The organism is Bdellovibrionales bacterium (assembly GCA_016716765.1).
GTDB lineage: Bacteria > Bdellovibrionota > Bdellovibrionia > Bdellovibrionales > UBA1609 > JADJVA01.
In genome coordinates, this window is the sequence record JADJVA010000025.1 from 634,387 (window position 1) to 690,642 (window position 56,256).

At 46.1% G+C, this 56,256-nt stretch carries 59 protein-coding genes and 1 pseudogene (2 of these 60 cut by a window edge); 40 read left to right on the top strand and 20 right to left on the bottom strand.

Translation table 11 applies throughout. From position 1 onward, the window contains the following. The 3 genes in view from alaS to IPL83_19425 are tightly spaced (each overlapping or abutting the next) and all read right to left on the bottom strand, a layout consistent with a single transcriptional unit that may run on beyond the window. A protein-coding gene (alaS, locus tag IPL83_19415) for an alanine--tRNA ligase (protein ID MBK9041291.1) crosses the window boundary here: on the bottom strand, positions 1–2,516 show its 5' portion. Its footprint begins 214 nt before the window's first position; 2,516 of the gene's 2,730 nt are visible here — the first part of the coding sequence; its start codon is at positions 2,514–2,516; the stop codon falls past the left edge of the window. Then, positions 2,503–2,961: a regulatory protein RecX gene (locus IPL83_19420; GenBank protein MBK9041292.1), complete on the bottom strand. Its 459-nt coding sequence runs from the start codon at positions 2,959–2,961 to the stop codon at positions 2,503–2,505. The genes alaS and IPL83_19420 overlap by 14 nt, the downstream gene beginning before the upstream one ends. Continuing rightward, positions 2,939–4,174, bottom strand: a complete 1,236-nt coding sequence (locus IPL83_19425) for a type IV pilus twitching motility protein PilT (protein ID MBK9041293.1) — start codon at positions 4,172–4,174, stop codon at positions 2,939–2,941. Before IPL83_19425 ends, IPL83_19420 begins: the two co-directional genes overlap by 23 nt. A 208-nt stretch (positions 4,175–4,382) precedes the next feature. Between IPL83_19425 and IPL83_19430 the strand changes: the two genes are divergently transcribed. Genes IPL83_19430 through recA form a run of 3 tightly spaced genes read left to right on the top strand, consistent with a single transcriptional unit; the run spans position 4,383 to position 6,571 of the window. Further along, positions 4,383–4,886: a phosphatidylglycerophosphatase A gene (locus IPL83_19430; protein ID MBK9041294.1), complete on the top strand. Its 504-nt coding sequence runs from the start codon at positions 4,383–4,385 to the stop codon at positions 4,884–4,886. Then, the gene (locus IPL83_19435) at positions 4,883–5,422 is read left to right on the top strand and encodes a CinA family protein (GenBank protein ID MBK9041295.1); all 540 of its coding nucleotides are present in this window, start codon (positions 4,883–4,885) and stop codon (positions 5,420–5,422) included. The genes IPL83_19430 and IPL83_19435 overlap by 4 nt, the downstream gene beginning before the upstream one ends. Before the next feature lie 18 nt (positions 5,423–5,440). Next, positions 5,441–6,571: a recombinase RecA gene (gene recA, locus IPL83_19440; protein ID MBK9041296.1), complete on the top strand. Its 1,131-nt coding sequence runs from the start codon at positions 5,441–5,443 to the stop codon at positions 6,569–6,571. A 17-nt stretch (positions 6,572–6,588) separates the two neighbouring features. Here the strand turns inward: recA and IPL83_19445 are convergent, their stop codons facing one another. From IPL83_19445 to IPL83_19460, 4 genes are all read right to left on the bottom strand, one after another. After that, on the bottom strand, positions 6,589–7,329 hold the full coding sequence (locus tag IPL83_19445; protein ID MBK9041297.1) for a hypothetical protein: 741 nt from the start codon (positions 7,327–7,329) through the stop codon (positions 6,589–6,591). 19 nt (positions 7,330–7,348) lie between these two features. After that, on the bottom strand, positions 7,349–8,452 hold the full coding sequence (locus IPL83_19450) for a hypothetical protein (protein MBK9041298.1): 1,104 nt from the start codon (positions 8,450–8,452) through the stop codon (positions 7,349–7,351). A gap of 74 nt (positions 8,453–8,526) precedes the next feature. After that, complete coding sequence (locus IPL83_19455) at positions 8,527–9,717, bottom strand: aspartate kinase (GenBank protein ID MBK9041299.1); 1,191 nt, start codon at positions 9,715–9,717, stop codon at positions 8,527–8,529. A gap of 67 nt (positions 9,718–9,784) precedes the next feature. Further along, on the bottom strand, positions 9,785–10,771 hold the full coding sequence (locus IPL83_19460; protein ID MBK9041300.1) for a lytic transglycosylase domain-containing protein: 987 nt from the start codon (positions 10,769–10,771) through the stop codon (positions 9,785–9,787). A gap of 288 nt (positions 10,772–11,059) precedes the next feature. Here IPL83_19460 and flgF point away from each other — a divergent pair, with 288 nt between their 5' ends. The 17 genes and pseudogenes from flgF to rfaE2 all read left to right on the top strand — a co-directional run bounded on the left by flgF (position 11,060) and on the right by rfaE2 (position 25,155). Then, on the top strand, positions 11,060–11,869 hold the full coding sequence (gene flgF / locus IPL83_19465; GenBank protein ID MBK9041301.1) for a flagellar basal-body rod protein FlgF: 810 nt from the start codon (positions 11,060–11,062) through the stop codon (positions 11,867–11,869). 17 nt (positions 11,870–11,886) lie between these two features. After that, entirely contained in the window at positions 11,887–12,672 is a 786-nt protein-coding gene (flgG, locus tag IPL83_19470) for a flagellar basal-body rod protein FlgG (protein ID MBK9041302.1), read from the top strand. A 3-nt stretch (positions 12,673–12,675) separates the two neighbouring features. Next, positions 12,676–13,644 carry a flagellar basal body P-ring formation protein FlgA gene (gene flgA, locus IPL83_19475; protein ID MBK9041303.1) on the top strand — a complete coding sequence of 323 codons (969 nt, stop codon included), beginning with the start codon at positions 12,676–12,678 and terminating at the stop codon, positions 13,642–13,644. Further along, positions 13,641–14,420, top strand: coding sequence for a flagellar basal body L-ring protein FlgH (locus IPL83_19480; protein MBK9041304.1), 780 nt, complete (start codon positions 13,641–13,643; stop codon positions 14,418–14,420). Before flgA ends, IPL83_19480 begins: the two co-directional genes overlap by 4 nt. Next, complete coding sequence (locus IPL83_19485; GenBank protein ID MBK9041305.1) at positions 14,417–15,424, top strand: flagellar basal body P-ring protein FlgI; 1,008 nt, start codon at positions 14,417–14,419, stop codon at positions 15,422–15,424. The genes IPL83_19480 and IPL83_19485 overlap by 4 nt, the downstream gene beginning before the upstream one ends. Before the next feature lie 295 nt (positions 15,425–15,719). Next, positions 15,720–16,418 (top strand): rod-binding protein, encoded by a 699-nt coding sequence (locus tag IPL83_19490; GenBank protein ID MBK9041306.1) that lies wholly within the window; start codon positions 15,720–15,722, stop codon positions 16,416–16,418. A 116-nt stretch (positions 16,419–16,534) separates the two neighbouring features. Then, positions 16,535–16,843, top strand: coding sequence for a flagellar biosynthesis anti-sigma factor FlgM (gene flgM / locus IPL83_19495; GenBank protein ID MBK9041307.1), 309 nt, complete (start codon positions 16,535–16,537; stop codon positions 16,841–16,843). Positions 16,844–16,869: 26 nt separating this feature from the next. Then, on the top strand, positions 16,870–17,385 hold the full coding sequence (locus IPL83_19500) for a flagellar protein FlgN (protein MBK9041308.1): 516 nt from the start codon (positions 16,870–16,872) through the stop codon (positions 17,383–17,385). Positions 17,386–17,473: 88 nt separating this feature from the next. After that, complete coding sequence (gene flgK / locus IPL83_19505; GenBank protein ID MBK9041309.1) at positions 17,474–18,898, top strand: flagellar hook-associated protein FlgK; 1,425 nt, start codon at positions 17,474–17,476, stop codon at positions 18,896–18,898. A 19-nt stretch (positions 18,899–18,917) separates the two neighbouring features. Beyond that, positions 18,918–20,005, top strand: a pseudogene (flgL, locus tag IPL83_19510) (flagellar hook-associated protein FlgL). Between the two features lie 301 nt (positions 20,006–20,306). After that, on the top strand, positions 20,307–20,534 hold the full coding sequence (gene csrA, locus IPL83_19515) for a carbon storage regulator CsrA (GenBank protein MBK9041310.1): 228 nt from the start codon (positions 20,307–20,309) through the stop codon (positions 20,532–20,534). Between the two features lie 143 nt (positions 20,535–20,677). Next, complete coding sequence (locus IPL83_19520; protein ID MBK9041311.1) at positions 20,678–21,214, top strand: flagellar assembly protein FliW; 537 nt, start codon at positions 20,678–20,680, stop codon at positions 21,212–21,214. A 140-nt stretch (positions 21,215–21,354) separates the two neighbouring features. Further along, positions 21,355–22,071 carry a hypothetical protein gene (locus tag IPL83_19525; GenBank protein ID MBK9041312.1) on the top strand — a complete coding sequence of 239 codons (717 nt, stop codon included), beginning with the start codon at positions 21,355–21,357 and terminating at the stop codon, positions 22,069–22,071. Then, entirely contained in the window at positions 22,043–22,927 is an 885-nt protein-coding gene (locus IPL83_19530) for a 50S ribosomal protein L11 methyltransferase (protein MBK9041313.1), read from the top strand. The genes IPL83_19525 and IPL83_19530 overlap by 29 nt, the downstream gene beginning before the upstream one ends. Continuing rightward, positions 22,924–23,676 carry a 16S rRNA (uracil(1498)-N(3))-methyltransferase gene (locus IPL83_19535; GenBank protein MBK9041314.1) on the top strand — a complete coding sequence of 251 codons (753 nt, stop codon included), beginning with the start codon at positions 22,924–22,926 and terminating at the stop codon, positions 23,674–23,676. Before IPL83_19530 ends, IPL83_19535 begins: the two co-directional genes overlap by 4 nt. 19 nt (positions 23,677–23,695) lie before the next feature. Next, complete coding sequence (locus IPL83_19540) at positions 23,696–24,667, top strand: RDD family protein (protein ID MBK9041315.1); 972 nt, start codon at positions 23,696–23,698, stop codon at positions 24,665–24,667. Positions 24,668–24,684: 17 nt separating this feature from the next. Next, positions 24,685–25,155, top strand: coding sequence for a D-glycero-beta-D-manno-heptose 1-phosphate adenylyltransferase (gene rfaE2 / locus IPL83_19545; GenBank protein ID MBK9041316.1), 471 nt, complete (start codon positions 24,685–24,687; stop codon positions 25,153–25,155). Positions 25,156–25,171: 16 nt separating this feature from the next. On the opposite strand, the gene IPL83_19550 is transcribed toward rfaE2, so the two are convergent. Together IPL83_19550 and IPL83_19555 are read right to left on the bottom strand one after the other, a co-directional pair. Continuing rightward, entirely contained in the window at positions 25,172–25,927 is a 756-nt protein-coding gene (locus IPL83_19550) for a hypothetical protein (GenBank protein MBK9041317.1), read from the bottom strand. Between the two features lie 53 nt (positions 25,928–25,980). Then, positions 25,981–27,174, bottom strand: a complete 1,194-nt coding sequence (locus IPL83_19555; protein ID MBK9041318.1) for a hypothetical protein — start codon at positions 27,172–27,174, stop codon at positions 25,981–25,983. Positions 27,175–27,402: 228 nt separating this feature from the next. Between IPL83_19555 and meaB the strand changes: the two genes are divergently transcribed. Next, positions 27,403–28,287 (top strand): methylmalonyl Co-A mutase-associated GTPase MeaB, encoded by an 885-nt coding sequence (meaB, locus tag IPL83_19560; GenBank protein MBK9041319.1) that lies wholly within the window; start codon positions 27,403–27,405, stop codon positions 28,285–28,287. Here meaB and IPL83_19565 read toward each other — a convergent pair. Then, positions 28,256–29,524 (bottom strand): hypothetical protein, encoded by a 1,269-nt coding sequence (locus IPL83_19565; protein ID MBK9041320.1) that lies wholly within the window; start codon positions 29,522–29,524, stop codon positions 28,256–28,258. The two genes, meaB and IPL83_19565, sit on opposite strands and share 32 nt — an antisense overlap. Positions 29,525–29,788: 264 nt before the next feature. On the opposite strand from IPL83_19565, the gene IPL83_19570 reads away from it, so the two are divergent. Beyond that, a complete protein-coding gene (locus tag IPL83_19570; protein MBK9041321.1) occupies positions 29,789–30,595 on the top strand; it encodes a hypothetical protein in 807 nt (268 codons plus the stop codon). A gap of 45 nt (positions 30,596–30,640) precedes the next feature. Here IPL83_19570 and IPL83_19575 read toward each other — a convergent pair whose 3' ends face one another. Then, complete coding sequence (locus IPL83_19575) at positions 30,641–30,829, bottom strand: hypothetical protein (GenBank protein ID MBK9041322.1); 189 nt, start codon at positions 30,827–30,829, stop codon at positions 30,641–30,643. Positions 30,830–31,014: 185 nt separating this feature from the next. After that, complete coding sequence (locus IPL83_19580) at positions 31,015–31,590, bottom strand: hypothetical protein (protein MBK9041323.1); 576 nt, start codon at positions 31,588–31,590, stop codon at positions 31,015–31,017. 233 nt (positions 31,591–31,823) lie between these two features. Here IPL83_19580 and IPL83_19585 point away from each other — a divergent pair, with 233 nt between their 5' ends. Beyond that, positions 31,824–32,018, top strand: a complete 195-nt coding sequence (locus tag IPL83_19585) for a hypothetical protein (GenBank protein ID MBK9041324.1) — start codon at positions 31,824–31,826, stop codon at positions 32,016–32,018. Here IPL83_19585 and IPL83_19590 read toward each other — a convergent pair. Further along, positions 32,009–32,665, bottom strand: coding sequence for an OmpA family protein (locus IPL83_19590; GenBank protein ID MBK9041325.1), 657 nt, complete (start codon positions 32,663–32,665; stop codon positions 32,009–32,011). The genes IPL83_19585 and IPL83_19590 overlap by 10 nt on opposite strands. A 179-nt stretch (positions 32,666–32,844) precedes the next feature. Between IPL83_19590 and IPL83_19595 the strand changes: the two genes are divergently transcribed. Together IPL83_19595 and IPL83_19600 are read left to right on the top strand one after the other, a co-directional pair. Next, positions 32,845–33,315 carry a hypothetical protein gene (locus tag IPL83_19595; protein ID MBK9041326.1) on the top strand — a complete coding sequence of 157 codons (471 nt, stop codon included), beginning with the start codon at positions 32,845–32,847 and terminating at the stop codon, positions 33,313–33,315. 144 nt (positions 33,316–33,459) lie between these two features. Further along, positions 33,460–34,290: a flagellin FliC gene (locus IPL83_19600; GenBank protein MBK9041327.1), complete on the top strand. Its 831-nt coding sequence runs from the start codon at positions 33,460–33,462 to the stop codon at positions 34,288–34,290. 120 nt (positions 34,291–34,410) lie between these two features. Here IPL83_19600 and argR read toward each other — a convergent pair whose 3' ends face one another. From argR to IPL83_19625, 5 genes are read right to left on the bottom strand one after another with little or no spacing between them, the layout of a single operon-like run. Next, positions 34,411–34,893, bottom strand: a complete 483-nt coding sequence (argR, locus tag IPL83_19605; protein ID MBK9041328.1) for an arginine repressor — start codon at positions 34,891–34,893, stop codon at positions 34,411–34,413. Continuing rightward, complete coding sequence (gene argF, locus IPL83_19610) at positions 34,880–35,869, bottom strand: ornithine carbamoyltransferase (GenBank protein ID MBK9041329.1); 990 nt, start codon at positions 35,867–35,869, stop codon at positions 34,880–34,882. The genes argR and argF overlap by 14 nt, the downstream gene beginning before the upstream one ends. Beyond that, a complete protein-coding gene (argB, locus tag IPL83_19615) occupies positions 35,862–36,743 on the bottom strand; it encodes an acetylglutamate kinase (GenBank protein ID MBK9041330.1) in 882 nt (293 codons plus the stop codon). Before argB ends, argF begins: the two co-directional genes overlap by 8 nt. Further along, entirely contained in the window at positions 36,740–37,936 is a 1,197-nt protein-coding gene (argJ, locus tag IPL83_19620; GenBank protein ID MBK9041331.1) for a bifunctional glutamate N-acetyltransferase/amino-acid acetyltransferase ArgJ, read from the bottom strand. The genes argB and argJ overlap by 4 nt, the downstream gene beginning before the upstream one ends. Further along, complete coding sequence (locus IPL83_19625) at positions 37,933–39,015, bottom strand: N-acetyl-gamma-glutamyl-phosphate reductase (protein MBK9041332.1); 1,083 nt, start codon at positions 39,013–39,015, stop codon at positions 37,933–37,935. Before IPL83_19625 ends, argJ begins: the two co-directional genes overlap by 4 nt. 257 nt (positions 39,016–39,272) lie before the next feature. Here IPL83_19625 and IPL83_19630 point away from each other — a divergent pair, with 257 nt between their 5' ends. The 3 genes from IPL83_19630 to IPL83_19640 all read left to right on the top strand — a co-directional run bounded on the left by IPL83_19630 (position 39,273) and on the right by IPL83_19640 (position 43,044). Continuing rightward, positions 39,273–40,469, top strand: coding sequence for an argininosuccinate synthase (locus IPL83_19630; protein ID MBK9041333.1), 1,197 nt, complete (start codon positions 39,273–39,275; stop codon positions 40,467–40,469). Then, the gene (gene argH, locus IPL83_19635; GenBank protein ID MBK9041334.1) at positions 40,469–41,830 is read left to right on the top strand and encodes an argininosuccinate lyase; all 1,362 of its coding nucleotides are present in this window, start codon (positions 40,469–40,471) and stop codon (positions 41,828–41,830) included. The genes IPL83_19630 and argH overlap by 1 nt, the downstream gene beginning before the upstream one ends. 386 nt (positions 41,831–42,216) lie before the next feature. Beyond that, a complete protein-coding gene (locus IPL83_19640) occupies positions 42,217–43,044 on the top strand; it encodes a flagellin FliC (protein MBK9041335.1) in 828 nt (275 codons plus the stop codon). 115 nt (positions 43,045–43,159) lie between these two features. Here the strand turns inward: IPL83_19640 and IPL83_19645 are convergent, their stop codons facing one another. Next, positions 43,160–43,762 carry a hypothetical protein gene (locus IPL83_19645; protein ID MBK9041336.1) on the bottom strand — a complete coding sequence of 201 codons (603 nt, stop codon included), beginning with the start codon at positions 43,760–43,762 and terminating at the stop codon, positions 43,160–43,162. 221 nt (positions 43,763–43,983) lie between these two features. Next, the gene (locus tag IPL83_19650; protein ID MBK9041337.1) at positions 43,984–44,520 is read right to left on the bottom strand and encodes a hypothetical protein; all 537 of its coding nucleotides are present in this window, start codon (positions 44,518–44,520) and stop codon (positions 43,984–43,986) included. A gap of 556 nt (positions 44,521–45,076) precedes the next feature. Between IPL83_19650 and IPL83_19655 the strand changes: the two genes are divergently transcribed. From IPL83_19655 to IPL83_19710, 12 genes are all read left to right on the top strand, one after another. After that, positions 45,077–45,913, top strand: coding sequence for a flagellin FliC (locus IPL83_19655; GenBank protein MBK9041338.1), 837 nt, complete (start codon positions 45,077–45,079; stop codon positions 45,911–45,913). A 158-nt stretch (positions 45,914–46,071) separates the two neighbouring features. Then, entirely contained in the window at positions 46,072–46,443 is a 372-nt protein-coding gene (locus IPL83_19660) for a hypothetical protein (protein ID MBK9041339.1), read from the top strand. A 142-nt stretch (positions 46,444–46,585) separates the two neighbouring features. Beyond that, the gene (gene fliD, locus IPL83_19665; GenBank protein ID MBK9041340.1) at positions 46,586–47,950 is read left to right on the top strand and encodes a flagellar filament capping protein FliD; all 1,365 of its coding nucleotides are present in this window, start codon (positions 46,586–46,588) and stop codon (positions 47,948–47,950) included. Between the two features lie 108 nt (positions 47,951–48,058). Then, on the top strand, positions 48,059–48,448 hold the full coding sequence (fliS, locus tag IPL83_19670) for a flagellar export chaperone FliS (protein ID MBK9041341.1): 390 nt from the start codon (positions 48,059–48,061) through the stop codon (positions 48,446–48,448). Between the two features lie 21 nt (positions 48,449–48,469). After that, a complete protein-coding gene (locus tag IPL83_19675) occupies positions 48,470–48,895 on the top strand; it encodes a hypothetical protein (protein MBK9041342.1) in 426 nt (141 codons plus the stop codon). 190 nt (positions 48,896–49,085) lie between these two features. Beyond that, positions 49,086–50,150: a tetratricopeptide repeat protein gene (locus tag IPL83_19680; GenBank protein ID MBK9041343.1), complete on the top strand. Its 1,065-nt coding sequence runs from the start codon at positions 49,086–49,088 to the stop codon at positions 50,148–50,150. Then, positions 50,143–50,769, top strand: coding sequence for a hypothetical protein (locus tag IPL83_19685; GenBank protein MBK9041344.1), 627 nt, complete (start codon positions 50,143–50,145; stop codon positions 50,767–50,769). The genes IPL83_19680 and IPL83_19685 overlap by 8 nt, the downstream gene beginning before the upstream one ends. Further along, positions 50,766–52,430, top strand: a complete 1,665-nt coding sequence (locus tag IPL83_19690; GenBank protein ID MBK9041345.1) for a glycosyltransferase family 9 protein — start codon at positions 50,766–50,768, stop codon at positions 52,428–52,430. Before IPL83_19685 ends, IPL83_19690 begins: the two co-directional genes overlap by 4 nt. After that, positions 52,427–52,606 carry a hypothetical protein gene (locus IPL83_19695; protein MBK9041346.1) on the top strand — a complete coding sequence of 60 codons (180 nt, stop codon included), beginning with the start codon at positions 52,427–52,429 and terminating at the stop codon, positions 52,604–52,606. Before IPL83_19690 ends, IPL83_19695 begins: the two co-directional genes overlap by 4 nt. Next, a complete protein-coding gene (locus IPL83_19700) occupies positions 52,569–54,086 on the top strand; it encodes a glycosyltransferase family 9 protein (protein ID MBK9041347.1) in 1,518 nt (505 codons plus the stop codon). Before IPL83_19695 ends, IPL83_19700 begins: the two co-directional genes overlap by 38 nt. Next, positions 54,061–54,759 (top strand): hypothetical protein, encoded by a 699-nt coding sequence (locus tag IPL83_19705; GenBank protein ID MBK9041348.1) that lies wholly within the window; start codon positions 54,061–54,063, stop codon positions 54,757–54,759. Before IPL83_19700 ends, IPL83_19705 begins: the two co-directional genes overlap by 26 nt. Before the next feature lie 13 nt (positions 54,760–54,772). Beyond that, a protein-coding gene (locus tag IPL83_19710; protein ID MBK9041349.1) for a hypothetical protein crosses the window boundary here: on the top strand, positions 54,773–56,256 show its 5' portion. Its footprint extends 580 nt past the window's final position; only the first 1,484 of its 2,064 coding nucleotides appear in the window; it begins with the start codon at positions 54,773–54,775; the stop codon falls past the right edge of the window.

Below are 56,256 nucleotides of genomic sequence, written 5' to 3' on the forward strand. Positions count from 1 at the left end.
ATGATAATGACGCCTGATTGAATTTGGTCGCGCAATTTATCTCCAATTTCGCTGAGAATTTTTCGGTCATCCAGCGGGATGTCCGCCAAAACAAGCTTTCCTGACTTTCCTTGATATTCAAACGGAATTGCGGCTGAAACGAAATCATCTAGATTGATTTGATTTCCTTTTAAATGAGCAATCTGCCTCTGAAGAGATTTGATTTCCAGTTTTTGTTTGTCGACCCAATCGTCTAATTTTTGTTGTGTTGAGATTTCTTCTTCCAGGTATTGGGTCCAGTTTTCGCTCAGCCCTGCCAGTTGACGTGCTTTCACGTTTTCACGCGTGTGTTTCAAGAGAAAGCGACTGGCCATCTGTCCCGTTATTGCCTCAATTCGGCGAACACCAGAGCTGACGCTTCCTTCTGAGACTATGATGAAGAGTCGGATGATGGCTGTGTTTTCAACATGAGTGCCTCCGCACAGTTCCATCGAAAAGTCTCCCATCTTCACAACTCTCACCTTATCGCCGTATTTTTCACCAAACAGAGCGACGGCACCTGAATTTTTGGCTTCGTCTGCCGTCATGACTGTTGTCGAAATATTTCTGGCAGAGCCTATTTCATCGTTAACAAGATTTTCAATATTGAGAAGCTCTGCTTCACTCAATGGCTTGTTGTGCGTAAAATCAAAACGGAGCCGTCCTGGTTGAACATGTGATCCGGCCTGGTTTACGTGACTTCCTAAAATTCGTTTTAAAGCCGCATGCAAGAGGTGGGTCGCTGAGTGATTAGAGGCGGTGTTCAAGCGCTCGGCGCTCAGAACAATTTGATGGACAAGATCTCCTTTATTGATAACACCGTCCACAACTTTAATGTGATGAAGGTGGATGTCGTTTAGTTTGGTTGTATCGAGAACCTCGGCTTGGCCGCCAGGCCCTACAATCCGACCCACGTCTCCGGCCTGACCGCCGCTCTCAGCGTAAAAACAAGTGGAGTCGCAGGCGATCGTGCCTAACTCATTGACCCGGAGATGGTTCTTTGTATCCTTGCCATCAGAAAGCAGGAGGACAGTCCCAGAAGCCTGAGTAACTCCTTGGTAGCCGACAAAATTTGTTGGTCCCATCTCACGAAGCAAGGCCTGAGTCTCCTTGATGCGATGGGCCTGGTCTCCACTCAAGCTGTGGCCTTTCCAGGAGGCTCTGGCTGTCTGCCGGGCGGCTTCCATCCTTCGCTCAAATTCGATTTCGTCAACTTGAATGCCACGTTCAGAGGCAATGAGGCGAGTGAGATCTGAAGGGAAACCAAAGGTATCATAAAGTTTAAAAACGAGATCTCCATCGAGAATCTTTTGTCCGCGACTGATAAGATTCTGAATCGCCTGATCGAGTAAGTGAGTCCCTTGAGACAGAGTGTTGAGAAATCGGGATTCTTCGTCATTCATGGTTGGTAGAATCAATTTTTTCTGAGCAGAAAGGTCAGGATAGATGTCGCCCATTTGACTGATCACCTGCTCGATCACCGGGACCATGAGACTTTCCTTCTCAGTTAACTTTTGGGCAAATCGAATACCTCGACGAAGAATTCTTCTCAGAACGTAACCCCGTCCTTCATTGGAAGGCAAAACGCCGTCGGAAATCAAAAAGGCGGCGGCTCGAGCGTGGTCAGCAACGACCCGAAAGGCGACATTGATTGCTTCTAAGCCAGGTTTGTCCTTGTCTCTGATATTTTTCATCGATTTTAAATATTCGTGCCCTGAAATTTTCATGGCCACAGCGATAAGATCCTGAAAAGCGTCAGTATGGTAGTTACTGATTTCGCCTTGGAGAATCATCGCCAGCCTTTCGAGGCCGGCTCCTGTGTCAATTGAGGGATTGGGTAATGGTGTCTGAACGCCATTTTCGCTTTCGTTGAATTGCATGAATACGAGGTTCCAAAACTCTACAAATCTGTCACCATCACCTCCCATTACATTCTGAAGGGGATCTCCGCCTACTTCAGGACCCAGGTCATAGAAAATTTCAGAACAGGGCCCACAGGGGCCGCTATTTCCCATTCTCCAGAAATTGTCCTTTTCAGAAAACCGATAAATGCGATCTTTAGGGACTCCCTCTTGTTGTTGCCAGATCTGAGCGGCTTCATCGTCCTTTTCGAATACTGAAACATAGAGTCGATCCTTGGGGAGACCAAATTCTTTAGTGACCAAATCCCATGCATAGTGGATTGCTTCCTTTTTGAAATAATCTCCGAAAGAAAAGTTACCTAACATTTCAAAAAAAGTGTGATGACGGGCGGTTTGGCCCACATTTTCTAGGTCATTGTGTTTTCCTCCAGCGCGAACACATTTTTGCGAGGAGACAGCGCGCTTATATTCGCGGGATTCAAGACCTAGAAAAACATTCTTAAATTGGTTCATCCCTGCATTAGTGAACAGAAGCGTGGGATCATTTTCTGGAATCAAACGCGACGAGCTGACTGGTTGGTGGTGCTGCTTCTTAAAATAATTGATAAAGGTAGAACGGACTTCACGACTTTTCATAGAGCACTTCCCTAATAATGTAATCTTCAAAGCCTCGATGGGCCAAGAAGCGATAGGCACGTTGTTTTGTTTCAAAATCTATTTCGCTTCCAAATTTGCGCGCAAGAAGATTCCGGGCGTTGTTCATTTCTTGATCCTGATCGAAGGCCACCTGTGGAAGTCCTTTGCGTCGCAGGTAGTTCTGGATGTACAGTTGACCTTTCTTCTTACGACCAAGAATTTGCGCCACTTTCTCAGCAAGTTCGCTTTCTTTCAGAAGCCAACGATTGTTTTTTGCACATTCGATGGCCTTTTCAATGATTTCAAGCTGAAAATGGACGGCTAGCTTTTGTTTGAGTTCTTTTTCGCTGTGATCACGTTGGCTCAAAAGCTTAGCGAGTTTGGCCACCGCAAGGGCAAGGTTGTCCGAAGATTCAATTTTTTTATCCCTTGTCCTCGTCGTCACCTTCGGAATCTTCCTTCCCTTTTTGTTTCTGCCGTTTTTTAAATTCTGGTGGGGTTTCTATCTCCACCTCAGAAAGTCCGTGCCAGTCATCTGTGACTTTTTGATCGACCGTGCCCGATGTCCACTTTTTTCCGTCCAATGCGTCGACACCGCTGCAGCGCATGCGAAAATCCTCTGGGTTTGATGACAGCGCAAGAGCCTCCTCAAAGGTTATAATGTCAGATCCTAATAACCTCAAGAGGCTTTGATCATAGGATTGCATTCCCCAGGGAACCATTCCTTCCTCAATGGCGACGATGATGTTTTTGGTTTTATCTCGATCTTCAATCATTTCTCGAATGCGAGCGTTGTTGATCATTATCTCAACAGCCGGAACAAAACCAGATTTATCCTTTTTACGCGCCAGGCGTTGGCTGATAACGGCCTTGAGGACTCCTGCAAGCTGAAGTCTCACTTGGTGTTGATGATTGGCTTCAAAAGCTCCGATAATGCGGTTCACGGTCTCTCTTCCGTCCAAGGTATGAAGACTAGATAATACAAGATGACCTGTTTCAGCAGCTAACAGTGCGATTTCGATAGACTCTTTGTCGCGCATTTCGCCAATAAGAATCACATCCGGATCCTGACGGAGTGCTGCCCTGAGTGCGTTAGAATATCCAATAGCGTCAATGCCCAATTCGCGTTGGGTAATGATAGACTTTCGATCTCGGATGAGAAATTCAATCGGGTCTTCGATTGTCAGTATGTGTTTATTTTTTGTCCTATTGATGTGGTCTATCATGGCTGCCAAGGTCGATGATTTGCCAGATCCTGTCACACCCGTTACGAGAACAAGTCCTCTTTCATAGTTGGCAATTTGTTCAACGACCGGAGGAAGATTTAATTCCTGAAAAGAAGGGATGTTATGAGGAATATTTCGGATGACCATTCGAGTGGTCCCACGCTGCCTGAAGGCGTTTATACGAAAACGGCCAAGACCTGAAATCCCGTAACCGAAGTCGACTTCGTGCATTCTTTCGAAGGTATCTTTGGTTCTGGCATCCATGATTTTATTTGCCATAGCGTCAATTTCATCTCCGCTGAGTTGGGTTAGATCGCCCGCAAGTGGACGGAGAATCCCATGGCGACGAATAACCGGCATCAGTCCGGCCTTCAGATGGACGTCACTGGCTCCTTTTTTCATTGCCAATCGTAAAATTTCATCGAGTCCAATGTTCGCCATGATATATCTTTACCCTTCAATCAATTGAGAAATTCGGCAATTGTACGTTGAGATGGCCTTTTCTTTGAGTATAGAGTGAAGCTGACAAAAATCGAAGTCTGGTGCTGCCAAATATGTAACTCTTCCCACCTTCGTCTGTAAAAAGGACCGAACTTTCTTGTTTGACACGATATTAAATCGCTTCAATGATGGGCCACTTATGCAGGACCAAAAATCAGTTCCAAATTCGAAACATTGGGTTGTCTGGGTTGCCACAGTTGGAGGTTTGGGACGAGCACCAGTGGCTCCGGGAACAGTGGGAACTTTAGCAGCCGTGCCCTTGATTCCGCTCTTGGCTTTGGGCGGTGAATACTTTTATATGGCCAGCGTTGGTATTTTGGCCCTCATTGCTGTCATCGTTGCTCAGGTGTATGAGAATTTGTTCGGAACCTCGGACCCTCAGGAAGTCGTCATAGATGAAGTGGTGGGGTTTGCTGTGGCAATGACTTGGTTGCCCCTAACCTGGCAAAGTTTTGCGATCGGGTTTGTTCTGTTTCGCGCACTTGATGCCGTCAAACCATTTCCGATTTCGGTCTTGGATCAGAGAGTTAAAGGTGGTTTAGGAGTGGTGGCAGATGATTTACTAGCAGGAATAATGACCAATGTTGTTCTTCAGATTATCTACGTCAAAACAAGTTGGTTGGGTGTACAGTTGGTCTTATGAATAGAAAAGAGAACAGATGGCGCTCTGCGTCTGATTTTTCAGAAATTGAAATGCAGGTGAAGGAACTCAAGAATTGGTTTGAAAGCCATGGGAGAACTCTGGGCTTCGCTGAGAGTTGTACGGGAGGCCTGCTTTCGTCTTGGATCACCTCTCAAGCTGGAGTGTCCTCTTTTTTTAGAGGATCCATTGTGAGTTATTCGGGAAGAATTAAAGAAAAAGTGTTGGGCGTTCCGCGTCATATTCTTCAGTGTTTAGGTGAAGTGAATCTTCCTGTCGCCTTGTGCATGGCAAAAGGAGCTCGAAAGGTCTTGGAAGTAGATTGGGCTTTGAGTATTACAGGGGTGGCCGGTCCGACGGGCGGCACGAAAGAAAAGCCGTTGGGGTTTGTTTGCTTCGCTTTGTGCGGTCCGGGAATTGATAGGGTGGAGCAAAGATATTTCGATGGAAAAGAAAGAATGGAAGTTCAGTTTCAATCGGCTTCTTATGGATTGGAACTCTTGCTTACGACTTTGAATTGTGAGCCTAAACAAAAATAAGAGATAGGAGTTCTCCCCATGTCTAGTTTGCAAACAGGTAGTGACAAATCTAAGGCTCTTGAGCTGGCGATCAGTTCGATCGAAAAGCAGTTTGGCAAGGGCTCCATCATGAAACTTGGTGGTGACCGGAGTCTTTATGCTGACGTGCCTGTGTTTAGTACGGGTTCTTTGAGTCTTGATATTGCTTTAGGTATCGGTGGGTTACCTCGAGGACGTATCGTCGAGATTTATGGACCAGAATCTTCCGGCAAAACAACTTTGGCCCTTTCAACGATCGCTCAGGCCCAGAAAGCTGGGGGAACTGTGGCCTTTGTTGACGCTGAGCATGCTCTGGATGTTTCCTATGCTCGAAAATTAGGAGTGAAGGTTGAGGATATGCTGATTTCCCAACCCGATACGGGCGAACAGGCGCTTGAAATTGTCGAAACATTGGTGCGTTCAGGGGCTGTTGATGTTCTCGTCGTGGACTCGGTGGCCGCTTTGACTCCTCGTGCTGAAATCGAGGGTGAGATGGGTGATAGTCACATGGGTCTACAGGCTCGTCTCATGTCTCAAGCTTTGCGTAAGTTGACGGGGGCGATCAGCCGGAGTCAGACTCTGGTGATTTTTATTAACCAGATACGCATGAAGATAGGAGTTATGTTTGGTAATCCGGAGACAACAACGGGCGGCAATGCTTTGAAATTTTACGCTTCTGTTCGTCTTGATGTTCGTCGTATCGGTTCGATCAAGAACGGCGAGGATGTGACGGGTAACCGTACGGCCGTCAAAGTTGTAAAGAATAAAATGGCGCCGCCGTTTACAAAGGTAGAGTTTGATTTGATGTATGGCGAAGGAATATCTGAAGAAGGAGATCTTTTAGATTTGGCTGTGAAGAAGGAACTGATTGATAAGGCTGGTGCTTGGTACAGTTATAAAGGTGATCGATTGGGTCAGGGACGTGATGCAGCCAAGGTTTATTTGAAAGAGAATCAACCCCTCATGAAAGACCTTCGCCATCAACTGCTTGAAGCCTATGGCATCACCGGAACAAAGCCATCTAGCGAGACTCCTGTTTCTGCCGGAAACAAGATTATTGAGGCTGAGAACGGGATTGATGAAGAGAAATCCAAGTCACGTAAAAGGAAGTCTCAGGAGGACTCATTTTAGAATCTATTTTTCCGAGCCTATTTCTTTTTATGAAGTGGAATTGACTTGCATCCTTTAGGAGGTTTACTCCCCTTCTTAAGGGGCCAGTCAAAAGAGATCGTTGGTGGTTCTTCTTCAGAAAAAGCGGGGATGTCGGCCTCTGGATCTTGAAATGAAATAGAGATATGTTCGTTTTTAACTTCATACTCTATTTCTTCTGCCCCTGATACACATTCAAAGATAGGTTTTGAAGAAACGCCTGGATCAAAAATGCGCAAGACCCCCAGGCGGATTCCCCTGATCCAGCGAGTGAGAAGGAGGGGACTCGCAAAGCGAGCATCAGAGATCAAGACGAGTTCTCCCTTGCCATCTGCAAGACGGTCTTCTTTTTCAATGTATTCAAAGATGGTTTTTTCCTGCTGGTTTTCCAGGCTTTTGATAATTATCTTATCTTCACCTCGGTCGGAAAAGTAGCGTGCTTCGGAAGTCCAATGTCCCTTGTTAAATTTGATTTCACCGATTTTCTCAATGTCGTCTGCACTCTCTACGCCACTTGGTGAGCGCTCAGCTTTTTCAGATGCTTGGAGAGAAGAGGGATTTGCTCCAGCAAAATCTGATTTTGAATAGTTGTCTGCCGTGGCTTCTTTAAATTGAAGTTCACCAGACTGAGGGGGATCCTTTTCAGTAGAAGGAGAGGAACAACCTAAAAGTACAAAACAAGAGATGCAAATAAAAACAGATAATGATGACTCTAAGGAACGTTTTAGTTGAATATCCATAAAAAACTCCATCTACGATTTATCTTGCTCCACACATCGGCTTGTAGCCCTTTGATCGTATTCTGTTGCAGGCCTCTCTATCCATTTGAGATGCTCGGAAAATTTGCCGATTGGCCTTGCCGTAGAATCCACGATTCCCTCGAGCAACGTGGCTTAAACACTCGACAGGATCGCCCTTCCCCACTGACTGGCCGTCTTTAGTTAAGCGACCCTTGAGGCACATCATACACTTGTTGTTTGCTGCTGCATAGGCGGATGAAACTCCATGGTAGCGATAAAACATTTTGTAATCTGAGGATTTTCGCTTTTTCTCCCGCAAGGTATAAGCCATGATCTCCATTTGTAAATCAACACTGGTCGCCATCGCGTCAAAAAGTTTCTCTGCTGAGGCTACGGTTCGACTTGAATATGGGGGGGCGTTGAACGGGGGTATCGTGCTTTTGAAGGGGGCAAGCCCGGCTCCTCCTCTTAGAACATAAGATTTCAAAGTTGAACGAGTCATTTGTCCCAAACCTTGGGCAGAGGAGCGGTTATTGTAACAAGCACCGTAAACTTTAATCAGCGGCTCCAAGGTGAGAGTTTCAGCTGTAGCGACACAGGGCATGGCCCTTACATCGAGTCCATACTTATCGGCGTGAACTTTCCCAAGCGAAATCAACCGATTGAACCGTTCCTTTAGGTCGAGACCCCTCCAAGGAGACTCGTTGCAAGCAATGTTTGTCATTTCCCTGATGCAGGGTTTGCCTCGACCGCGTCCTCTCGCACGGGCCAAAATTGCACTGAAGCCGCTTTGCTGGCGAAGAGAATTGCCATCCTGAGAAAAGCAACGTTGATCAAGTTGGGGGCTGTTAATGATCGGCTCTATTTCTGGGAGTGGTTGAGAAATCAATTCTATCGGAGGGAGCCCTCTTCTTTCGCAAGTATCGCATTGAGTTTCGGTACCTATTTCGGTTTCATCACTCTGAGCTGGAGTTTGTAGACTAGTATCTCCGGGATTGTCTTTGTCTACGAATTGAGCCCGTCCCACTGGATGAAAGGCTACTGATCCAACAAAAAATAGAATTCTTGCGGTCTTCCAGAGAATTCGTATGATAGCTCTCATTTGAATTAAAAGAAATTGCACTTTTTGATCGTACTTCCTTTGAATATTCTAAGATATGTTTTTTGATACAACCTGGCCCTAAGTAGCCAAGGATTCTAAATGAGTTGGTGTAGAGCCTGGACCGTCTTGTCACGAAATTCAGGAGTGACAAAAACCGAAATGCTATCTCCCGTGTGCAGTGACTTATGCGGAAAAATTTCGGCCTTTTTGAGGCAAGCCATGATCTTTTTTGGCAAGTCAGATGAATAACTTCCTTGGCAGGTCAGGGTGATTCCGCAGAGAGTTTCCTTTATGCATCGAATCTCTGTGCCCTGGAGGGCGCTTTTCAAGGCCTTTATTTGTTCTTCGCTCGATGCAATCATCGCCCGCCACTCGCTGTTCTCATAGACGCTGGCTAAAATCTGCGGCCAGGCCAACTGATTGTCTATGAGAATTTTTTCGAGACAAGCAAGCTCTTCGTCAGGGTGCTTGCAATTGACAGCCAGATGGTGAACTTCATTGAGAACGTTAACGGCGAGGGGCTTGGATTTCTCGTACATCCCAGAGTCCTTGTCTTTGTTGAGAATAATGGTTCCTTTGTCGGGGTTGACAGAACTTCCTATGTAAAGAGGCACGCTCAAGATGCGAGCAAGTTCTGCACTTCGGTAGTGTAGGATTTTAGATCCCCAAAAACAAGATTCTTCAAGAGCTAAAATTGGAAATTCAGAATAGCGAATCGTGCCACCAAGGATCTTTGGATCCGCCGAATATATCCCATCGACATCTTTTAGCATCTCACATCTCTGGGCTTGAAAATGAGCGGCCATTGCTACGGCTGTTGTATCTGAACCGCCGCGACCAAGTGTTGTTATTTCTTTGCTTATTGGGTCTACTCCCTGAAAACCCGCCAAGACAACCACTTTGCCTTGAGCTAGATTTTCGGCGACTCGAATGGGTTTGACATCGCATATTCGAGCATTGCTGTGAGAAGAATCAGTGAATACGCCAGCCTGACTTCCGGTCAGGCTGATGGAAGGACATCCGAGGTCATGAAGGGCCATGCTCATCAGTGCCATGCTCACTCTCTCTCCTGTGGTTAGCAGCATGTCGAGCTCACGGCGGTTGGGCCTGGAGCTGACGAGATATGCGAGATCCAACAGGTCATCAGTGGCTGATCCCATAGCACTCACTACGACAATAACTTGCTTTCCTGACTGGCGTAGCTGAGCAATCCGCTTGGCTACATTCCGAATGGCCTCGGGTGTTTTTAAACTGCTTCCGCCATATTTTTGTACAATGAGGTTCATGAATATTCCAAGTTTCGATGACGATGGCTGAATTTATCACTACTCATAGGCTTAGCAAAGCGAATGATTAGAGATTTTTTTGAAGTTGCCCTCGTACATATTCAGACACGTGGGTCGTCGTTCCTTTTGGTATGCGGATCCGGTGATTGCCAACAAAACTTGGAATGAAACCATGAACAAGTTCTGGATTGATTATTCTCAGATCTTCCTTCTTCACACCAATAAATTTTGCCAGTTGGAACAAATCGGTCCCCCCCGGCACGGAAAAGTATTCATAAGAATACGGAGACATCGGCTGAATTTCACGAAACCCATAGAGTTGCGGATTTTTAGCGATCAACATAGCTGCAATTAACTTGGGTATGTAATCCCGAGTTTCATCAGGGAAATTTCGCTTCTTCGAAAGAACCCAAAAATTATCAGTCTTGTGTTGAGCAATGAGTCGCTTCAGTCTTCCTTCTCCCATGTTGTAGGCTGCCGCTGTCAGATACCAAGAGTTAAACATTTTATAGAGATCGCTCAGATAAGAAGCAGCTGCACGTGAACTTTTGGTAAAATCGCGGCGTTCATCAATCCACCAGTTAATCCTGAGACCATAGCGACTGGCGGTCGGCTTGATAAATTGCCAGTAGCCCACAGCATCGGCTTCACTCGTTGCGTGGGGTGAAAAACCACTTTCAATCATGGAAACATAAGCAAGATCCTCAGGAATTCCTCGATCAGTCATATGGGCCTGCATCAATGGGAGATACCGATAGGATCTCTCCATTCGCAGTTTAAACCAATTGCGCCCCTCGCCTTGAAAGTAATTAACCCAATAGCGCACTTTGCTGTTGTAGGTGATCGGGATATCATACTTGGGAATATCAATTTTTGGAGTGACCGTTTTAGATTTTGGGCTGACCGCTTTAGAAACGCCAGATTCGAGTAGGTTGGACGGAGAGATCGCTGTTTGGTTTTTCGATGGCAGAGCAAGGACGACAGACGTCGATTTGGTTCCTATACTTAATAAAAATATGATGATGAAATACTTCAGAGAAAAGATCCTATTCATATGAGAAGTGGTTATTTCTTCCTCCATTCTAACTGGTGCGATGGAAACACACAACTTCCGATCTAGACCGAAGTTGCGTGTCAGACATTCGCCCTCACCGTCAAAAGAATGACAATTTAAAAACGCAAATCCGACACCTGCTGTTTACTATCAACCCAATCATTTCATAACTCAATCGAGATCAAAGAAAAATGGAGGCAAGTCGATCAAGGATTCTCTGGGCCTAGGTCACAGAGGGCACACCGTGGCATGAGACTTGCTCAATGTGGAGAGAGGGGGCACAGCCTTATGAGCAGTAAGGGTATTTACACGGCATTGAGCGGAGCAATGGCCCAATCATCACGATTGGACACTCTCGCTAATAATATTGCTAACTCCAATACAACTTCCTTTAAAAAGGATCGGCAGGTATTTAATGAATATCTGAGTGCTTATGAAAAGCTTCCGGAAGTGATTCAGGTTCCAAAGATTCCTGCTTCCATTCAAAGCTTTTATGATATGCAAGGCGGTGATCGCGGTTACGTGAACGCTGCGGGATCTTATACTGATTTTGCTCAGGGGTCTTTGAAGCAAACGGGAAATCTTCTTGATTTAGCTCTTGAAGGACAGGGATTTTTTGAAGTTCTCACTCCAGAGGGTGTCAAATTGACACGCAATGGATCGTTCACTGTTGATGGCGAGGGACGCATGGTCACAAAGGAGGGGTTTCCTGTACTAGCGGCGGGGACTCAAGAGCCTTCCCAGCGTGTCATCAATGTTGATGGGCGGAGAAATATCACCGTTTCCTATGAGGGTCAGGTGTTCGCGAATGGGCAGCTCGTAGGAGAGCTCTCGCTCGTGGACGTTGCCAATCGAGATGGACTCGTCAAAACAGGGAGCTCTTTTTATGGGCTTAAGCCGAACTTTAACCAAGAATTTCAGCGAACCTTAGTTCCAAAAATACATCAGGGCTTTGTCGAGAGCAGCAATGTGAATATCGTGGAAGAAATGACAGATATGGTTGCAACATCACGGGCCTTTGAAAGCACTCAACAGGCCATCAAGGCTTTTGATCAAATGGATTCAAAATTGGTGAATGAAATTCCTCGTACTTCTTAACTCGGTAGGTTGATTTTATGCTAAAGGCTCTGAATACCGCGGCGACTGGAATGCAAGCTCAGCAAACAAATATGGATACGATCGCGAATAATTTGGCGAATGTTTCGACGACAGGTTTTAAAAAGGCGCGCGCTGAATTTGAAGATTTAATGTACCAAACCATTCGAGAGCCAGGGGCTCAGACGGGTGCCAATTCGGTCACGCCAACTGGAGTCCAAGTGGGGTTGGGAGTAAAAACGGCAGCCGTTCAGAAAGACTTTGAGCAGGGGTCCACCAAAGTGACGCGAGCTCCCTTTGACGTAGAAATCCAAGGTTCGGGATTTTTCCCCCTCCAGATGCCGGATGGACAAATCGGGTACACTCGCAATGGCGCTTTCAAGAAGGGGCCTGATGGCCGCTTGATGGATCAGAATGGAAATGCCTTGCAACCTGAAATCACAATTCCTCCTGATGCCTCTGGTGTTGAAATAAATCCGGATGGAACTGTGCAGATTATACTTGGAACCAACACGGTACCCCAAAATATCGGTCAAATTCAGTTGGTTAATTTTGTCAATCCTGCCGGCCTCAAGAGCATTGGGCGTAATCTCTTCTTCCCGAGCAATGCAAGTGGTCTGCCTCAGCAAGGCACTCCTGGACAAAACGGCCTGGGTGTTTTAGCGCAGGGACAGGTTGAGACGAGCAACGTGAATATAGTTGATGAAATGGTCAATATGATAACGGCCCAAAGAGCTTACGAAACAAGTTCGAAAGTCGTTCAGGCCTCGGATCAAATGCTTCAATATATGAATAACCTGAGGTGATGATTGCGCTACGTGAGTTGGCTCCTCCTATTTACAATGGCTCTCATGAGACTTTCGGTCGAAGCCAAAGATTCGATTCGCATCAGATCAAAAATTGTTCGCCGAGATGATTCTCAGCTGACCTTGGCTCATCTGTTGCCAAATGACGATGGAGGTCGGAGCCTAGCATCGATTTTTAAGAGATATCCGATTGGCAATTCTCCCAAAGAAAAGGAGACCCGTCAGCTTTCTAACCTTCTGATTTCGTCTCTTATTCGTCAGGTGCACAAACAGAACCCTCATTTGGCCGAAAAGTACAATTTCGTTATTCCCTCTGAAATTGAAGTTCTCAATCCTGGAAAGACGCTCACTGATTTTGAGGTTCGTGAGGCGCTTCTCAATCAATGGAAGAGCCAATGTCCAAACTGTAGAATTGAAATCCATGAATTAAATCTGCCTCGATTGTCCGAATTGGTAAATTTGACTGCTGGATGGCAATTTGTGGGAGTTCCCGATTTACCTAAGGGCTCCTTTAGCGCGGCAATACAATTTGAAAACAGGAGCGGCATTTCACCCGAAAGAGTTCGATATTGGGTTAACGGAGTCGCTCGTCTTTTTAAACAGGTGCCAATTCTTACAAGAGGATTGTCGTTCGGAGAGACGATCACGGCAGACCACATTAAAATTGAGTATCATGATGTCACCTTTGCGCGAGATTTAGTTTTGAGCGGGGAGAGTGTTCTGGGCCGAAAAGTTCGTCTGACAAAGGCCATGGGACAAGTTCTTTTTGAGCATGATTTACTTAAAGAAAAGGCCGTCAATAGAGGGGATTGGGTCAAGGTGACGGCCCAAGAGGGAAAAATGGAAGTAACAACAATGGCCCGCGCTGAAAATGAGGGGTTTATAGGTGATGTTGTTCTTTTGCGAGTGGGCGCAAACAAGCAGTCAATATCTGGGATAGCAAAGGCGAAAGGGGAGGTCATCTTAAAATGAGGTTCCGCCAAGTTGCGTCTCTTTTTTGTTTGTGTTTGATTCTTGCGGGATGTGCTGGCTTTGGAAAAAAGTTAAAGGGCTTTCTCAACGGGCGTGATTTGTTAGAGCAGGACGAGATGCAAAAGTCAAACTACACAAAATTTTCTGAAAACTCGACGATGGCCAATCCGACCCGCAGGCAATATCGTCGGACCACAAAACAATCTCTGTCGGAAGAAGCTCAGCTGGACAATCGAGCCGGTTCACTTTGGGTTATGGAGGGTCAGGGATCCTATCTCTTTTCACAAAATATCATTCGAATGATTGGAGACTCATTGCCTGTGAAAGTTGATGGTGAGCCACGCGATCAATTGCAAACAAAAGTGAACGTGATACGGAAACTACTCGCGAAGATGGAGCAAAAAAATATTCCACCACCGATCTCGCCTCGCACTCCGGCCGGAAGTCCCCCCGGAGGAACCACTGTCCCACCCTCAGCTGCTAAAACGGGAGATCAAGACCCCGCAGCGAAGAGCGTTGAGGCGAGCAAGCCAGACACGAACCCGGGCAATGAAGGCTTTCCTGTCCAAACAGTTCCAACCCGAATCACCGAGCGCCTAATAGATGGCAACTATCGGGTGCGAGGAACTCAGCCTTTTATGATTGGCCCAAGAGAATACAAGGTGATCGTCACGGGTGTGGTGCGAGCCGAAGATTTCTCTGATGAGGGCATCAGCTCCACTCAGTTACTTGATTCAAAATACGATATTATGAGCGTAAAGAGGAAGGACGAATGAAAATCTTTTTGGTCGTCCAACTTCTGATCGTCATCATCGCCTGCGCCTTGAGCGCTCAGGCGGCGCGTTTGAAAGATATTGCGAATATTCGTGGTGTTCGCAGCAATCAGCTTGTTGGGTATGGATTGGTTGTCGGTCTAAATGGAACTGGTGATAGTAAATCCGATTACACTGACAAGAGCTTGCAACGTATGTTGGATCACTTGGGAATGAAATTGACGGGCAAAGAGGGAGGATCAAAGAATGTCGCTGCAGTCATTATGACAGCGAATCTTCCTCCATTTTCGCGCGCCGGAAATCAACTCGACATCACGGTCAGTGCGGTTGGAGATGCTTCCAGTTTGCGCGGGGGTACTTTGGTTCAATCACCTCTGAGAGCTGCTGATCAACAAATATATGCTGTCGCACAGGGAGCTGTATTAATAGGAAGTGCTCAAGGGGGAGTTCATGAAACCGTTGGAAGAATCCCAAACGGTGCTATCATCGAGAGAGATGTTGGGGAGCAGTTTTCCGGTCGAAAATTGTTTCGTTTGACTCTACATAATCCCGATTTCACGACCGCAGCTCGTGTTTCTCAGAAAATAAATATGGAGCTCGCAGGGAAATATTCGTCGGCTTTGGACGCTGGCACGATTGATATTGTTTCGCCTTCCACCTATGAGGGCCGTGGAGTGGAACTTCTCGCGATGATAGAAACTCTCGATATTTCGCCAGATACCCGAGCTAAGGTCGTGGTCAATGAGAAGACAGGAACGGTGGTGATTGGTCACGAGGTCCGGATTTCAAAAATTGCAATTAGCCATGGAGATCTATCGATCAAGGTCGGGAACGACAGCCAAAAAGGGAAAGAATCGGACCGAATCATGATCCTCGAAGAGGCCCCAAGTGTTGGAGACTTGGCGAAAATTTTGAATCGTATGGGCATCTCTCCTAAAGACCTGATCACGATTCTCCAAAGCATCAAATCGGCTGGTGCTTTACAGGGCGATCTGGAAATTCTATGAAAAAAGATTTTAAGGAATTGAACATTAAAGCTAAAATTATACGTGAGGCATGCAACACATGGATGTGTTGTTGGTCTCAGGGGGTGGGTGAGTTAGAGAGCGTAAGCCAAGGAAGGTTCAAGAGATTCCAGTTTCGCGCAGGAAGCAGGAACAGAGATTCAGTGCCAGCCAAAGAATGGCCACGTACCGAGTTTGCTACCAAGAGTGCAGGATGCACGACCTTTTCTGACTCATCTTCCCTTTTTCATTTTTTCTTCAGGCATTCTTTTATAAAGATTGGAAGGCGGGTGAAGTCATGACCGCACCAGTTAATTTGCATCAAATGCATCTTCTTCAAGATATCAAGCCCAGGGCAGAGCAAGAGGCGAAATTGCGAGAAGCGGCTCAGATGTATGAGCGTCATTTTCTGAACGAGATATTCAGGGCGATGCGGAAAACTGTTCCTGAAGGAGAAGGAATACTGCCAGGAAGTTTTGCTCAAAGAATCTATCGAGACCAACTTGATGAACAGTATGTTGATGCCTGGAAAGAAAAGGGTGGGATCGGCCTGACAGACATGATCTTTAATCAGCTAAAGGAACAGGTGCTTGGCAGGGATTCAAATTTACCGGCACCCCGAGGGCCCTTGCCAGTTCCGAGCGCTGCCAAACCTCTTGGCCTTCCAGGTCAAGAGTCGACGAAGGCAATATCTAAGGGGGAGCAGAGTGCTTCCTTTATTCTTCAGTGTCCGCCCCATCAGCAAAGCGGGAGAGAGAGGGAGGTAACTAGCCCTTGGTCTGGGAGATTGTTGCAGTCCTTTCGGTCTCCTGGGGGGAGATGCGTGAGCAGAATAGATCATGGCGAGGGAGTGGAATCAATTTTGAACTACATTGGATACAACAGCCCATCTTTGGTGGGCGAAAGGCTTGAGGCAGGTCAAAAGCTCGGTCTCATGGAGGCTGGCAATGAGGCCATGGCCTGGACAGTGACGAAAAATGTGAGTAATGGAGCGTAAATTGGAAAAATGCAAACAAGTTATTATTACTATGGAGAGAGTCGAAGGGCCTTTCCGTTGCGGCATTCCGTCTCATTGTGGTACAATGGTTGGAATAGTCTTGCGTTGGAGGCAAAATGAAAGTCACCAATAGTTCCACAGGTCCAAACATTCAGAATATAGGGACAGCCAAGGAGAAAAGCACAGACGGGACCGAGAAAGTCAAAGATCGGGTAGGTGTGAGTGAGTTGTCGGATTCAGTCAGAGTGAATGTGTCGGATCGGGCCCAAGCATTTCAAAAGGCCAAAGAGATTGCAGGTCGTCAAACGGTTGACGAGGCGAGAGTGGCAAAATTGCAACAACTCATCGATGAAGGCAAGTACAAAACCGATTCTGCAGCCATTGCAGATCGCTTGGTTGATGAGCATTTAAATTTTCCGGACTAAGCTTCGATTGAAGGGGTGGGGTATTTGTGAATTTGGACACGAAACAGTCCTATGATAAATTGATTTTCAATTTAGAAGATCAAGTCAAAATTTATCGCTCCCTTTTAGATACGGTTCGTCGTGAAAAAGAAATATTGGTGTCTGCCAATCTGGATGATCTAAATGAGAACAACAAAACAAAAGAGGCCATATTTCTAAAGCTGAGGGCTTTGGAGAGTTTGCGGGTGAGATATGTTGCCGAATTGGCAGCAGCCGCAGGGCTTTTGGTTGAGACTCCTCGTTTGAACGAGTTGGCTGTCCATTTTGGAGGAGAAGTTGAAGATCGCTTGAGAAATTTGCACTCAGTTCTGGAGCTGCTGTTAAAACGTGTTCAAGAATACAATAAGCAAAACGAAACTCTGGTTAATTCTGCTTTGGAGAAGATCACTGGAGCCATGAAGGCGATTAGAGACACTCTGACAGAGAAGCCTGTTTACCAAGCAAAGGGTCAGATATTGGATCAGCCAGCACAGTCGGGTCAGTTGGTCAGTCGTGAAGCCTAGTGACGAGTTTTTTTGAGTGATTATTGATCGTGAAGATCATGAATAATTCAGCTGCTTAGGATGGGCAGCTCCGGAGAGGCAGGACAGGATGTCACGAATCTGGGGGATGATGGATGTGGGCAAGCGCTCTCTGATGAACAGTCAGACGGCACTGCAAACTGTCTCCCATAACGTCGCAAATAAATCCACAGAAGGGTACTCCCGTCAGCGGGTTGAAGTGCAGTCGAACGTTCCCATTGGAAATGGAAAGCTTCGAATCGGTATGGGGGCGAGAGCCACGTCCGTCACCAGAACAAACAATTCATATCTCGAGCGTCAGGTCGAGAAGCAAGGAAACAGTTTAGGGTTTGCGGAGGGCCGAATGGAGTCCTTAGCACGAGTTGAACAGGTCTACAATGAGCAAGTAAATAAGGGATTAAATAAATTCATGGCGGAGTTTTTTAATTCCTTTCGTGAGCTTTCTAATAATCCTGAGGGATTGGCAGCACGCACATTGGTGAAAGAATCGGCTGATTTTTTGACTAAGGATTTTTCACGAGTTCACGATCAGATCACGAGCATTCAAAAAGATATCGATTTCCAGATTACTTCTCACGTTGTCGAAATAAATGGCCTCACGAAGGAAATTGCTGATCTTAGCGATAAAATTCAAATGGTGGAATTAAATGAGGTTCCTGCAAATGATGAGAGAGATCGACGCGATCTCTTGATTAAGAAGTTAAGTGGGCTTGTCAATATCCGATATGCTGAGGGTGAAGACGGACAAATGGCGATCACGGCGGGAAATAGCGCTGTTCTCGTCTCCGGAAATAGTTATCGTGAATTTTTTGTCGCCTCAACGCCTGGTCGCGAGGGGAAGAGAGAGGGTAACGTCGATATCTTTTATCGCCCAACAGAAACGGGAACCCCGGTCAATGTGACCAAACAATTAAATGGTGGGAAGATAGGCGGACTGCTTGATGTTCGGGATAAAGTCGCCAATGGATTACTAAAAAAAATGGATCATATGGCTTATACCTTGGCTGAAGAGGTGAACAAAGCTCACATCGAGGGATACGATCGTTACAATAAGAAGGGGCAGGTTTTTTTTGAACTGCCTAAATCTGAGCAAGAGGCTGCAAAAAATATAAGAGTGTCTGAATCGGTCTTGCAAGATGTGGGGCGGATTTCAGCGGCTGCGCAACCCGATGCGCCTGGAGATAACCGAATTGCAAATGTTCTCTCTTCCCTTCAATACAAGCCAGTTTTCGGAGGGGTTGATAGCCTAGATAATTTTTACAGCTCGGTGGTGGGTGAACTCGGTGTGCAAATGGCTCGAGCGAATTCTGAGCACGAGTCTCAAAAGGATATCGTTAAGCAGCTAAAGAATATCAGGGAGAGTATCAGCGGAGTGAGTCTCGATGAAGAAACCGCAAAGATGATTGAGTTTCAAAAGTCATTCGATGCTTCGGCTCGGCTCATTCGGACTGCGGATGAAATGATGGACACAGTCTTAAACCTAAAACGCCTTTAAAGCGAGTGGATAATGAGTCATGCGAATTGCTGACAAGATGAGTTTTGAACAGGTGAACAGTAATCTCGCAAAAAACCGATCGGAGATGTCCCAACTTCAGAATCAAGCGGCCACTCAAAAACGGGTGACTAAGCCAAGTGACGATCCTGTGGCGGCGGCGAGAGTGTTGGGTTCTCGAGTCGAACTTTCTGGGACAAAACAATATATAAAAAACCTCGATTTCGCTCGATCATTTCTAGAAATAACAGATCAATCCTTGGGAGAATTGACCGATCAATTGATAAGGGCCAAAGAGTTGGCATTGAGTCAGGCGGGTGATGCTGGGTCGAACGAGTTGTCTCGCGATGTCGTTGCCACGGAGATAGAGCAAATTTACAATCAAATGGTTCAAATTGGCAATCGCCAGCACGGCGATCGTTTTATTTTCTCTGGTTTTAAGACGACGACCTCTCCCTTTGATATCAATGGATTCTATAGCGGCGACAGCGGCGAAATGATGATTCATGTCGATAAGGGCTCATTTCTAGCCATGAACTTGCCGGGAGCAAAGGTTTTTTTAGGAGAGGGATTGTCAAAAGATCGGATCACTCATGGCACGACTCAACAAGCTCGAACGATCGAGGAATTTGTTGAGCAGGGTCAATCCCAGGAAATAAAATCGGAGCCAAAGAAGATAGATTCTGAACCTGCATTGTACCAACGTGAACCATCCACTGTTCATGGTGGGGCCTATCAAAGCGATAGGAAAAAGAGCCCGCTCAATCAATCGCTGGGGTGAATCTCTTTGCTGTCGTATCTGATCTCACCACGGCTCTGAGAGCAAATGACAAGGGGGCAGTCCAGGATGCCCTGGAATATTTAGACGCAGCCACTTCTCAAGTTGTCATGGCTCGGTCGCAGGTTGGCTCGCGTGTGATGACTTTGAATTCTGCTATGGAGACCTTACAGAAATCCAAGGTTGACAGCAATTCGTTTATTTCCGAAATGGAAGATGCCGACACATTTGAAGTTGTGAGTGATATCAACAAAGCGGAGAGTACTCTCAAGGCAACGCTCGCCACAAGCGGGAAGTTGATTCAACCCTCTTTATTGGATTTTCTGAGATAAGATCCGTGGCTGAATCCATGGGCGAGGGTTAATAATAAGAATTCATTAATTTTTGGATCAGAAGAGTAGATTCAAGTTGGCAGCGAATTTCCTGGTGATATAGTGAGGATTTACCCCATTTTAATTCAAATAGGCTGTTATTCTTTCAAGTGAGATTCTGGTGGAACCGGCCTATCTTGACTTTCATCCCTAGAAATAATAGCTAAGGTTTCGATTGATTTCTACCGTAGAGGTCATTGATGGGTGAAGGATTACCGAAAACCCTCGAAGCTTTGACCAGGATGTTGAAGGAGACTGACCCATGTTGGTTCTGACTCGAAAACTAGGCGAATGTATTGCGATAGATGATCATATCAAAATCCGTGTCGTTCAGATCAAAGGCAAACAGGTGCGACTTGGGATTGAAGCACCCAAGGACACAAAAATTCACAGAGAAGAAGTCTATCAAGCCATACAGGATCAAAATCAAGAGTCCTCGACCGCGACATCAGATAGCACTCGTGCCGTCGCAAAACTTCTAAAGCCCTAGGCTCTACTCCACAGTAGTGACGCGTTGTTTAATTTTTAGTTAGAATAATGATTAACAAAAGGGCTTTGCTCTTTTTCGTTCGGCTTTTGTCTTGCCGTGTCTTATTTTTGTGGGCATCCTCAACAGTATCAGGGGGGCTGATTATGAGGATTCAAACCTCTAGGTTTGGTGTGGTTGAAATAACCGAACAAGACGTCATTGATTTTCCTGAAGGCCTTTTGGGTTTTAATGATTATCGAAAATTTGTCCTGTTGGATGACCCTAATGATGAAATATTTGCTTGGCTGCAGAGTTGTGAAGAGCCTGGCCTAGCCTTTCCTGTACTGGAACCAGAACTTTTTGTCAGTCACTATGTCTACAAGCTCTCCAAGTACGATTTGGAAGTTTTACAGCTCAAATCGACGGAAGGAACGAGAAGTTTTGCGATTATCACTATTCCAGAAGATCCAACTCAAATGACCGCTAACCTTAAGGCGCCTTTGATTATTAACGTGGCCGCACGCATTGGACGTCAATCGGTTATGCAAGATAGTACTTTGGCAATCAAGGAGCCAATTTTTGCGAAGCTTCAGCAGCGAGTTTATCAAAATCCTTCTCTTTCGATAAAGAGCCAGGCACTTGATTGGGGTGTGGCCGTGCGCCTACCTGATCCGAAATCTATCCTTCAGCCGGAAGCCTGAGAAATAGCGAGCGGGCTTTTTGTCCTGAACGTATTCGGAGCCTTTAAGTTTTCGAATACAAACCCCGATCAGTTTGATAACCAGGACGGTAATAATATTCTGCTAGGAGGGCGGCGCAATTCCCAGGGAGGGAGTCGCCTATGAGTGCAGCTATCAGGGATGGTCAAGATCCATTCATTGGGTCTCTGAAAAAATTGAAATTTTACTTAGCCGTAGCTCTCGTCTATATGGCGGTTTGTCCGCCCTCTTCGATGGCCCTCTCAATCTTTGAGGTGCGTCGACGATTAGCAATGACTAACGGTGAAGTCACAGAGAAGGATTTCTATTTGAATGGCGGAACAGAAAAGGGCTTAAAGCCAGGAATGATCGTGACCGTCATGCGCCAGATTGGGCTTTATGATGCTTATCAAAACAAGAGTCCGGGTGAACTTGTTATTCCCGTGGGAGAAGTCAAAGTTTTGTTTGTGCAAAAGGGAGTCAGCGTCGCTCGCGAGCATGCACTGTTTGATCGTAAGAATCTTCCCATCCTTGATGAAAATTATCTTATGGTTGGAGACGAGGTCGATTTGACCTCTGCACGACCGGAAAAGGGGATTCGCGCACCGACATCAGAAACGGACAAAGTTTCGACGAGGGAGGCACAGGTCAGTCCTGTCAAAGAACCCAAAATGGCTGTGAATAAAGTACCCGCAGCGGTCCAGCCCGCTGAGCCAACGGCTCCCAAAGGACTCGGAAGAGGCGCAGCTGCCCTAATTAGGTGTTCTTTGTGTTTTCAGAGTTCCAAGTTTTTGGTACTCTTCGCCAGAAAAATTTGGCGAGGGTTACAGCGTGATCTCCTATTTCGTTTTAGAGCTTAAAGGGGTTTTGAGCAGTCAAGAAGATGTTCTTACGGATTTGTGTTTTTCGTTTGGCGCCAGTGGCATCAGTGAAAATCTGCAATTTCGGCAAGAATCTCTTCGCTACGAACCCGAAACAGTGTCAACGGCTTATCATGATCTTGAGGTTTATTTTCCTTTAAAACCGGACGAGAATCTCTTGTTAGAAATCTCTCGGCAGTTTCCAAACCTGGCGTGGAAAATTCGAGAGGAAGTGGAGAAAGATTGGCTAGAGGAGTGGAAAAAGGGTTTTGAGCCTTTTTGTTTGGCCGGAGATGTTTGGATCGTGCCGAGCTGGAGCCTGCCTCCTTCAGAAGCTTTAAAAAAAATATTACTTGATCCCGGCATGGCCTTCGGAACAGGCACTCACGCGACGACCCAGCTGGCTGCCTGTTTTTTAGCAAACATTAACCTTGAAGCAAAAACTGTTCTGGACGTGGGCACAGGGACGGGCATTTTGGCCATGGCTTCAGCCTTGTGGGGAGCAAAGCAAGTTGGAGCCACCGAAATCGATATTCAGGCGCGCGCTGTAGCCACGGAAAACATTAAACTGAACAAGATTGATACAATTGAAATCTATGACGAACAAATCGAGAGAGTAACGGGATCCTTCGATGTTGTCGTGGCCAATATTATCGATGGAGTTCTTGTTGATCTTCGCGGGGCCCTTATGGAGCGAGTGGCTATCGGAGGAGATCTTATACTGAGTGGGATTCTTTTGGAAAGAGAAGAGGAATTTGTTCGTGAATTTGAATGGGAAGAATTTCATTTTATTCAGAGAGCTCGATTAGAAAGGGATGAGTGGGTGGGGTTCCACCTCTCGCGGGTTTTGCAGTGAGACGCTATTGGTTTGATTTAGAGGATCTCAAAGATAATGAGATCCATCTGCATGGAGAGGTCTTTCATCATGTGATTGTCGTTTGCCGTCAGGGAGTCGGATCTAAATTTGAAATGCTGACCTCAGGAGGTAAGGCTTATTTGGTAGAGGTCACAAAGCTGAAGGGAAAATCAGCCTGGGCGAAGATTCTTCAGGAGCGCGCCATTGCTCCTCTCGCACGCCCTCACATTCATCTCGCCGTTTCGATTCCTCGATTTCAGGTTATGGATACGATCGTGGAAAAGGCGGTTGAGTTGGGGGTCTATGAAATTCATCCTTTCGTTTCTGAATATAGTTTTGTTAGGAATGTGGATGAGCGCCTAAGGAGCCGGTCTACACGGTGGAAGAAAATTGTTTTAGGGGCGACCCAACAGAGCGGGCGCGGGGACTTGATGACTGTGGATGGACCCGTCCCACTCAAAGAATTGTTGAGTGAATATAGCAAAAGATGCCGGGCGGTGGGTTTATTCCCTTTTGAGGGAACGGCTCCGCAGCATGTGCGTCAGGTTCTTTTGCCTCTGAGAACCCAAGTCATAGATGAAATTTGGATCTTTGTTGGCAGCGAGGGAGGGTATTCACTTGCTGAGGTGGAATTGTTTCAATCCTACGGGATGCACCCAACAACTTTGGGTAGTCAAGTTCTACGAGTGGAAACGGCTTGCTTGGCTTTGATCAGCATTTTAAAGTATGAATGGGATTTGATGAAGTGAGTTGGAAGGGAATAATGGAATGTCCGAAGAATTAGATGATTTTCAGATCAAGCCGCTAACTGAGGGTTTGGGTTTTCATAAGAAGGCTGTTCGTTTGGGAGAAAAGGTCTTAAAGACTGGCATTTCTCAGGATAATATAAAAAAATCAATGCCATCAGTTCCTCCTGAATCATTTTTTGACCAGGGAAACAGCCAGAGTCAAAGAGAAGGTCTCGCGCGTCCTGCGAAGGCGCGCGAAGCAATGGATCAATTGGTATCCAGCCTCAATCTTGGTGACGAGTACATGAATAAAGCGGCTCAAACGGCCGGACTGGGTCCCCTTGTAACGCGAAACAAGGTAGAAATATCATCAACGCTTCCGCGCTATCCCGCGCACGATATTTTTTCTACGAAGCCGGATGTTGAGCCTCAATCGCCCGCACCGTCGCCGTCCCCTGCTCCTGCATCGAGAAAAGCACCCAGTCGACCGGTGGTTACGGGTCATTTACCAATCTCTCCCAGTGTCAGAGTTACGGAGCAGGTCCAGACGGGAGTACGAAGAGGAGCCCACGATGCGAAAGGCGGGGTTTTGCGTCCAGCGGCCATTTCCCTTCCTTCAATCATCCTAGATTTCACCGTGGTTGTAGCCTTGAGTTTGGTATTTTTAGTGAGCTTGCTATCGGTCACGCAGGTTGAGGTTCTATCGGTGGCCTTTAACCTGCGCAGTGACGGAGCGACGCAGATGAGTCTGAGTGTTTTGTTTGTCGCGATCATGCAGATGTACGTCGTTGTATCACGAAGTTTCTTTGGGCGAACTCTTGGTGAGTGGACTTTTGATTTTCAGATGGGTGATGATCGACAACATCGTTCGGGTCTTTATCCCTTGCTCGTTGCTTGGCGCAGTTTTTTGATTGTAATTTCAGGATTGGTTGTACTTCCGCTGCTATCCTTACTTTTTCATCGCGATTTGACAGCACGACTGTCAGGGCTGCAGCTTTATCACCGCCACTAATTGGCAAGAGAGCCGTCATGGGAAAGATTTTAGAGGAAGCGGCTTTATTGCGCGAACTTTCTCAATTGAGAAAAAATAAGAAAGTGGTATTTACAAACGGTTGTTTTGACCTCCTTCATGTCGGGCATATTCGTTATCTGCAGGAAGCCAAGTCTCTCGGAGATATATTGGTTTTGGGTCTCAATTCGGATGTGAGTGTCAGAAACTTGAAGGGTGAATCGCGTCCGATACAAAATGAACTGGATCGGGGAGAGATTCTTGCGGCCTTAGCCTGCGTTGATTACGTGATTGTTTTTTCAGAAGAAACGCCTTTGCGCCTGATCGAGGCTGTGTGTCCTGATATATTAGTCAAAGGTGGTGATTGGCCCCTTGATAAAATCGTCGGGGCAGAGATGGTCTGGAAGCGAGGAGGCGAGGTGCGTACTCTTCAATTTGTTTCAGGCCGATCGACCAGTTCTATAATGGAAAAAATTCTACAACTGGGCTGAGAAAAAATCGGAACTTTTACAAGCGAAGACCAAGTTTAAGGCTGTATACAGGTTCACGGTAGCGATCGATTTGTGCCGCAAGAAAAAGATCAAAGAGATGAAGAGTTATTCCAACGACGCTGTGGCCCTCTCTCACGATTTCTTCGATTGTTCCCCGAGAAGTTGGAGGGTCGGTTGAAACCACGACACCATCGGGACCTTGAGCCGTGAATTGGGCTGAACTCGAGAGAAATCCGCCTCCAAAATAGAGAGAAAAGGTGTTGACGCTGATTCCAGCAATCAGTTCAGATCCAATTGTTTCTGTGATGAGGGAATCGCTCATATTAAAAATGTTTCCATGAAGGAGGAGCGAAAGGTTGATAGGGAGAAAGCGAGCTTGGTAGAAGGACCACCTCGCTAATCCGCCATATTCGCTCATTTTGCTATCTTCGCTGAAGGGGACAAAATGAAAGAAGATGTCGACACTTTTGTAAAGCCCTTTTCCGATGGAGATGCTGGAAACTCGAAACTCTCTTTCGTCTTTATTTGTGCCGTCGCCAAGTCGTGAAAGGTCTGCCACATTGACGAGTTCTAAACTGAGTCCTATTTCAAGTCCCGGATAGCCTCCAAGAGGGAAAGGGTTAGATAGAATTTTACTGCTCGTACCCAGCCCAACCAAACGGATAACCTCAACTCTGTTTTCGTGGTTCAGTCCTGTGGGCAGATCTAGAGCCATGGCCCTGAGACTAAAAAAAAAGATGAGCAGAATAGGCAAAATTTCTTTCTTATACATGGGGCCCATTATGGGCTATTGAAGGAAAAAGTCCAAGTTCTGTGTGACAAGAATCATGTTCCGACGGTGAGTAGCTTTTTTAGTTCCTCCACCGCATTTTGCAACGCGGCTCTGATCTGCGGGGGTTCTGCTGATTTGGTCATGAGGAGTTCAAGGCCCGCCAGAAGATCAGTGTATCGCTTTACCACTGGATTTTTGTTTTTCTGTTCCGATAGTTCAGCAGTAGAGGGGGTGGCTTTTTTGTTCAAATTGAGATTGGCTGAATTAACGACCAAATTGATCGCTTTTTCGCGCACGGGGGTGGCTTCCTGTGAGCGAACAACTGATTCTATGACCGAAAGGTAAGCAAATTGAGCATAACGATCAAACGCCTGGATGGCTGAGCTACGCGCGCCGGAGCCGTGAGGTTCATCTTGTAAAAATTGGGCCAGGATAACAAAGCTACGATAACCAGGGGTCGCGTTGACAGCGTGAATCCCCAGTTCGCGCATGCGTAACCGAGAATCTTCCAGCATAAGATTGACCACCGAGTAGAATACCTCTGGGCTTATGAGGTTGCTATTTCGATAGTTAATTAAGTTGGTTGTTTCTTCAAGGCTGGGTTGATTCAACACGCGTCGAACCCATTCCTCAACCCCTGGAACTTCTGTCTTTTCCTTTTCAGCCGGCTCAGGGAGAATGGGCTGATTTTTTTGTAGATTTGCATCAAGCCCTCCGATCGAGTCTTTCGGATTTGTTTCATCAGGGCGATCGTTTTGATCTGAATCATCGCTAGTATCTATTTGTTTCAAGGCCTTTTCCTTATTTTCTTTGTCAGCGGCCTCCTTGTTTTTTTTGTTTTTTGCTCTAATAGCATCAGCGGCTTTCTTCTTCTTTTCGATGTCGGCCGTTGCCTTTTTGGCTAGTTCATTGAGCTTGGCGATGTTTTTTTGTTCGCTATTTGCGCCTTGAGAATGATTCGCCTCTCCGGCTTTGACGGGTTTTTCATTCAAGTCCGAAGCCTCTTCGAATCGGTTGCCTTTTTGAACTCCATCACCTTGAAATTGTGCCAACTGGAGGGGCTTTTGTTGTTTTGGAGTGTCATCAGGAAACTTCTGACGGCTGTAGGGTTGCAAATCCAACTCGGTCAACCCTTGGATTTCTGCCGTATCGGGTCTGTTTTTTGGTTTTGCTGATTTGAGAAGCTCAAAAAACGTACCCGCAGCTAACAAACTGATGATGATGTAGGGATTTAGAAAACTTCGCATAATTCAACTTCTCCTGAGTTTTATAACGCAGAAAGAGTGCCAAACCAGTGATTGGTGTAACATATCGAAATAAATGAAGTTTTTTGCATTACATAAAGACACCTTGGAAGCGGAGTGCGTAGAAATGAGACGGCTTTACTTAGAGGTCCAGAAACCTTAAGCTTTCCGTAGAGTTATCAACGCCGAAGAAGGATCTCAATGTGTGACGAAATTCGTTCCCTGGTGGACATGGCAAAAAACCGTAGATTTCGCGACTTGGCGAGGCTTTTGACATTACTTGAGCAGACAGGTTCCCGGTCTCTGTCCAATCCTCAATTGTTGAGGCCTCCAAATACGGCATTGAGAGTCGGAATAACGGGTCCACCGGGTGCAGGAAAATCCACTCTAGTGGCAGAGCTGATTCGAGAGTGGAGACGGCTAGGAAGCACAGTTGGGGTTTTGGCTGTGGATCCTTCGAGTCCTTTTTCTGGTGGGGCCATTCTGGGTGACCGGATCAGGTATTCAGAACACTTCAATGATGAGGGAGTGTTTATTCGGTCATTGGGTACTCGTGGAAGTCTAGGCGGGCTTTGCGCCTCTTCTTATCTGATGTTGCGGGCATATGATTTGTGGGGTTTTGATGTCGTACTCGTTGAGACGGTGGGAGTGGGGCAAACTGAATTTGATATTCTTCATGTGGCCGATATAGTGAGTCTTGTTTTGGTGCCAGAATCAGGAGATTCGGTACAGGCGATGAAGGCTGGCTTGATGGAGATTGCGGACGTTTTTGTAATTAACAAAGCCGATCGCCCTGGAGCTGACAGTCTCGCTCAAGAAATTCAGTTTTATTTTGATGAAAAAGGGGGGCAAAAAGAGGGTCAACGTCTGTATAAGACGGTTGCCACCGAAAGAAAGGGCACTTTGGAATTGGCAGAGGGGCTCCAGATTTTAGGAAAAGGAAGAAATACTCAGGAGTCTCGGCTTAACCCACAACGCCTCCGCCACGAAGCTCTTTCACTCTTGCGTGGGAGCTGGGAGAGATCATTTCGGGTGGCTATAGAGGAAATTAAAACTCCCGAAGAAATGCAGAGTTTGGTTTTATCTAGTGAAAAAAGCTTTCCCAAAAAGGAGTAAGATTTTTGCTGAGACGCCAATCCTGCTGAGAGTTCAAACTCTTGAGAATGGCGAGAGCGCGCAAGTTACGTTCGTCCACTTTTTCAAATTTATAATCAGATGCTAACTGAGGATTATTTAACAGTTGGTCGGTCTCGTTAACAAGGCGCTTAGCCCAACGCGAATTTTGGATGCATCCCAGATCCAAAACACCGTCAATTGCAAAGTTTGAGGCGCTGGTAAACCTTCGATTCAACCATTCTCTCTTGGGGTCTCCAGTAAGGGAAAGACGATTGGAATAAGGGGTTCCTTTGATGATCAAACGATTTTTATCCAAAATCTCAAATCTGGCGATGGGATCTCCTCTCAGCGAGGATGGCTGGCGTAATAAGGTGGGTGAAGTCGGAGAACTCGTTGTTGAGGCTTGTTCAATGAGGTGAATGTAACTCTGATAAATCGCAGGTAGTTTTCCTGCGACCAGACTGTGCGCGAAATCTTCAGGGACCATTGACTGGCTCAAAGAAAAGTAGGGCTCAGTGGAGGCTCTTGTGCGTTTTTGTCCCTCGATCCAGATAGGATAGACATCCAATTGTTGGGAAAAGAATCCTCTTTTCAAGTTGATCTCTATGGCGAGGTACGGAGTACCTGATTCCAGTGCTTCTGGATCTGCCGAATAAGTTTGAAGAAAGAGTTGAAATGCCTCTTCATCATTGAAGCGCAGATGGTTAAAGTTCTGGAGGAGAGTCTCAAGGCCGATTCTCTCAGCTTCAAGACGAGCGATTTGGTCAGGCAATTCATGGCCCAATTTCCAAATTTGGTAGTCCCGTTCGCGGTCGTCGCGACGGAGAGAATTTTTAATATTGGATTTCTCGCTGGTGACGAATTCAAGGAGCTTATTCACTTGATTGAGTCGGGCGGTCTTTTGAGCATGAATCTCCTGCACGACATTGAGCACAGGTCGGGGTAGGTAATCAAACTTCACTTGTCGTGAGCGATAGGCTTTGAGTTTTTGGCTCAGTGACCAAAGGTGGTCATAGGTTTCCTCTGCCAAGCTGGGATAAAAAACACGTTCACTTGTGAGAGCGACGTATTTGGGCGATTCCGAATTTGAGCGTTCGGGGAGACTGATCCATTCGCAGTACTCGCTGCGATCGGCGAGAGGCTTTTGGCCCCGCTCGTAGCGAGTCATATTGTTAGCCCCAATTGAAACTCCCACGAGCATAATCAATATGAAAGCACTCTTTTTGAGACGAGCCATTTGCCCCTTTCTGAGTGAGTCGAGGTGACACATGTCCTATCGGTGGAATAGGAAGAAAGCTTAAAGACTTATGTCGGGGAGATAGCTTGTTTTTGGATCAAAATGAGATGGTTTGGTGGACATTTTTGGGATGTAGCTGTCTCCGTCGAAGGTCAGTCCTTGTGTCATTTTTTTGTCAGCTTTTTCATTTAATATTGAAACCGGGAGCTTCACGAGCTAAATGATTCACCGTCACAGAATCGTCTATCAGAAAGGTTTTGTTGTTTGCGGCGCATACTCTATTTGGTTGTTTTAATGTTATTTGGGATGAGGACCCTTGCTCAGCCTGCCATTGTAGACTGTCGGGTCGAGGCCTTGTCAAATCTTCGTGCCTGTCAGCAGGTCGTCGGATCGAAGGAGATAGAAATACGTCTCAATGAGCTTTTGGGTCCATTTGGTCTTGACTATGAAACATACAGGGAACTATTTCCTACCGATCCAGCCGCGAGGAAGGTCCTCAACTCACGGGAACTTTCTGAATGGATAGAAAGTAAACCGCTTCGAGTGATAGCGGTTTCTGATGAGGATTTACGTTTGATTGATGGTCATCACATGGCTCGAATCCTCCATTTGTTGGGTAAACAAGAAGCAAAAGTGATTGTTTATTTTGACGAAGCTTTTCTTGAACTCTCAGAAGATGAAATCTGGAATTTATTTAAGCAGAACGGCTGGATCCACCTCCGTGACAGAGACCGTAATTCTATTCATCCCCATGAAATTCCTCGATTTATTGGCGACCTAAATGATGATCCATTTAGAAGTTTGGCCTGGATGTTGAAAAAATTGAAAGCATTTAAAAAGACGGGCGTTTCCTTCCAAGAATTTATATGGGCAGACTTTCTCCACAAGGAGTTTGCTGAGCAAGGCTTGGAATTTGATTTTTCAAGTCGCGAGGGCTATCGCAATGCACTCAAACAATCGGTTGAAATTATAGCTCAAAAATCTGAGGATTTGGAACTTCCAGGAAAGCGCAGCCTTACTCATTCCGAACTTCGGGGAAGATGCGCTCAATTTATTGAAAACCATCTGTAAATCTAGGGACTTATAAGTGGCGATGTCGTCCCAACCAGTGAGCTTTTAATAGACTGGCCTGCTTGATTGTTGTTCCAGACTCCAAGGGAGCCTTGCTGAACTAAATCTCAGGAATCCAGGATCTTCAAACATGCGTCCGGCAGCAGCGCTCCCGTTGGGAGCACTGCACCAAGCCGAACTCGATCCTGGACTCCTGAGATTTAGTTCAGCCGGCTCCATGTTTCTTGGAAACAACAAATTCACCACGGGCTTGCAGGCCAGCCGCAGTATCAAAATCAAAATCTTTCTATTCGAAGGCTTAAGTTCGCTTCATAGGAGAAGGGCGAGGCAAACACCTCGCCAACTCATGGGATTGGGCCCGCCTCACCAACACCTTCGTGGGCCAGTTTAGTCTTTTAAAATGGTCCAGGTTGAGTCTGTTAAAAATTTCCGCCAAATCCCCAAGACGTTGGGTTAGGCTGCTGTGTTTCATTCGTTGGAGATCGAGTGGGAGTTGGAGTTGAGGGGGCTGCGGAGGCTGCGGCTATGATCGCCTGGTATCGTTCTTTTGCGGATCTGTAAGCTTCGGATTGTGCTAAATAAGTTTCGTAGTAGCTATTGAGAGTTTCTCGACAAATAGAAGCTGTACCAGAGGGACTGCTTTCTCGGTCTCCAAAACCGCTACTTGGGTTGCTCGCTTGAGGGCACTGAGATTCGCAAATACTTATGGTTTTGTCGCATTCTTTTGCCATTGCAGCCAACCTCACTTCATTTAGAAAGGCATCGCTAAATTGAGTCTGAGCAGTTTCTGTTATTCCTGCTCCCGAGGCCGGAGGCGTTGTTGCTAAGGCAGGTTGACGAGAGCAGATGTCTTTTGCTTCAGAGAGAGCCTTTACACATTGTGTGTTCGATGGGCTTTGTGCCTGCGCAAAATGGAAAGCACCACAAACTGAGAAGGCCAAATAGGATGAAATACCCGCAATTGTGACAAAAATGTTGTATCGAAAATAAGCCATGTGACTCCCCTTCATTTGATCAAGGGGAATGCAAAAGGCGTGCAAAAAAGGCGAGGCTAGCTTTACAAAGAACCGTTCAAAACGTAACTGTGCTGGTCACTCGAATAATTTATCGGCAACGGATGCCTTCTTTCTATTGGATAGCGCCGCCACCGAGCCCTGACAGGTAAAGCCTTAAAAAGAATATCTAGATTTTAATGCAACGGCTGGCCTGCAAGCCCGTGGTGAATTTGTTGTATCCAAGACACGCGGAGCCGGCTGAACTGAATCTCAGGAGTTCAGGATCGAGTTCGGCTTGGTGCAGTGCTCACAACGGGAGCGCTGCTGCCGGACCCATGTTTGAAGATCCTGAATTCCTGAGATTTAGTTTAGCAAGGCGCCCTTGGAGTTTGGAACAACAATCAAGCAGGCCAGCTCATTACCTTTGAGCCGGGTCTTCAGGCATAGTGATAATGAGTTCAACCCTTCGATTTTGGGCTCTGCCTGCATCGCTGGTATTAGGAGCGACAGGTTGTGAGTCTCCCATTCCCGAAACCGTCATTGAGCTGTCGGGCACTCCACTTTTTGCCATTTGGATCTTCACAGCTTGAGCCCTTTGTTCGGACAGTATGGCATTGGTTTGCTTTCTGCCCGTGCTATCAGTATGGCCAACGACTGTGATTCGGTTTTCTGGGTACTTTTTTAGAATATCTGAAATCTTCGCTACATTTTCTAAGGCACCCGCTTTGAGCTCAGCCGAGCCAGTCGGAAACAAAATATCGCCCTTCAATTTGGTCAAAATGCCTTGCTCGGTTCGCTTGGTTTCCGCGACTTTTTCTAGTTCCTTGGCTTGTTTGTCGAGTTTGTGTCCATGGGCACCACCAATTGTACCGCCCAAAGCAGCTCCAACCAAAGCTCCCTTGTTTCTGTTTCCAGACTGATGGCCAATGATAGCTCCGACCGCCGCACCCGCAGCGGCTCCAACTGCGGCTCCAACTCCCGTATTTTTGCCCGCATCTGCGCAACCAAGGATCGTTGCTAAATTAAGACTCGCCAGCAAACAAGCACAAAGGCCAAGCAAATGTTTTTTATTCATCGTAGTACCTCCCAAAAAATTGAATGATTTCAAGGTGTCATGGAAAAAATCTTCTCATGTTAAAGCATGCCTTTCTTCACATGCCAGCCTTTCTTTCTCATTTTGAGACGAAATAATGCGACGAGCTAATTAATTCGATATAACGCGCCGAATAACAAAGACCAAGTGAGGGCGGTATTGTGCAGATTGCGAGCATGGGGCCTATGGTGATTGTGCCAGATGATGACAAGCTCGATCATGAGCTTGAGTCGCGACGCATTAGACTGGAAAAGGCCAAGGCTGGATCTGCCCATCCGAGTGGATTGGATCAAGAAGTGGGTGAGACCCTGGATGATGGTGACACACGTGAGGGGTTGGAGCGCTTTTTTGAATTTCTCAAAAAGGTAAAGGACCAGGACAAAAATAAGGATAGGGATAAAAAAGATGAGGAGGTCGAGGAATTTTCAACGGGAGGGCACGAACATATTTCAAATGATTTCGATGAATTAGATGGGAGATTGGAAGAAATTAGCCCTACAAGTGGCAGAAAAAAATCGCATTCGCCATCTATCAGGACAATGAAAAACTGCATGATTTTTCATTATGAGAAGGCAAAAACAACAGAAGAGGATCTTCATCTGAAGGGGCTTTATTTTGATAAAGCAGCTTAAAAGCAATTACTTAACGCATAACATAAAAAAACTTTAAGTTATAACGCGTAGCGCCGATAGAAGGGATGACTGCTGAAATAGAACCGTCTGTGGGCACCGCTCGGGACCTTTGTGGGAGGAGGTCATCGCGGGGAGGGTGCTTTTATGTCGTTTCGAATTGGGTCGGCTGTGGCCTCGTTAACTGCTCAGAGATATTTACATAAGAATCAGCTTCAAACCGAAAAGTCCTTGCGATCCCTGGCATCTGGCAGACGTGTCGTCCAAGCTGGTGACGATGCCGCCGGATTCGCTATCGGAGAGAATCTGCGTGGACAGATCAGCGGCCTTCGACAGGCCAAATTCAATGCTGAAAGCGCCGTTGCGATGATTCAAACGGCTGAGGGCAGCTTGAATGAGCAAAATAACATTTTAATTAGGCTTCGGGAGCTCTCTGTGTATTCGGCCAGCGACACTGTTGGTGAGGCAGAACGTGGTTTTTTGAACAAAGAATTTCAGCAACTCTCAGCGGAATTCGACCGAATTGCTCAGTCCGCGCGCTTTGGAAACAAACAGCTTTTAACAGGCACAGGACAGCAGTTTGAATTTCAGGTTGGACCATTTAGCGGTCCTGAAAACAGAGTGGAATTTTCTCTGGATGCTGATACCACGGCGGATAGCGTGGGTATCAAAGGATCTTCAATAGAATCACAAGGTGAGGCGGTTGATACCCTAAGTACCTTAGATTCGGCACTGCTCAGTATTGCAGGGGCTCGCAGCTCATTTGGAGCCGCTCAGAGTCGATTTCAATATACGATTGATGCCTTAGCGGCCCAAGCAGAGAATATGGAGCAGGCACGATCATTAATTATGGATGTAGACGTCGCCGACGAAGTCACCAAATTGGCGAGTTCTCAAATCTTGCAGGACATGGGCACTTCTGTGCTGGCACAGGCGAATTCCGATTCTCAGCGTGTGTTGAGGTTGATACCCACCTAGAAAATAAAAAACTGTATAAGTTATTTAAAAAAGGACAATCGAGGGCGGGCAGTGTGAGCGTAGCCATTAGCGGCGGCCGTCTTGAGGCCAGTGGGACAATCAAGGCGGCCCTTTTCATTCTCATTCACCAGCCAAAAATTTTTTTAGCGCCGAGAAAACTCGATCCAAATTCTTGATGTGCGGAGGGGCCACAAAAACGGTATCGTCACCGGCAATTGTACCCAGTATTTCTGCAGGCCGGTGGATGTCGAGCTCACGAGCAATCAGTGAAGCCGACCCAGGCTCTGTGCGAATAACGATCAAGGAACCATTGTGTTTCATTTCAACGACGAGTCCTTGCAAGGCGCTCTTGACGTTTTCAGCAAGGGCTGGTGGCGCTTCGGAAGAGATCAGTCGGTAGACCGTATGGCCTTGATCATCCAGCATTTTCACAGCGCCCAATCGCCTGAGATCTCTGGATACCGTGGTTTGGGTTGTCGAGAAGCCTTCGCTTTCAAGCTGGTTTCTCAAATCCTCCTGGGTTGTCAGTACGCCCTTGAAGAGAATTCTTCGCAGCGCTAACAATCGGGAATCTGATTTGGATCTAGACTTAGTTTTTCCCATAATTGAAATCCTTAGAAGCATCTGATTTTAAGCTAGAGTGATTCTGTGGATATTCCCCAAGGTCTCGGCACAGATCCATTAGGAGAGCCTTCTGTACGTGCAAACGGTTTTGGCTCTGTTGGAAAATGACAGAATTGGGGTGCGTGATCATTTCGTCGGTGATTTCTCTTCCTCTCACCATGGGCATGCAGTGCATGATGGCCGCCGTATTCTTTGCGAAACTGTAAAGCTCACTGTTTAATTGAAAGGGAGAGAAAATTCGTTCTCTTTCTATTTCTTCTCCTTCAAATCCCATACTTGTCCAGACATCCGTGTAAACTGCATCGGCTTCTTTCACTGCGGGCAAGGGATCAATGTCACCATAGACATGACAATTGTTATTTTTTGCCAGCTCAAGGGCGCTCTTTACAATAAAGGAATTAGGTCCGTACCCGTCTGGGCAAGCATAAAAAACATCTGCGCCAAAGGCCGGCGCAATCAGTAACAAACTGTTGAGAACATTGTTCCCATCTCCCAGCCACGCGATCTTTCGACCCCTCAGATCTCCATATCTTTCGATGAGAGTCATGACATCGGCCAGTCCCTGACAGGGATGGTGTGTGTCAGAAAGTCCATTGATGACTGGAATCGTTGAGTGTTGAACCATTCTTTCCAAGGTCCGGTGTTCAAAAGTTCTCAACATAACGGCATGCACGAAGCCGCCCAAAACGCGAATTGTGTCCTCAGGCTCTTCACTTTTTCGAGAGGTCGAGACGATCTCTATCGGATTGCCACCAAGCTCGCTGACGGCAACCGAAAAACTAACTCGAGTTCGAAGGCTCGGCTTTTCAAAGATAAGTGCGACACTCTTGTTAGTCAGAGTGGTCGTTCTCTCTGTGTCTCGAGTTCGCTTGAGATGAATGGCATGTTGAACTAGTTCATTCAACTCCTGAGGAGAATATTCCTCGCCGGTTAAAAAATAGCGAAGCTTAGACATGACAGACCTCTTCTTTTAAGCGAGTGGTGCGACTGCGCAGTCGACAAATGGTACCCACACCCCTCTCCGTAAAAAGCTCTTCAATCAGCGCATGCGGTCTTTGGGCGTTGAGAATATGAACCGCTGAAACTTTCTGATTGAGGGCGTGAATAATTGTTTGAGTCTTGGCTAGCATTCCACCAGTGACCACTTTTTTCTCAATAAGAAGTTCCAATTCCCCCGCATCAAGTTCAGGAAGGAGCTTTCCATCTGTATCCAAAATACCATTTTGGTCTGTGAGAAAAATGAGTTTAGAAACCCCCAAGGCAGAGGCCAAATAGCTGGCGGCCCAATCGGCGTTCACATTAAAGGCTTCTCCCTTTCGGCCGATGCCAATGGGAGCGATAACGGGAATGGTTTTGAGTACTGGATTTTTAAGGACGGACTGAATCAGTTCTGTATTTACCTTCTCGATTTTTCCTACGCGACCAAGCTGCGGATTCAGTTGGCGACACAGGAGAGTGTTGTGGTCGGCCCCAGAAAAACCAACTGCGGCGAGACCATTGGCACTCAACTGGCGCACTATTCGACGATTCATTTTTCCAACTAATATTGTTTCGATGATATCCATCATCTCTGGAGTTGTAACTCTGAGACCCTCAATGAACTCCCACTTGATTCCCCGACGGGTGAGCTCTTCATTGATTGACGGCCCTCCACCATGAACAAGAATGACAGACACGCCCACCGATTTTATTGCAATCAAATCACGGCAAACGGACCGGACGAGTTCCGGCTTTTCTAAGGCCGATCCTCCGATTTTAATGAGCAAAGTTTTTCCAGTAAATTTCTTTACATATTTTAGTGTATCAATAACCGAACTGACCTCGCTCATGAATACTCCGTGTTGATATCAACATACCGTTTAGAAAGATCACAACCCCAGGCCGTTGCCGCAAATTCGCCGCCATGCAAAGAGATTGATATCCTAATTTTTGAGGCCTTCATCAAAGCCTTTACTTCGGATTTTTCAAATATTGCGGGGGCACCGTTCGCAAAGAGTTTTACATCTTGAATGTAAAGATCCATTTTATTGAGGAGGGGGCCAGGGATGCCTTCAGCACCGAGTCGTGCTAAAATTCTTCCCCAGTTTGGATCTTCCCCATGGATTGCCGTTTTTACCAAGGGGCTGACGACGATGCCACGAGCCGCCTTGCGACAGAGGGCAAGATTCGAAGCGCCGGTTATTTGAACTTCTATTAACTTTGTGGCTCCCTCTCCATCTGTCGCGATGGCTTGAGCCAGGGTTGTTGCCACTCGTTTGAGACCGCTAAAGAATCGTTCCTCATCTGTGCGCGAGCTGATCGTTACTCCGCTTGATCCATTTGCCATCATAAATACGCAATCATTGGTCGAACTGTCGCCATCCACCGATATCATATTAAAGCTTTCATCAGCGGATTCTTTTAGAAAGCGCGTTACTTGCTCTTGGCTCAACTGGGCATCCGTGAGGAGGTACCCCAACATAGTGGCCATATTGGGATGAATCATACCGGAGCCTTTGCTGATTCCAGCAATCTCTACTGTTCCTCCACTGAGTTCAATTTTTAACGACGCTGTCTTTGGAACAAGATCTGTAGTTAGAATTGCTAAGGCAAAAGGCTCTGCAGCTTCTCCTAAGCGATGAACCAATTCCGGAATTGCAGGTAGAATTTTATCGACATCGACTTGCTGGCCAATCACACCGGTTGATGCGATCAGCACATTTTGAGTTGAAATATTCAGGGCTTTTGCCACTTCCTGTACCATCAATAAATTATTCTTTGCCCCTACTTCACCTGTCGCGGCGTTGGCTTGACCACTGTTCGTGAAGATAGCCCGAATTGTCTGGGAAGGCAGCAAGGCCTGAGAATAGAGAACGGGGGCTGCTTTGCATTCATTGAGAGTAAAAACTCCACTGGTTTGACAAGGAAACTCAGAGTAAATCAATCCAATGTCAGGCCGATATCGTCGCACTCCACTGTTTATACCGCTGGAGAAAAAACCTTTTGGAAGAGCTGTTCGGTAGATTCCTGCACCTAACGTCATGTGAGAGCCTCCAGATGATCTAAACCGCTATCGGGCGGGAGATCGTAAAGAAAATTAAAATTCTCTACAGCCTGGCTAGCTGCTCCCTTGAGTAAGTTATCCAACAGTGAGAATAAAAATACTTTTCCATCGATGACTTCATATCCGATATGGGTAAAGGCAGTGCCCACAACTGTTTTCAGGCGGAGGAGATGAGGCTGAGACTTGATGTGACCCCAGCGGACAAGTGGATAGCTCCCAAAATGCTTTGCATAGGCCTCACCAATTTTTTGGCACAGGATTTGGTCACTCAATCGAAGCCTGGGCTTCAAGTAAAGACTCGAGATAATTCCGCGACGGACATTGAGCAAATGGGTATTCATCGTCAGATCAACTTCTACTCCTGAAAGAGACTTGAGGGCTTGGAAAATCTCTGGCTGGTGCTGGTGGGTACCTACTTTATATGGAAGGCACTCTTCCGAAACCTCTGAGAAGGAAAGCGATTCTTCAATTTTACGTCCAGCACCAGTTGTTCCCGACTTCGCATCTATGACAATCTGTTCGGGCTGGATGAGTTCTTCCCTCAGGAGAGGGATGAGCGCCATGAGAATGGAGGTCGCATAGCATCCGGGATTGGCGATGAGACCTGTGCTTTTGATTTCATTAAAGGGCACTAAACCATAGGTGGACTGATTGGCTAATTCAATCGAATCAGGGGCTTCTCCGTACCATTGGCGGTAGATATCCCTGTTTGATTTATCTGGTAGGTCCTTCAGGCGAAAGCCTCCTGAGAGGTCGATGACATGGACCCCCTGTTCGAGTGCCGAAGAAGCCAGACTCCAAGAGACTTTGTGGGGAGTGGCCATAAATACAAGGTCGATGTCGTCGAAATGAGGATTTTCCAAACAGGGAGGGAGAGAGCGCCCAGGAGGGGGTTTCAGATAGCTACCCAATTCAAAATGGGAGCTGGCACTCACGAATTCAAGCTTCATTGCTGGATGACGCATGCAAATTCGCGTCAACTCCAGACCGGAGTAACCGCGGGCTCCAAGAATTGCGACTCGCGAGAGGGAGCTGTCTTTACGGAGTAGATTTCTCACCTGATTAGATTCCCTTTCAAGAGGCTCAGGGTAATATCCTGCAAGCCACGAAATGCATAATTATGCAATTGATTGCATAATTATGCCCAAATATCCAGCTAAAATTCAAAAAAAATAAAAATATGGAAATTTATGCACTTCAAGTTGACGGCCTTCGGGTTTATCTTTTATGTCCTGTGAGCTGAGTGTGGGCTTTGAGTGAGTTCCCTCGGTGGGACAGACAATGAATGCGATGAGAATGCGAGAAAGGTGACTTTATGTCAAAAACTGTTGTGTTGGTATATTCTGGGGGATTGGACACATCTATTTGTATTCCGTTAATGCGAGAAGAATATGGTTACGAGCGAATTGTGACAGTAACTGTCGATGTGGGACAACCGCAGTCCGACCTGGATCAGGCACAGGACAAGGCAAGGGCGTTGGGAACTGAGCATTACACCGTTGATGCAAAAGAGGAATTTGCCAAAGACTATTGCTTTAAGGCACTCCAAGCCAATGGGGATTATCAGGGGTATCCTATGAGCACATCAATTGCTCGTCCTGTCATTGGAGCTAAAGCTGCAGAGATTGCACGCAAGGTGAATGCGACCTCCTTTGCTCACGGATGCACCGGCAAAGGCAACGATCAATTTCGGATTGAATTTGCAATTCGGGCGATGATTCCTGAAGCCGTTATTCACGCACCTATTCGAGAACGGAACATGACTCGGAGTTGGGAAATCGATTATGCAAAAAAGCGAAATATTCCAATTCAACAGAGCTTAGATAAGATCTGGTCAATTGACGAGAATCTCTGGGGAAGATCAGTTGAGGGAGGACGCCTCGAGGAACCGAATTTCGTTCCTCCAGAGGAGATTTATCAGTGGACTTTGAGTCCAGAGAAGGCCTTGGCTGTACCGGAATCGATCACTCTCAAATTTGAAAAGGGCGTTCCAATCGAATTCAATGGCAAAAGACTGAGTCCGGCACAGATGGTTGTTCACTTGAATCGGTTGGCTGGCGCTCATGGAATTGGCCGCATCGATATTATGGAAGATCGTATGTTAGGTTTGAAGGTAAGGGAAAATTACGAGTGTCCCGCGGCAACGATTCTTCTCAAAGCTCACAGGGCATTAGAAAATCTAGTTCTTACAAGAGAGGAAATTCGATTTAAGTCTTTGGTTGACCAAGAATGGAGTCGAATGGCTTATGAAGGTCTTTGGTGGGATCCATTAAAGGAGAATCTCGAAGCATTCATAGACCAGACACAGTTGAGAGTGGATGGCCTTGTGCAGTTGAAATTATTCAAAGGTGTGGCTCAGGTCATTGGTCGTGAATCCAAATGGGCACTTTATAATGAAGACCTTGCGAGTTTTGACTCTACGACTTTTAATCAGAATGAGAGCACGGGGCAGGTTAAGAATTTTGGCATGCAATCACGCATGTATTATCAGCTCAAGAGGGCAAATACGTAATGGCGAAGTTATGGGGCGGAAGATTTGGGAAGGAACTTCATCAAGAAGTTCTGGCCTTTACGAGTTCCATCGCCACAGATCAACGTCTTTGGCCACACGATATTCAGGGAAGCCAAGCTCATGCTCGAATGTTGGGAAAATGTGGGATCATTAGCCTTCCCGATTCTGAGCAGATTGTGCGCGGTCTCGACTCCGTTGCGGCCAAGCTTTCCTCAGGCGAGTGGGCGTTTCAGGCTGAGGCTGAGGATGTCCATTCGGAAGTAGAAAGGCTTCTTGCCTCCGAGATAGGAGAATTGGCGGGAAAACTTCATACAGCACGCAGTCGGAACGATCAGGTTTTGTTAAGCACAAAACTTTATTTGCGGGCTGCGGTCACTGATTGGCTCTATGAATTGCAGGGTCTTCGCGCGGTCTTGAAAGATCTTGCAAAAAATCATCTCAATACCTTGCTTCCCGGTTTGACTCACACTCAGCATGCGCAGCCAGTCAGTTTGGCTCATCATTTGATGGCTTATTTTTGGATGCTCCATCGAGACGGCGAGAGGCTCATCGATTACAAAAAGCGGCTCAATAAATGTCCACTTGGAGTAGCCGCTCTGGCTGGCACCGGATTTTCAATTGATAGGCAGATGGTAGCCAAAGAATTGCAATTTGATGGGGTCACCGAAAATAGCCTTGATACCGTCGGAGACAGAGATTTCATTTTAGAGTTGTTGTCCATCACTTCCATCACCATGACTCATTTCTCTCGTTTGGCCGAAGAATTTATTTTGTGGTCGACACCAGAGTTTGGATTTTTGACCCTTGACGACAGTGTGACCACCGGCAGTTCCATCATGCCTAATAAAAAGAATCCAGATGTCGCAGAGCTCATTCGGGGGCGTACGGGGGTTGTTTTTGGTCAATTGATGGCGGCCCTCACATTAATGAAAGCAGTACCCCTGAGTTATAATCGTGATTTTCAAGAGGATAAGGAACTCATTTTTAAATCTCTGGATATACTTCGTGGATCGACGCGCATGTTTGTTTTGATGCTAGAAAACGCAAAATTTCATCCAGACAAAATGGCAAAGAGTTTAATGGGTGATACCTCTAATGCGACTGATCTTGCCGATTACCTTGCGAAGAAGGGCTTGCCTTTTCGTCAGGCTCATGAGGTGGTTGGTAAAATTGTATTGCACTGCGCCTTATCTGGTCAACCAATTGAATCCTTGGATTTGATGACATTTCACCAGTTTTCTCCCCTTTTCGAATCAGATGTGCTCAGCATTGTACTTCATCGGGCAGTGATGGAAGCAAGGACGTCCGAAGGCGGAACAGCTCCAGACGCAGTAAGTCGTCAGATAAAAATGGCCGAATAGAAATTTTTTTAAAAATTTTTTAGAAGAATGGTGGCTCTGATTTCAAGCACAAGACGCAGCAAGACATAGAAAACCTAGACCAAAGGCCTAAAGCTTCCTAGACCAAAGCCGAGAAGCTTCCTGAACACGTTGGAGCACACTTGATAGACTTCTATTTCAGCAGTCACTGAGTAGAGGGCTTATCGAGAGTCAGAAAGGAAGGGGCCATCAGCCCTCAACTTTTTGCAAACCTCCAAATTTAAAAACTGAATATTAACAACCAAGGCAATGATTGCCACCTTTACGCGTCTGGCCGTGGGGCCAGGGGATTCTTTTTAACCCGGAGAATCTGTGTGTGAAGTGGGGCCTAAAAAGGATGGAGCCGCAAGGTTTTTGGGAGGTACACAATGGGCTTAAGGATTCATACAAACATCGCTTCAATTAGCGCGCAGAGGCAGCTAACAAAACAGCAAAGTCGGATGGAGCATGCTCAGCAAGCTTTGGCCTCAGGCAGCCGAATTGTCACAGCCTCAGATGATGCGGCTGGATTGGCAATTTCGGAAAACATACGTGGCCAGCTCGCAGGAATAAAAATGGCTCGTAACAATGCCTACAATGCGGGCTCTCTGATTCAGGTCAGTGAGGGTGGTCTGAATGAGATCAATAATATTCTCATTCGTTTACGTGAATTAGGTGTACAGGCAGCTTCTGACACTGTCTCAGAAGTAGAGAGAAGTTTTCTCAATCAAGAAGCCCAACAAATGGTTGATGAATCCGACAGGATTGCGAAGTCAACTCGATTTGGAAATAAGACCTTACTGGACGGGTCTGGCGAAGAATTGGAATATCATGTGGGTCCATTTTCAGGAGAGGAAAATATTATTCGGTATAAAATTTCTGCCGACGCGACGGCCTCTACATTGGGAATCGACGGTATTACGGTGGAAGACAAAGAGTCGGCTCGGTCTACTTTGGAAGCTGTTGATCAAGCGATCGTCAAGCTCGGAAATTTGAGAGCGGATTTTGGCGCGGTCCAGAGTCGTTTGCAAATTACGACTTCTAACTTAGATATCCAAAATGAGAATTTATCTGCTGCAAAATCACGGATAAGGGATGCCGATGTGGCATTTGAGTCGTCTGAATTGACCTCAGCGCAAGTTCTTCAAGCTGCTTCGGTCTCGGTTCTCGCAGCGGCCAATCAAAATGGAGCATCGGCTCTTAAGTTGCTCAGTTGAGAATAGAGTTTTGAAAAGAAATTCCAAGGTTTACGGAGTAGTAGCCCACAGACGAAGCTACTCTTAAGCCCGCCCTGGGGCCCTCCCACAAGCCCCGGGGTATTTTAATGGACGCTCATCTTTCACGTGAGTTTCTATTTCCTACTGCAGAAGCGCTATCGCAATCCACTTTGAATTTTGTTTTTACCTTCGGTCCAAGAAAACTCGATGCGACCCGGCCTAACATTGAGGTAGGAGATTGGTAGGAAACCTCTTTCTCAAAAGTTCCCTTTTCCAAACGAGATCGGGTAAATTTAAATTCTCCGAAATATTCGCCATCAAAAAGCAAGAGAAGAAGCCCCTCCCTTTTCGCATCGTCGCTCCCAGCGGGCTGATATTCCAATTCAAAGAGGTATTTTATGATCGTCTCGTTTGCGTTTGCCTCTCTTAACTCTTCGTCATAGAGAGTGAAACGACCATGAGAATTCGGATCAATTTCAAATGATTTTTGTAGAGTTGAAACAGTCATGCCACCCGATTCATGCCATATGGACTTCGTTACACGACAAGTGATATTCAATCGATATCTAAATGGTTCCGTCCCGCTCGGTTTGGAATCTGCAAGTGCGAGAACCTGATGTATGGCAAGGACGGCGGCAAGACCTTGGGGCAAATGGCGACTCAGTGCTATCCTCAAAATTTTCAAAGTATTTCTCAGTAAAAAATAGATTTGACTCATGCGATTCAAGGCTCCTTGTAAAACTCAATGACCCGCAACGCAGGTTCTGAGCGTGGTGACAAGCCCAATGGGCATATGCATATAGAGTGCCACTCGGCTGGAGTGTTACAGGCTTCTGATGCAGAGGGGAAAGGAAGTTCTACCGATTTCTCGGACTGTCATTTTTACCCTCTTGAAAATTAAATCATCGCAGAATCTATGCAAGTCCTATCTTAAGGTTTCTAGAAGCAATGCAATTTGAGATTTGCCCGCACCTTCGGTCCGTAGAATTTTGTAGCAAAGCGACCAAAAATAGAGTGAGGAGATTGATAGGAGGTATCCTTTTCAATGATTCCCGTATGAAAGCGTGATCGGGAGACCTCAAATTCTCCCAGATATGCCCCATTAAGATAGGCAATCAGAACTCCATTTCTGGCAGAAGGATTTCTATCTATTTCTCTGTATTCCATTTGGATCAGACTCTTTGAAATGGTCTCCTGCGTTTCGCCGTCTTTGGTGACTTCGTGATCGAGGATAAATCTGTTGTCTTCTTCGAAGTGAATTGCTAGCGCCTTTTGAATCGCAGAAACAGTTGTGCCACCGGCTTCGTGATAAATGGATTTAGTTAGGTTGCACGTGACCAATAATTTATCGCCAATTGGCTCCGCAGCACTCGGAAAATTGGGCATACCAGCTGCATGATCAAGAGGAAATAAAATCAGCAAAAGAAAAAAAATAGAAAAATATTTTAGACTAATTATGTATGGAATCTTGATCACTGCTCGCCCCCCCGCCATGACTTTCATACAATAGTTTAGATAAGCTCGCATTGAAATTAAGTTCAGTCCTGTCAAATTTATGTCAGCATTTCTTATGTTTTTGTAAAAACCGTAGCGGAATTTCGCTAGTGCTCATGTTGAAAGTGCGTGCTGTTTGGGGATCCATTTTACCCAATCAAAAGTCCTGGGATTTCTTGACGAAGGTCTAGGCTAGCTAGAGAAAATTCGCTTTTGTTAGGATAAAAGTCGAGTTCACCTATGACAAAGGTCCAGTTTTCTGTGGACAAAGGTCCAGTTTAACTGGACTCGACTCAAGTGCAGCTAGACCTAGCCGAAAGGTTGAGTAAGCAAGCAGCAGTACCAAAGTCGAACCTGTCTGAGGAGATATTGTCTGAGTGACTGCGGACACTATTTTCGTTTGTAGGACAGGAGAGAAAAGGTTCTCTGCTCCAATGTGTTCAACCCAGGCCAAGGGATGGCCGCGCTTGAGATAGTGCCTTGTAGGTGAGGCCGTCCAACGGAGAGAGGGATTTTCACTTAACAAAAGGAGGGCATCATGTCCTTAACAGTAAGTACCAATATCTCGTCCATAGCGGCGCAAAACACTCTGGCTCGTAGCCAGCGAAGTTTGGAGAAAAGCTTTACTCAGCTAGCGAGCGGAAGCAGGATCACCAAAGCTGCAGACGATGCCGCTGGTTTGTCGATCAGCGAAACTCTGAAATCAACTATTCGGGGATACACTCAGTCTCAGCGCAATGCCAATGATGGAATCTCAATGGTCCAGGTCGCTGAAGGGGGACTGGCGGAGGTCAGCAATATTCTCACTCGCATGAGAGAACTAGGGGTTCAGGCCTCATCGGACACTGTAGGGGATACTGAAAGGGGCTTTATTGATAAAGAAGTTCAGCAGTTAAAATCTGAGATGCAGCGAATTGCTGAATCGACAAGATTTGGACAGACCCGTTTGTTAGATGGATCGGGCCAGGAATTTTCGTTTCAAGTAGATATAGGAAATAATGATTTTCAGGATCGAATCAATTTCGACTCCAGTGCACAAGTTGCAACCACTCCTGAATTGGGTGTGGATGGATTTGACTTTTCGTCAAAGGATGGAGCACGCGAAGCACTTGATATCCTGGAAGGATCTCAGCGCCAGGTCAATGGATATCGTGCCACATTGGGAGCCATACAAAACCGCTTGATTTCCACAGCGGAAAATCTGGGAGTCGCAATCGAGAATTTCTCTGCCGCGAATTCTCGAATTAGAGATACTGATGTAGCCCAATCCTCGGCGGAATTGGCAAGGAACAATATTTTGTTAAGCGCCTCAATAGGAGTACTTGCACAGGCTAACCAAACACCGGCGGCGGCATTGCGTTTGATAAATCAATAGGAATTTATGAGACGAGAAGGGACCTTAGACTCCTTTTGTTCCTTCGGTGCCAAACCTACCCAGGGGGAATTCCCCCTGGGGTACTTTTGACCTAGAACTGAGGACTAGAATCGCAGTTCAAAATAATGTTTTTTCGGGATTTGTCCGAGTAAGGAGGCATGAACATTAAGTCCATTCTTCCCTTCATTCCCGGACTCGCATCGCGGGCGAAGTTGGAAGCCAAACAAGAGGTGGCTTCTCACGAGGCGGGTGATCGCGAGCCAAATGGAAAACAGGAACGGGGCGACGGCCATCCGCAAAGGCCTTTAACTCCAGAAGAGGTAGCTAAAGCGGTTGATATTCTAAAGGAATTGTCTGGCGTAAAGGCAAGTTCCCTGAGTCTTAGAGTTGTGACAAAAGAGGACTGTACGGTCGTTTTAGTCGAGGGACCAACTGGCGAGGTTGTACGACGTTTGACCGAATTGGATCTTTGGCATGTCCTGAAAAATCAAGAGAAGAAGACCGGTCATATTCTTGACAAGGCTATGTAAAATTAAGTTGGTCAATTTTACGAATATTGGTCCAAGCCATTTTATTGACTCATAACAAACTCCAATTTTGGGTCATAATCAAAAAAGACAACCTATCACCAATGTCAGGAGGACCCGGGTGCCCGCAATTACTTTTGGTGGAATGGCAAGTGGATTGCCCCCAAATCTGGTTGATCAGCTTATCGAAGTGGAGAGGCAACCCATAAAAGTCCTTGAAGGGAAAAAGACAAAAGAAGAAACGCGCCTTAAACTTGTTGGGGACTTAGAAGCGCGCCTTGGAAAAGTGAGAGATTCAATCGGAACGCTCGCTTCTACAAAGGGATTTAATGATATCAAGGTTCAGTCAGGTGATCCAAATATCGTGCAAGGGGCGGTCGACCCAAGCGCAAGTGTTTCGGGAAGTTGGAATATTGAGGTTGTGGAGCTAGCTCAGAAGGCATCGGCCGTCACAAATGGGTTTCCCGATAAAAATCATACCGAGTTAGGTATTGGCTATTTTAAGTTTGAAACTCCGGAGGGGAGCAAAGAGGTCTACATAAATGGGACTAACAACACTCTAGAAGGAGCGGCCGCGGCAATCAATTCGTCTGGAGTTGGGGTGAGGGCGACAGTCGTCAATGATCGAAATGATCCGGACCGTCCATTTAAACTTATGATTTCTGGTGATTCAGTTGGAGGGGACAATCAAATCCAATATCCCACTTTGTATTTTTTGGATGGAGATTTAGATCTCTATTTTGATAGCCAAAGAGAAGCACGCAACGGACTCATCAAAGTGGATGGATTTGAATTTGCAATCAACAGCAATACAGTCACCGATATCATTCCCGGAGTGACTTTGGATATTAAACAAGCAGCCCCCGGTCGTCAGGTGAACGTTACAGTCAAAGAAGATCAGCAGGTGGTTGCAGGAAAAGTCGATCAATTCGTCAAATCTATCAATGAGGTCCTCAGCTTCATTCAAGGACAAAATCGGATGGACGAAAAGACGGATACGACCCAAACCCTGGGCGGAGACGGAATGTTGAGAGGCATTGAGAGTCGGATTCGCCGACTCATCCAGGATCCTCAGTATGGAATACCTTCTTCGATCACGCGCCTTAACCAGCTTGGAATTGCCTTTAATCGCAATGGTACGGTCGATTTTGATCAGGAGAAGTTCAACTCCGTTCTTGCAAAGGATCCGGGAGGAGTGCAGATGTTCTTCGCTGGCGATGGATTCAATGTGGGCTTTATTCCCAGTTTGAAAAGCACATTGGCCACAATAAATAATTCAGCCTTTGGTCCTCTCGCCCTTCGTAAGAATTCTCTGCAAGGCAATATTCGGAGAATAGATGAAAATATTGCCAATAAAGAAAAAATGATGGAGCGAAAGGAAGTAAGCCTTCGAAGAAAATTTTCTGCCTTGGAAGAGACCATGTCTCGACTGAAGTCTCAAGGCGGACAGCTAGCCGCCATTGGAGGTGGAGGTGGAGGTGGAGGCGGAGGAAAAGTAGGTCCGGGATAGCGAAGAGACGTTAACATTCATTTTGAAACACCGATACGTTAAAGGAACAGTGAAAAAATCCAGAAGGAAAGGTCAAACCAATCAAGGGTCAGAGGGTAAAACAAAGTTATGAAAAGTGGATATCAGCAATACAAAAAGACTTCTGTAGAGAGCGCAAGTAGAGAAAAACTTCTTCTTATGATGTACGAAGGAGCGATAAAATATATCAAACGCGCCCAGATTGCGATGGAGAAAAAGGATATTGCTGGACGAGGTGAAAACATTGGCAGGGCCTTCGATATTGTGATCGAGCTTAACTCCACCCTTAATCATGAGGTGGGTGGAGATTTGGCTGCAAATTTGGAACAGCTCTATATGTTCATTACAGATCAGCTGACTCAAGCGAATGTGCACGGCAAGGTCGAGCACCTTGAGAATGCATTAAGAGTTTTAACTACTTTGTATGAAGGTTGGACGCAGGCAATTGATAAAATTAAAAAAGAAGAGCAAGTGAGATAAAAGTCGACCAGGAGGGTGGATATGACAGATATAGTCGGTTTGCTGGAGAATAAGAACAACTGCCTTCAATTATTCTTCGATCTGAACGAGGCGGAGATTGTCAATTTTGATGGAGGTAATTTCGATAATCTTGACAATTTTTATCAGGGACGCGAATCAATTCTGAATATGATTCAAAAAATCGATAAGAAAATCGAAGATTCCAATAGCAATGTTTTGAATTATGAGGAAATTACCAACGCGAACCGAAAATCAGTCCTAGAATGTCTGACGCTCAAGAATGACTTGGTGGCAAAAATTCTAGCTCAAGATTTGCACATTCTGTCGGTCATAGAGGCGACAAAGTCGATGATTATCAAAGAACTCTGTTCTGTGAAATCTGCGCGAAAGGCCATGAGGGGCTATCATTCAGGAATCAGCGACACTCATTTGGATGAGAAGATCTAGAAGCATAGAATTGCTGTGAGTCTCATTGCGGCTGGACTTTAGTTCCAGCTTAAGTGAAGTAGGATATGTCAAAAATCCGACTCATGCATTTTACCAGCGTCAAAATTCTGTCATATATTTTCTCGGCTCTCCCGCCATTGTCTTTTGAGACTGGCATTGTAGTTGCTTTCTCCTTTTGAGAGGGTGGATTATGCCTATCATTGACACTATTGAAGTTCGTTCAGAGTCCCTTGATTCCCTTCTAAATTTGAAGACCCTGGACTCTTCCCTGCGCTCCCCTCGTACTCAGACCAGATTGGGGCAGGAGGAATTTGGGATTGAGGAAATGAAATCTCAAGTTGTAGCGAGTCATGCTGAGGTTTTGCAAAATGCGATTGTATTGATCGAGGCAGGAGAACACTCCTTGGGGAGATCGCTACTTCGCAGAGTGCTTGGGCAAAATTCACGACACCCCCTCGCGATTCGTTTGATGGGAGATAGTCTAGAAGCCGAAGGGCAGACAGACGATGCCATTCGTTGTTATTCAGAATTACTCAAAATTTGTGAGTCAGGAGACGTTCATTTCAGACTGGCCTCCGCTTACTATAAGATATCCCAGGATGATGAGGCCACGAACCATTTTCTGTTGGGTTTGGAGTGGCACACGCATACCAATCTGGAACTCTTTGAGGCCTTCAAAAGCCTAGGTAACTTGGCTCTTCGGAACGGAGATCGTGATGGAGCTGAAGAGTACTACAATCGTGCCTTTGCCCTCAATCCACATTCCGATGTTCTCTTGGTGAACTATGGATCCTTGGAAATTCAGAGAGGCAATTTGGATCGAGCGGCCGTGAGGTTTCGAGCGGCAGTTCATGAGAACCCTGAAAACGACCGTGCCTGGCTTGGTTTGGCCTTAGTTCATCGGCAGTTCGGCGATCTCAATTTGTGCTGGGGAAATCTCGAGAGAGCTTTGGATCTAAATCCAAGAAACGAAATAGCTTTGGGACTTCTGGCCGATTGGGCGACGAAGGACAATCAAGTCGCGAGGGCCGTCCCGCGTTTTGAAGCCTATCTTCAATTGAATGATCGAGACGCAGAGAAGAGCTTTGTCTTAGCACAGTTTCTCTTTTGGTTAGGTCGATTGAATCAGGCAGATTTGGAGGTTGAGAGGTTTCTTACTTTAGATCCGAAGTCTGTGGATGGCTTAAAACTTAAAAAGCAAATTGAACAAGGCTTGAATATGCATCTTAATGGGGCCGGTCCATCCTATGGATGAAGCCTATTCTAAGTCGGGAGACCCTATTCTGAGAGTATGCGAAAGATTGCTTTGTTCACAGGTGGATCCGATCAAAGAGGCGAATAGGTGGATAGAGGGTCATCATCAGATATTGACTGCGGGAATGGGAGTGATCGTTCTCGGATTGGGCGCGGGATATCACATTGCTGCTATCCGCAGGAAACACCCCAACCTTAGAATTGCCGTATTTGAGGCTCATCCACGGTGTATTCAATTTGCTCAACAGCAGTTTCCTATTGAACTTTTTGAGGTGCCGATTTTGAAATCGGAGGAGACCACATCAATATTCAAGAATGTTGATCTGCGAAAGATAGTGGGGGGCCAGTTTAGAATTCTGACTCATCTCCCGAGCGTCGCGATAAATCCCCTTTGGTACGAGCGAATGAGAGGGATTCTTCTCGGCCGAACAAATGAGGGCCTAAGATATCAAATAGGCTTGGTGCCTGGTTTTTCAAAATTGAGTCCAAAATTATCTCTACAGCCGCAGGAGGATTCGATCGACTGGAGGGTCTTCGATCGACTCAGTGGTAATGATTTGGGGCTTGTTCCAGATCGTGAATTTTTTCTGATGCGAGCCTTGCGAGAGTTGATAAAATGAAAATACTTGTGGTCAGTCTTCTTAGAATTGGCGATGTCCTTATGGCTTTGCCGATGCTACAAGGACTACGTCGGGCTCATCCAGGGGCTGAAATTCATTTGTTAGTAAATACTGCGGCTTCATCTTTAGAACCTCTGGTTGATTTTGTTCGTTGGCACTATTTTGACCGTTCCAATCTTCAATTGGGACTTGGTGACTATGATCATTCAATCTTTGATTCATTTCATAAACTCAGCTCTACGGTGGATAGTCTCAATCAACAATCCTTTGATCTCCTCATCAACGTGACACAAAATCGCTTGAGCGGATGGTTGTGCTCAGCCATTCATGCCCGAGATAAGATTGGTCTAACTATTGATCGAAATGGGATGGGCCGCTATGGGTCCTCCTGGTTTAACCATCTCAATGATTGTGCTGGAGAAGAAAACTTGGAACCCTTTCATTACAGTGACATGTTTTCCTACGGAGCTGGGGTGAGACCAATAAATGACTTAACTCTGCGTGAAACTGAGGAGGGCCTGCGAGAAGCCGAAAATTTGATGCCCAAGGGTGATGGGCCTCTCGTCCTTGTTCAAACTCTGACAAGTGACCCGAAGAAAAATTGGAGCGAGAGTCTCTGGATACAGACATTGTGTTCTCTCAAATTATTACGGCCCCAGGCACGCTTTTTAATATTGGGGGCGCCTTTTGAGCGCGATGCACTTCTGCAATTAACCGCAGAATGTGAAAAGAGGAAACTAAATTGTGACCTCGCCCTGTGTTCTATTTCTGGAGCATTTAGTCTTCTCAAGAGGGCAAGTTTGCTTGTTACTGGAGACACGAGCATAAAGCATTTGGCTGGATTAGCGAATTGTCCAACTCTGGAATTGAGCGTCGGCAGCAGTGATTTCAGAAAGACGGGAGTGTACCGAGCTGGAAATGTGATTATCCAATCCCTTGAACCTTGTGCTCCCTGCCCACAAAAAGGTCTCTGCATTCACTCTGATCATCGCTGTGGGGACAGGCTGACCCCGGAACTAGTTGCTTCAGTGGCTAACCAAATCATAGAGGGGTTCGATGGCTCACTTCGTCTGCTCGCACACGAATATCGAGAGGATGTTCGGATTTATAAGACAGGATTTATTGAGACGGGCTATTGGGTTGCTACTCCTCAGTGTTCACACGCACAAGAGTTGATGGTGCGAAAATGTCTGGAGAAATCGACCTGGAAGCTAATGCTCGAGAGAGAGCATCAGAAAAAGATCGGAGAGTTTGGCAGCGAAGGACGAGGACTCTTACTTTCGATGGCTGAAGATCCCTCGTCTTTTGATAGAGAACAGCTGAACCTCAGTCTTCATAAGATTGAAAAAGACGCACTTGTCTTCGAAAAATGGAGTCGGTGCATTTTTGAAAAGGCTCAAATACTCAGCAGGTGTGGCGACAAGAGGAATGCATTGACTGACTTAATAGAGGTGTTAGCAAAACAAGCCGCGGGAGGGGATGGGGGCGCGGGTCTGCTGCTGTCTTATCTTCGATCGATAGATGGGTTTCAGGAGGAGGGATTGGTGAATCTGAGCGTTTTACGCCGTATTTGTAGCTTAGTTGAGGATCTAAAGGTGAGGTCAGATATTCGTTTAAGAATAGTTCGCAGCATGCAAACTGAACAAGGAGCCATGATATGAACGACGGAGTCAAACATCTGAGGCAAGCTCTCAAAAAATTAGAGGAATCAGCTTGTAAAATTGTTGAAACGCAGGGCTACACCAGCGAAATGAAAAAGATTCGATTGCTAGAGGAGCTGATCAAGGAGCAGTTAAAGCATGAAAATACTCGTCGTTCAACTAGCACGGCTCGGTGACATTTATCAGTGTTGGCCTATCGTAAGAGCCATACGGCGGCAAATTCCCGGAGCGGAGATTCATTTACTGGTTCGTAAGCGATTTGCATCAGCCCTCGATGGGATCGGAGTTGATTGCAGAATCCATCAGATGAATTCTGCAGAGATTCTTGAACCAATATTTGGTTTGAATAATGATCACCAGCAGGCTCTTGACCGCATCTCGCTATGGACAGACTCCCTCAGAGATTTTCATTTTGATCGAATCATCAATTTGAGCTTTTCTCCCTTTGCAAGCTACCTTGTGAGCGCAATCTCCCAGACCAATACTGAGGTGAGAGGGTACACGCGAACTGCGGACGGATACTTGGCTATACCTGATGATCCCAGCGCCTATTTTTACGCTCAAGTAGGTGTTGGCAAGAGTAACCGTGCCCACCTCTGCGAGATATTTGCGTCTGTTGCTGAAGTTGAGTTGATTGAGCAAGACTGGAGTCTCAGAGTCGATCAGCAAAGCTTGGCAGAAAAGAATCGAGTTTTTAACTGCTATGGAATCCCTACTGAAGTTGATTATGTCGTTCTTCACATTTCAGCCAGTGATCCGAGAAAGACCCTCAGTTGGTCCCAGTGGGCGAAAGTCGCAAGTGGTTTGCTGGACAATTGGTTCGGCCATTTGATTCTCGTTGGGGGTGCAGAAGATTATTTGGTTTCGAATCGTGTGATAGATAAATGTGGCTCTTCTCGCATTCACAGCCTAGTCGGAAGAGCGAGTTTGATTGAATTATTCCCTTGTCTTCACTATTCCAGTCTTGTGATGGGGGGCGATAGTGTTGTCATTCAGATGTCAGCGCTTGCTGATGTGGCATGCTTCAGCCTTAGCTTTCCTATCGTAAATTTTTGGGAAACGGGTCCTCTGAAGCCCGGTTCGAGAGTAATGATTGTCAATCGCCCTCAAGTGGACGATGTGGGGATTGTCGTTGAGGAAGTATTGCGCCATCTCAGAGGGCACGATACAAAAAGTGAAATGGCGACAGCCACTGAGGAGAGTCCTGTTCACTACAGAACAGAGAATTATGTCCCTTCTAATGAATTTGAGTGGGAATTCATTCGCGCCCTATATATGAAGGAAAACTTTCCTCCAGTGCCAAATGAATTGGTTCTTCACGGCCTATACCGCCTTTCTGAATTGGCAGATCTTGCTATTTCCCAGACTCTCACTCTCAGTAAAGAGGGAGTGCGTGTGGCCGCTGCTGAGATATTAAATCAGACGGATATTTTGATAGCGAGCATCAGGAGAATGGTTCCCGAGCTAGACCCACTTATTTCTTGGTTTGAAACCGAAAAGCTTCGGATTGGGCCCGGAAATATAGAGTTCCTCGCTTTGCGGACGCGTCAGGTCTTTGAATCCTTAAAATTAGTGGCAAGCTTATATACGGCTGGAGAAGGAACTACATATCACGGTCGGGAGGGGGCTCATGCAGAAGACAACTTGGACAGCTGAGCAGATCGATGCGGAATTTAGAGATTTAGGCTCTCTATCTGAGGTGATCAAGGTCATCGAAGGATATTTCTGGCGCAGGGGAGAGGTCATCTGTGAAATCCGAGTGAATGGGATGTTTATGGATGGAAAGGACGAAATTCGTTTTGCCTCTGAGAAAGTTGAAAGTTTGGAGTCGATAGAAATAAAATCGCAACGTCCCCAAGACCTTCTGGCTGAAACCCTACGCTCGGTTTCTGAGTACCTGCCTCGAGTGAAAGAGTCGGCTATAGTTGTGGCTGAGCGATTTCAGCAAGGAAGCAATGAAGAGGCCCATCGTCTGTGCTTGAAAGTCTTGGACTCGTGTCGGTGGCTCAGTGATTGGCTGTTTTTGGTGAAGAAGAGTTGTGGAAATTGGGCTCATGTGAAAGTTTCTGAGGATCTTTGGAGACGTGCAGAATTGACTTTTACCAATGTGCTAAGAGACCTTTGCTCGGCATATGAGAACAAGGACTTTGTCGCATTGGCCGATATTTTGGAATATGAGTTGAGTAATTCCCTTGGACAATGGCTGGAGTTGGTTGGTCTTTTGGGCATGAGTTTTAGTCCCACGATGTCCAACTCCGAATGCCTCGGCAATTCTTCCGGGAGCTCTCACATGAACAGCTCGACGGATTTAGCTATGAACCTGAAATAGTTAGTGAATAGCTATGATGAATTTGTCGGCTGAATTGGAATTTCACTTTGACTTGATTCTTTGGGTTGGGCCAGCCTCAGAGTTAGTTTCAGCTGTCATGTCAAAGTTGAGCTTTTTGACAAAGCCAATAGCGATAGAAATGGTCACCAGTTTTGAATCCTGTCGGCTTCTCAATTTTGATAGATTTGGCGTCGTCCTGTTTGATTTGAGAAATGCGACTCATTCCAGATGGCAAACTGAATTGACTCAGTTACGCCATCGTAGCCTTGATCTCCCTTTTATTGTTTTATTCGATGAGAAGACTGAAGCTGGGCTTTTGACCGCGGTTAACGAAATTGGCATTTTTGCAGCTTTTGATGGGACAAGCGCTGTTCAAGATCTCAGCGTGGAGCTGGTGGCTGCATGCCATTTTCGAGGAAAAGCGAGATCCACATCATCTTATCTCAGCGCTTTGAAGACTCAGAACCAGAAACTCGAAGGAATTAATCACCAGTTGACTTGCTCTCTGGCAATTAGAGATGAAGAATGGAAGAAATCAAAATCAAAATCCGATCTGCAGAAAGCTGAGATGAGGCAGCTTATTCGCTTTGTAAAGAATTTAGCTGGCCTTGTGGCGATTGAGGAACTCATTGAAGTTTTGAAGCAAGAAACCAAGCACTTTCACCAGGTCCAGGATCCGGTCCTAGTCTGTTCCTTTCCTGACGGTTCATGCACTCTGTTTTTTATTCAAGCCGGTAAAATTAGCATCCGATCTATTCAGAATTTCTTGGTTGATGATTTAAAGCCGCGCATAAATGAAAAATCTGACAGTCTATATTTAGCAAATCTCTGTTCCAGGCCGTTTGGTCCCGTATTGGCAATACCGATCGCTTCGGTTAAAGAAGGGGAAGACTCAAAAGACCCCCGAACGAAGGCAATGGTTTTTTTTGAAAATTCACTTGTTGGTTCAGAGCTTGAAACCTTTTTGAAATTTATATCGCAAAGGGTTCAGGCAGTTAGCATTGCTTTGGATAGAATCGTTCTTGAGCAGGACCTACGGAAGACAAGTCGTTTATGGGAGGAATCGTTTGATTGCATTGAAGAGCCCATTGCGATTATGGATGTAAACTTCAATGTTTTGCGCGCAAACAGAAGCTTTTTTAGACAAGAAAAGGCTGCAAGCTGCCACTTGAGTTTCAATGGTTCCGACGATAAATGCACAGGGTGTCCACTTCCAGAGGTTCTAGAGAAATCCCAACCAGTCATTTCTCAGGTCAGGAGAGAAGCTCGACTATTCGAAGTCCATGCCTATCCGATTCGCCTGATGGAAAGAGAAAATACTCCCACTGTTGTTAATTACTATTTAGATGTAACAAAATCTCAGGAACTTCAATCACGTGTTGCCCAAGTTGAGAAAATGGATGCGGTAGGATATTTGGCGGGTCACATTGCTCATGAATTAAATAATCCACTTGCAGGCATTCGCGCAACTGCACAGATCATGCTTCATGATCGCAA

What these genes read in the sequence shown, in the direction of transcription:
- IPL83_19490 (MBK9041306.1), top strand. Translation starts at nt 15,720, where the DNA reads ATGACCGCACCAGTTAATTTGCATCAAATGCATCTTCTTCAAGATATC.
- meaB (MBK9041319.1), top strand. Translation starts at nt 27,403, where the DNA reads ATGGCAAAAAACCGTAGATTTCGCGACTTGGCGAGGCTTTTGACATTA.
- flgK (MBK9041309.1), top strand. Translation starts at nt 17,474, where the DNA reads ATGTCACGAATCTGGGGGATGATGGATGTGGGCAAGCGCTCTCTGATG.
- IPL83_19520 (MBK9041311.1), top strand. Translation starts at nt 20,678, where the DNA reads ATGAGGATTCAAACCTCTAGGTTTGGTGTGGTTGAAATAACCGAACAA.
- IPL83_19480 (MBK9041304.1), top strand. Translation starts at nt 13,641, where the DNA reads ATGAGGTTCCGCCAAGTTGCGTCTCTTTTTTGTTTGTGTTTGATTCTT.
- IPL83_19580 (MBK9041323.1), bottom strand. Translation starts at nt 31,590, where the DNA reads ATGGCTTATTTTCGATACAACATTTTTGTCACAATTGCGGGTATTTCA.
- IPL83_19695 (MBK9041346.1), top strand. Translation starts at nt 52,427, where the DNA reads ATGAACGACGGAGTCAAACATCTGAGGCAAGCTCTCAAAAAATTAGAG.
- IPL83_19460 (MBK9041300.1), bottom strand. Translation starts at nt 10,771, where the DNA reads ATGAATAGGATCTTTTCTCTGAAGTATTTCATCATCATATTTTTATTA.
- IPL83_19430 (MBK9041294.1), top strand. Translation starts at nt 4,383, where the DNA reads ATGCAGGACCAAAAATCAGTTCCAAATTCGAAACATTGGGTTGTCTGG.
- IPL83_19590 (MBK9041325.1), bottom strand. Translation starts at nt 32,665, where the DNA reads ATGAATAAAAAACATTTGCTTGGCCTTTGTGCTTGTTTGCTGGCGAGT.
- IPL83_19645 (MBK9041336.1), bottom strand. Translation starts at nt 43,762, where the DNA reads ATGAGTCAAATCTATTTTTTACTGAGAAATACTTTGAAAATTTTGAGG.
- IPL83_19525 (MBK9041312.1), top strand. Translation starts at nt 21,355, where the DNA reads ATGAGTGCAGCTATCAGGGATGGTCAAGATCCATTCATTGGGTCTCTG.
- IPL83_19555 (MBK9041318.1), bottom strand. Translation starts at nt 27,174, where the DNA reads ATGCGAAGTTTTCTAAATCCCTACATCATCATCAGTTTGTTAGCTGCG.
- argR (MBK9041328.1), bottom strand. Translation starts at nt 34,893, where the DNA reads ATGGGAAAAACTAAGTCTAGATCCAAATCAGATTCCCGATTGTTAGCG.
- IPL83_19630 (MBK9041333.1), top strand. Translation starts at nt 39,273, where the DNA reads ATGTCAAAAACTGTTGTGTTGGTATATTCTGGGGGATTGGACACATCT.
- argB (MBK9041330.1), bottom strand. Translation starts at nt 36,743, where the DNA reads ATGAGCGAGGTCAGTTCGGTTATTGATACACTAAAATATGTAAAGAAA.
- IPL83_19640 (MBK9041335.1), top strand. Translation starts at nt 42,217, where the DNA reads ATGGGCTTAAGGATTCATACAAACATCGCTTCAATTAGCGCGCAGAGG.
- fliD (MBK9041340.1), top strand. Translation starts at nt 46,586, where the DNA reads ATGGCAAGTGGATTGCCCCCAAATCTGGTTGATCAGCTTATCGAAGTG.
- flgM (MBK9041307.1), top strand. Translation starts at nt 16,535, where the DNA reads ATGAAAGTCACCAATAGTTCCACAGGTCCAAACATTCAGAATATAGGG.
- recA (MBK9041296.1), top strand. Translation starts at nt 5,441, where the DNA reads ATGTCTAGTTTGCAAACAGGTAGTGACAAATCTAAGGCTCTTGAGCTG.
- IPL83_19690 (MBK9041345.1), top strand. Translation starts at nt 50,766, where the DNA reads ATGAAAATACTTGTGGTCAGTCTTCTTAGAATTGGCGATGTCCTTATG.
- flgF (MBK9041301.1), top strand. Translation starts at nt 11,060, where the DNA reads ATGAGCAGTAAGGGTATTTACACGGCATTGAGCGGAGCAATGGCCCAA.
- IPL83_19685 (MBK9041344.1), top strand. Translation starts at nt 50,143, where the DNA reads ATGGATGAAGCCTATTCTAAGTCGGGAGACCCTATTCTGAGAGTATGC.
- IPL83_19445 (MBK9041297.1), bottom strand. Translation starts at nt 7,329, where the DNA reads ATGGATATTCAACTAAAACGTTCCTTAGAGTCATCATTATCTGTTTTT.
- argJ (MBK9041331.1), bottom strand. Translation starts at nt 37,936, where the DNA reads ATGACGTTAGGTGCAGGAATCTACCGAACAGCTCTTCCAAAAGGTTTT.
- IPL83_19655 (MBK9041338.1), top strand. Translation starts at nt 45,077, where the DNA reads ATGTCCTTAACAGTAAGTACCAATATCTCGTCCATAGCGGCGCAAAAC.
- IPL83_19600 (MBK9041327.1), top strand. Translation starts at nt 33,460, where the DNA reads ATGTCGTTTCGAATTGGGTCGGCTGTGGCCTCGTTAACTGCTCAGAGA.
- rfaE2 (MBK9041316.1), top strand. Translation starts at nt 24,685, where the DNA reads ATGGGAAAGATTTTAGAGGAAGCGGCTTTATTGCGCGAACTTTCTCAA.
- IPL83_19550 (MBK9041317.1), bottom strand. Translation starts at nt 25,927, where the DNA reads ATGTATAAGAAAGAAATTTTGCCTATTCTGCTCATCTTTTTTTTTAGT.
- flgG (MBK9041302.1), top strand. Translation starts at nt 11,887, where the DNA reads ATGCTAAAGGCTCTGAATACCGCGGCGACTGGAATGCAAGCTCAGCAA.
- IPL83_19565 (MBK9041320.1), bottom strand. Translation starts at nt 29,524, where the DNA reads ATGGCTCGTCTCAAAAAGAGTGCTTTCATATTGATTATGCTCGTGGGA.
- IPL83_19700 (MBK9041347.1), top strand. Translation starts at nt 52,569, where the DNA reads ATGAAAATACTCGTCGTTCAACTAGCACGGCTCGGTGACATTTATCAG.
- csrA (MBK9041310.1), top strand. Translation starts at nt 20,307, where the DNA reads ATGTTGGTTCTGACTCGAAAACTAGGCGAATGTATTGCGATAGATGAT.
- IPL83_19680 (MBK9041343.1), top strand. Translation starts at nt 49,086, where the DNA reads ATGCCTATCATTGACACTATTGAAGTTCGTTCAGAGTCCCTTGATTCC.
- IPL83_19435 (MBK9041295.1), top strand. Translation starts at nt 4,883, where the DNA reads ATGAATAGAAAAGAGAACAGATGGCGCTCTGCGTCTGATTTTTCAGAA.
- fliS (MBK9041341.1), top strand. Translation starts at nt 48,059, where the DNA reads ATGAAAAGTGGATATCAGCAATACAAAAAGACTTCTGTAGAGAGCGCA.
- IPL83_19455 (MBK9041299.1), bottom strand. Translation starts at nt 9,717, where the DNA reads ATGAACCTCATTGTACAAAAATATGGCGGAAGCAGTTTAAAAACACCC.
- argH (MBK9041334.1), top strand. Translation starts at nt 40,469, where the DNA reads ATGGCGAAGTTATGGGGCGGAAGATTTGGGAAGGAACTTCATCAAGAA.
- IPL83_19660 (MBK9041339.1), top strand. Translation starts at nt 46,072, where the DNA reads ATGAACATTAAGTCCATTCTTCCCTTCATTCCCGGACTCGCATCGCGG.
- IPL83_19540 (MBK9041315.1), top strand. Translation starts at nt 23,696, where the DNA reads ATGTCCGAAGAATTAGATGATTTTCAGATCAAGCCGCTAACTGAGGGT.
- IPL83_19485 (MBK9041305.1), top strand. Translation starts at nt 14,417, where the DNA reads ATGAAAATCTTTTTGGTCGTCCAACTTCTGATCGTCATCATCGCCTGC.
- argF (MBK9041329.1), bottom strand. Translation starts at nt 35,869, where the DNA reads ATGTCTAAGCTTCGCTATTTTTTAACCGGCGAGGAATATTCTCCTCAG.
- IPL83_19675 (MBK9041342.1), top strand. Translation starts at nt 48,470, where the DNA reads ATGACAGATATAGTCGGTTTGCTGGAGAATAAGAACAACTGCCTTCAA.
- IPL83_19705 (MBK9041348.1), top strand. Translation starts at nt 54,061, where the DNA reads ATGCAGAAGACAACTTGGACAGCTGAGCAGATCGATGCGGAATTTAGA.